The organism is Achromobacter sp. PD1, assembly GCF_048541815.1.
Lineage (GTDB): Bacteria > Pseudomonadota > Gammaproteobacteria > Burkholderiales > Burkholderiaceae_B > Achromobacter > Achromobacter bronchisepticus_A.
In genome coordinates, this window is record NZ_CP183349.1 from 6560931 (window position 1) to 6615841 (window position 54911).

At 63.1% G+C, this 54911-nt stretch carries 58 protein-coding genes, 1 tRNA gene and 1 pseudogene (2 of these 60 cut by a window edge); 39 read left to right on the forward strand and 21 right to left on the reverse strand.

The window, feature by feature from the left end; translation table 11 throughout:
• On the forward strand, positions 1-898 hold the 3' portion of the coding sequence (locus ACM1PE_RS30960) for a YbdK family carboxylate-amine ligase (RefSeq protein ID WP_059378196.1). It extends 347 nt beyond the left edge of the window; the window shows 898 of its 1245 coding nt (coding positions 348-1245); its start codon lies off the left edge, out of view; its stop codon occupies positions 896-898.
• A 58-nt stretch (positions 899-956) separates the two neighbouring features.
• Here ACM1PE_RS30960 and ACM1PE_RS30965 read toward each other — a convergent pair whose 3' ends face one another.
• Positions 957-1889: a methyltransferase domain-containing protein gene (locus ACM1PE_RS30965; protein ID WP_419342075.1), complete on the reverse strand. Its 933-nt coding sequence runs from the start codon at positions 1887-1889 to the stop codon at positions 957-959.
• Between the two features lie 305 nt (positions 1890-2194).
• Here ACM1PE_RS30965 and ACM1PE_RS30970 point away from each other — a divergent pair, with 305 nt between their 5' ends.
• Positions 2195-2740 (forward strand): ComF family protein, encoded by a 546-nt coding sequence (locus ACM1PE_RS30970; protein ID WP_316253296.1) that lies wholly within the window; start codon positions 2195-2197, stop codon positions 2738-2740.
• A gap of 80 nt (positions 2741-2820) precedes the next feature.
• A complete protein-coding gene (locus ACM1PE_RS30975) occupies positions 2821-3291 on the forward strand; it encodes a tRNA (cytidine(34)-2'-O)-methyltransferase (RefSeq protein WP_013396662.1) in 471 nt (156 codons plus the stop codon).
• Positions 3292-3340: 49 nt separating this feature from the next.
• Here the strand turns inward: ACM1PE_RS30975 and ACM1PE_RS30980 are convergent, their stop codons facing one another.
• From ACM1PE_RS30980 to ACM1PE_RS31000, 5 genes are all read right to left on the reverse strand, one after another.
• Entirely contained in the window at positions 3341-4333 is a 993-nt protein-coding gene (locus ACM1PE_RS30980; RefSeq protein ID WP_059378192.1) for a Bug family tripartite tricarboxylate transporter substrate binding protein, read from the reverse strand.
• A 47-nt stretch (positions 4334-4380) separates the two neighbouring features.
• Positions 4381-5463 carry an NAD(P)H-dependent glycerol-3-phosphate dehydrogenase gene (locus ACM1PE_RS30985; RefSeq protein WP_059378190.1) on the reverse strand — a complete coding sequence of 361 codons (1083 nt, stop codon included), beginning with the start codon at positions 5461-5463 and terminating at the stop codon, positions 4381-4383.
• A gap of 94 nt (positions 5464-5557) precedes the next feature.
• Positions 5558-6088 carry a protein-export chaperone SecB gene (gene secB, locus ACM1PE_RS30990; RefSeq protein ID WP_059378188.1) on the reverse strand — a complete coding sequence of 177 codons (531 nt, stop codon included), beginning with the start codon at positions 6086-6088 and terminating at the stop codon, positions 5558-5560.
• Between the two features lie 37 nt (positions 6089-6125).
• A complete protein-coding gene (gene grxC, locus ACM1PE_RS30995) occupies positions 6126-6383 on the reverse strand; it encodes a glutaredoxin 3 (RefSeq protein ID WP_054457721.1) in 258 nt (85 codons plus the stop codon).
• A 51-nt stretch (positions 6384-6434) separates the two neighbouring features.
• Complete coding sequence (locus ACM1PE_RS31000; protein WP_059378185.1) at positions 6435-6857, reverse strand: rhodanese-like domain-containing protein; 423 nt, start codon at positions 6855-6857, stop codon at positions 6435-6437.
• A 162-nt stretch (positions 6858-7019) separates the two neighbouring features.
• Here ACM1PE_RS31000 and gpmA point away from each other — a divergent pair, with 162 nt between their 5' ends.
• The 7 genes from gpmA to ACM1PE_RS31035 all read left to right on the forward strand — a co-directional run bounded on the left by gpmA (position 7020) and on the right by ACM1PE_RS31035 (position 15169).
• Positions 7020-7772 (forward strand): 2,3-diphosphoglycerate-dependent phosphoglycerate mutase, encoded by a 753-nt coding sequence (gene gpmA, locus ACM1PE_RS31005; RefSeq protein ID WP_059378183.1) that lies wholly within the window; start codon positions 7020-7022, stop codon positions 7770-7772.
• Positions 7773-7779: 7 nt separating this feature from the next.
• Positions 7780-9387: a peptidoglycan DD-metalloendopeptidase family protein gene (locus tag ACM1PE_RS31010; RefSeq protein WP_419342076.1), complete on the forward strand. Its 1608-nt coding sequence runs from the start codon at positions 7780-7782 to the stop codon at positions 9385-9387.
• A 59-nt stretch (positions 9388-9446) separates the two neighbouring features.
• Entirely contained in the window at positions 9447-10892 is a 1446-nt protein-coding gene (locus tag ACM1PE_RS31015; RefSeq protein ID WP_419342078.1) for a S41 family peptidase, read from the forward strand.
• Entirely contained in the window at positions 10889-11644 is a 756-nt protein-coding gene (locus ACM1PE_RS31020; protein ID WP_059378175.1) for a HesA/MoeB/ThiF family protein, read from the forward strand. The genes ACM1PE_RS31015 and ACM1PE_RS31020 overlap by 4 nt, the downstream gene beginning before the upstream one ends.
• A 105-nt stretch (positions 11645-11749) precedes the next feature.
• On the forward strand, positions 11750-12937 hold the full coding sequence (locus ACM1PE_RS31025; protein ID WP_059378344.1) for a GGDEF domain-containing protein: 1188 nt from the start codon (positions 11750-11752) through the stop codon (positions 12935-12937).
• A gap of 103 nt (positions 12938-13040) precedes the next feature.
• Positions 13041-13760 (forward strand): FadR/GntR family transcriptional regulator, encoded by a 720-nt coding sequence (locus ACM1PE_RS31030; protein WP_118931594.1) that lies wholly within the window; start codon positions 13041-13043, stop codon positions 13758-13760.
• Positions 13757-15169: an FAD-binding oxidoreductase gene (locus ACM1PE_RS31035; protein ID WP_059378168.1), complete on the forward strand. Its 1413-nt coding sequence runs from the start codon at positions 13757-13759 to the stop codon at positions 15167-15169. The genes ACM1PE_RS31030 and ACM1PE_RS31035 overlap by 4 nt, the downstream gene beginning before the upstream one ends.
• 942 nt (positions 15170-16111) lie before the next feature.
• On the opposite strand, the gene thiC is transcribed toward ACM1PE_RS31035, so the two are convergent.
• Positions 16112-18025 (reverse strand): phosphomethylpyrimidine synthase ThiC, encoded by a 1914-nt coding sequence (thiC, locus tag ACM1PE_RS31040; protein WP_419342080.1) that lies wholly within the window; start codon positions 18023-18025, stop codon positions 16112-16114.
• A gap of 371 nt (positions 18026-18396) precedes the next feature.
• On the opposite strand from thiC, the gene ACM1PE_RS31045 reads away from it, so the two are divergent.
• Positions 18397-18960, forward strand: coding sequence for a SecDF P1 head subdomain-containing protein (locus ACM1PE_RS31045; protein WP_059378164.1), 564 nt, complete (start codon positions 18397-18399; stop codon positions 18958-18960).
• A 110-nt stretch (positions 18961-19070) separates the two neighbouring features.
• Here the strand turns inward: ACM1PE_RS31045 and nadS are convergent, their stop codons facing one another.
• The 3 genes and pseudogenes from nadS to ACM1PE_RS31060 form a co-directional block, all read right to left on the reverse strand.
• Positions 19071-19361 carry a NadS family protein gene (gene nadS / locus ACM1PE_RS31050; protein WP_059378163.1) on the reverse strand — a complete coding sequence of 97 codons (291 nt, stop codon included), beginning with the start codon at positions 19359-19361 and terminating at the stop codon, positions 19071-19073.
• Position 19362: 1 nt separating this feature from the next.
• Positions 19363-19673, reverse strand: a pseudogene (locus tag ACM1PE_RS31055) (type II toxin-antitoxin system RelE/ParE family toxin).
• A gap of 182 nt (positions 19674-19855) precedes the next feature.
• Positions 19856-20308 carry a helix-turn-helix domain-containing protein gene (locus ACM1PE_RS31060; RefSeq protein WP_059378162.1) on the reverse strand — a complete coding sequence of 151 codons (453 nt, stop codon included), beginning with the start codon at positions 20306-20308 and terminating at the stop codon, positions 19856-19858.
• Positions 20309-20387: 79 nt separating this feature from the next.
• Between ACM1PE_RS31060 and ACM1PE_RS31065 the strand changes: the two genes are divergently transcribed.
• Positions 20388-21098: a transcriptional regulator gene (locus tag ACM1PE_RS31065; protein ID WP_419342081.1), complete on the forward strand. Its 711-nt coding sequence runs from the start codon at positions 20388-20390 to the stop codon at positions 21096-21098.
• Here the strand turns inward: ACM1PE_RS31065 and proB are convergent.
• The 5 genes from proB to ACM1PE_RS31090 all read right to left on the reverse strand — a co-directional run bounded on the left by proB (position 21067) and on the right by ACM1PE_RS31090 (position 25236).
• Entirely contained in the window at positions 21067-22203 is a 1137-nt protein-coding gene (gene proB, locus ACM1PE_RS31070) for a glutamate 5-kinase (RefSeq protein ID WP_059378159.1), read from the reverse strand. The genes ACM1PE_RS31065 and proB overlap by 32 nt on opposite strands.
• A gap of 56 nt (positions 22204-22259) precedes the next feature.
• Positions 22260-23396: a GTPase ObgE gene (gene obgE, locus ACM1PE_RS31075; protein WP_059378158.1), complete on the reverse strand. Its 1137-nt coding sequence runs from the start codon at positions 23394-23396 to the stop codon at positions 22260-22262.
• A gap of 191 nt (positions 23397-23587) precedes the next feature.
• Complete coding sequence (gene rpmA, locus ACM1PE_RS31080; RefSeq protein ID WP_006216229.1) at positions 23588-23848, reverse strand: 50S ribosomal protein L27; 261 nt, start codon at positions 23846-23848, stop codon at positions 23588-23590.
• 34 nt (positions 23849-23882) lie between these two features.
• Entirely contained in the window at positions 23883-24194 is a 312-nt protein-coding gene (rplU, locus tag ACM1PE_RS31085; protein WP_006216228.1) for a 50S ribosomal protein L21, read from the reverse strand.
• A 283-nt stretch (positions 24195-24477) separates the two neighbouring features.
• Entirely contained in the window at positions 24478-25236 is a 759-nt protein-coding gene (locus tag ACM1PE_RS31090) for an IclR family transcriptional regulator (protein ID WP_118931688.1), read from the reverse strand.
• Between the two features lie 104 nt (positions 25237-25340).
• On the opposite strand from ACM1PE_RS31090, the gene ACM1PE_RS31095 reads away from it, so the two are divergent.
• From ACM1PE_RS31095 to ACM1PE_RS31190, 20 genes are all read left to right on the forward strand, one after another.
• Complete coding sequence (locus ACM1PE_RS31095; protein WP_419342082.1) at positions 25341-26504, forward strand: fumarylacetoacetate hydrolase family protein; 1164 nt, start codon at positions 25341-25343, stop codon at positions 26502-26504.
• 196 nt (positions 26505-26700) lie between these two features.
• Complete coding sequence (ispB, locus tag ACM1PE_RS31100) at positions 26701-27666, forward strand: octaprenyl diphosphate synthase (protein ID WP_054457702.1); 966 nt, start codon at positions 26701-26703, stop codon at positions 27664-27666.
• Positions 27667-27827: 161 nt separating this feature from the next.
• Positions 27828-27904: transfer RNA gene (locus ACM1PE_RS31105), tRNA-Pro, on the forward strand.
• Positions 27905-28351: 447 nt separating this feature from the next.
• The gene (locus tag ACM1PE_RS31110) at positions 28352-29203 is read left to right on the forward strand and encodes a ParA family protein (RefSeq protein ID WP_175156568.1); all 852 of its coding nucleotides are present in this window, start codon (positions 28352-28354) and stop codon (positions 29201-29203) included.
• Between the two features lie 3 nt (positions 29204-29206).
• Entirely contained in the window at positions 29207-29605 is a 399-nt protein-coding gene (locus tag ACM1PE_RS31115; RefSeq protein WP_175156567.1) for a hypothetical protein, read from the forward strand.
• Positions 29602-29826 carry a toxin-antitoxin system protein gene (locus ACM1PE_RS31120; protein ID WP_175156566.1) on the forward strand — a complete coding sequence of 75 codons (225 nt, stop codon included), beginning with the start codon at positions 29602-29604 and terminating at the stop codon, positions 29824-29826. The genes ACM1PE_RS31115 and ACM1PE_RS31120 overlap by 4 nt, the downstream gene beginning before the upstream one ends.
• On the forward strand, positions 29826-31469 hold the full coding sequence (locus ACM1PE_RS31125; RefSeq protein ID WP_175156565.1) for a hypothetical protein: 1644 nt from the start codon (positions 29826-29828) through the stop codon (positions 31467-31469). Before ACM1PE_RS31120 ends, ACM1PE_RS31125 begins: the two co-directional genes overlap by 1 nt.
• On the forward strand, positions 31466-31996 hold the full coding sequence (locus ACM1PE_RS31130; protein WP_175156564.1) for a hypothetical protein: 531 nt from the start codon (positions 31466-31468) through the stop codon (positions 31994-31996). The genes ACM1PE_RS31125 and ACM1PE_RS31130 overlap by 4 nt, the downstream gene beginning before the upstream one ends.
• A gap of 215 nt (positions 31997-32211) precedes the next feature.
• The gene (locus ACM1PE_RS31135) at positions 32212-32397 is read left to right on the forward strand and encodes a hypothetical protein (RefSeq protein WP_175156563.1); all 186 of its coding nucleotides are present in this window, start codon (positions 32212-32214) and stop codon (positions 32395-32397) included.
• Positions 32394-32852 (forward strand): hypothetical protein, encoded by a 459-nt coding sequence (locus tag ACM1PE_RS31140; protein WP_175156562.1) that lies wholly within the window; start codon positions 32394-32396, stop codon positions 32850-32852. Before ACM1PE_RS31135 ends, ACM1PE_RS31140 begins: the two co-directional genes overlap by 4 nt.
• A 7-nt stretch (positions 32853-32859) precedes the next feature.
• Positions 32860-34317, forward strand: a complete 1458-nt coding sequence (locus tag ACM1PE_RS31145; RefSeq protein WP_088588751.1) for a hypothetical protein — start codon at positions 32860-32862, stop codon at positions 34315-34317.
• Between the two features lie 130 nt (positions 34318-34447).
• Entirely contained in the window at positions 34448-35500 is a 1053-nt protein-coding gene (locus ACM1PE_RS31150) for a PFL_4669 family integrating conjugative element protein (protein WP_263900040.1), read from the forward strand.
• A 12-nt stretch (positions 35501-35512) separates the two neighbouring features.
• The gene (locus tag ACM1PE_RS31155; RefSeq protein WP_175156560.1) at positions 35513-36088 is read left to right on the forward strand and encodes a hypothetical protein; all 576 of its coding nucleotides are present in this window, start codon (positions 35513-35515) and stop codon (positions 36086-36088) included.
• The gene (locus ACM1PE_RS31160; protein WP_175156559.1) at positions 36069-36362 is read left to right on the forward strand and encodes a hypothetical protein; all 294 of its coding nucleotides are present in this window, start codon (positions 36069-36071) and stop codon (positions 36360-36362) included. The genes ACM1PE_RS31155 and ACM1PE_RS31160 overlap by 20 nt, the downstream gene beginning before the upstream one ends.
• A gap of 97 nt (positions 36363-36459) precedes the next feature.
• The gene (locus tag ACM1PE_RS31165; protein ID WP_254607200.1) at positions 36460-36867 is read left to right on the forward strand and encodes a single-stranded DNA-binding protein; all 408 of its coding nucleotides are present in this window, start codon (positions 36460-36462) and stop codon (positions 36865-36867) included.
• 695 nt (positions 36868-37562) lie between these two features.
• A complete protein-coding gene (locus ACM1PE_RS31170; RefSeq protein WP_175156557.1) occupies positions 37563-40106 on the forward strand; it encodes a DNA topoisomerase in 2544 nt (847 codons plus the stop codon).
• Entirely contained in the window at positions 40093-40401 is a 309-nt protein-coding gene (locus tag ACM1PE_RS31175) for a hypothetical protein (protein WP_263900042.1), read from the forward strand. Before ACM1PE_RS31170 ends, ACM1PE_RS31175 begins: the two co-directional genes overlap by 14 nt.
• Positions 40398-40598 (forward strand): hypothetical protein, encoded by a 201-nt coding sequence (locus ACM1PE_RS31180; RefSeq protein WP_175156555.1) that lies wholly within the window; start codon positions 40398-40400, stop codon positions 40596-40598. The genes ACM1PE_RS31175 and ACM1PE_RS31180 overlap by 4 nt, the downstream gene beginning before the upstream one ends.
• A 202-nt stretch (positions 40599-40800) precedes the next feature.
• Complete coding sequence (locus ACM1PE_RS31185; protein ID WP_254607199.1) at positions 40801-41484, forward strand: hypothetical protein; 684 nt, start codon at positions 40801-40803, stop codon at positions 41482-41484.
• Positions 41481-42686: a tyrosine-type recombinase/integrase gene (locus tag ACM1PE_RS31190; protein WP_254607198.1), complete on the forward strand. Its 1206-nt coding sequence runs from the start codon at positions 41481-41483 to the stop codon at positions 42684-42686. Before ACM1PE_RS31185 ends, ACM1PE_RS31190 begins: the two co-directional genes overlap by 4 nt.
• A 258-nt stretch (positions 42687-42944) precedes the next feature.
• Here ACM1PE_RS31190 and ACM1PE_RS31195 read toward each other — a convergent pair whose 3' ends face one another.
• The 4 genes from ACM1PE_RS31195 to ACM1PE_RS31210 all read right to left on the reverse strand — a co-directional run bounded on the left by ACM1PE_RS31195 (position 42945) and on the right by ACM1PE_RS31210 (position 46341).
• Entirely contained in the window at positions 42945-44108 is a 1164-nt protein-coding gene (locus ACM1PE_RS31195) for a M24 family metallopeptidase (RefSeq protein ID WP_263900045.1), read from the reverse strand.
• Between the two features lie 47 nt (positions 44109-44155).
• The gene (locus ACM1PE_RS31200) at positions 44156-44845 is read right to left on the reverse strand and encodes an ABC transporter permease (RefSeq protein ID WP_254607196.1); all 690 of its coding nucleotides are present in this window, start codon (positions 44843-44845) and stop codon (positions 44156-44158) included.
• A 103-nt stretch (positions 44846-44948) separates the two neighbouring features.
• Positions 44949-45830, reverse strand: a complete 882-nt coding sequence (locus ACM1PE_RS31205) for an ABC transporter permease (protein WP_175156551.1) — start codon at positions 45828-45830, stop codon at positions 44949-44951.
• Complete coding sequence (locus ACM1PE_RS31210; protein WP_175156550.1) at positions 45820-46341, reverse strand: TOBE domain-containing protein; 522 nt, start codon at positions 46339-46341, stop codon at positions 45820-45822. Before ACM1PE_RS31210 ends, ACM1PE_RS31205 begins: the two co-directional genes overlap by 11 nt.
• Positions 46342-46520: 179 nt before the next feature.
• Here ACM1PE_RS31210 and ACM1PE_RS31215 point away from each other — a divergent pair, with 179 nt between their 5' ends.
• A complete protein-coding gene (locus tag ACM1PE_RS31215) occupies positions 46521-47462 on the forward strand; it encodes a LysR substrate-binding domain-containing protein (RefSeq protein WP_175156549.1) in 942 nt (313 codons plus the stop codon).
• A gap of 100 nt (positions 47463-47562) precedes the next feature.
• Here the strand turns inward: ACM1PE_RS31215 and ACM1PE_RS31220 are convergent, their stop codons facing one another.
• Positions 47563-48300 carry a TrmB family transcriptional regulator gene (locus ACM1PE_RS31220; RefSeq protein ID WP_263900048.1) on the reverse strand — a complete coding sequence of 246 codons (738 nt, stop codon included), beginning with the start codon at positions 48298-48300 and terminating at the stop codon, positions 47563-47565.
• A 357-nt stretch (positions 48301-48657) separates the two neighbouring features.
• On the opposite strand from ACM1PE_RS31220, the gene ACM1PE_RS31225 reads away from it, so the two are divergent.
• Genes ACM1PE_RS31225 through ACM1PE_RS31250 form a run of 6 tightly spaced genes read left to right on the forward strand, consistent with a single transcriptional unit; the run spans position 48658 to position 54146 of the window.
• Positions 48658-49941, forward strand: a complete 1284-nt coding sequence (locus ACM1PE_RS31225) for an ABC transporter substrate-binding protein (RefSeq protein WP_175156547.1) — start codon at positions 48658-48660, stop codon at positions 49939-49941.
• A 9-nt stretch (positions 49942-49950) separates the two neighbouring features.
• Positions 49951-50850: a branched-chain amino acid ABC transporter permease gene (locus tag ACM1PE_RS31230; RefSeq protein ID WP_175156546.1), complete on the forward strand. Its 900-nt coding sequence runs from the start codon at positions 49951-49953 to the stop codon at positions 50848-50850.
• Positions 50851-50852: 2 nt separating this feature from the next.
• A complete protein-coding gene (locus ACM1PE_RS31235; RefSeq protein ID WP_175156545.1) occupies positions 50853-51803 on the forward strand; it encodes a branched-chain amino acid ABC transporter permease in 951 nt (316 codons plus the stop codon).
• Entirely contained in the window at positions 51800-52549 is a 750-nt protein-coding gene (locus ACM1PE_RS31240) for an ABC transporter ATP-binding protein (RefSeq protein ID WP_175156544.1), read from the forward strand. Before ACM1PE_RS31235 ends, ACM1PE_RS31240 begins: the two co-directional genes overlap by 4 nt.
• Positions 52546-53217 (forward strand): ABC transporter ATP-binding protein, encoded by a 672-nt coding sequence (locus tag ACM1PE_RS31245; protein ID WP_217470045.1) that lies wholly within the window; start codon positions 52546-52548, stop codon positions 53215-53217. The genes ACM1PE_RS31240 and ACM1PE_RS31245 overlap by 4 nt, the downstream gene beginning before the upstream one ends.
• Positions 53214-54146: a carbon-nitrogen hydrolase family protein gene (locus ACM1PE_RS31250; RefSeq protein WP_175156543.1), complete on the forward strand. Its 933-nt coding sequence runs from the start codon at positions 53214-53216 to the stop codon at positions 54144-54146. Before ACM1PE_RS31245 ends, ACM1PE_RS31250 begins: the two co-directional genes overlap by 4 nt.
• Before the next feature lie 48 nt (positions 54147-54194).
• Here ACM1PE_RS31250 and glaH read toward each other — a convergent pair whose 3' ends face one another.
• A protein-coding gene (glaH, locus tag ACM1PE_RS31255; protein WP_175156542.1) for a glutarate dioxygenase GlaH crosses the window boundary here: on the reverse strand, positions 54195-54911 show its 3' portion. Its footprint extends 207 nt past the window's final position; only the last 717 of its 924 coding nucleotides appear in the window; its start codon lies beyond the right edge, outside the window — the gene reads right to left on this strand; its stop codon occupies positions 54195-54197.

Below are 54911 nucleotides of genomic sequence, written 5' to 3' on the forward strand. Positions count from 1 at the left end.
CCAGTACCTGGCCGAAATGTACGGTTACCTGGCGCGTCAATTTACGGTCTTCGGCCAGCATATTCACCTGGGCGTCAAGAGCGGCGACGATTCCATCAAACTGTTGCGCCGCCTGTCGCCCTATGTGCCGCACTTTATCGCCTTGTCGGCCTCGTCGCCCTATTGCGAGGGGGTGGACACCTTGTTTTCGTGCTCGCGCCTGAACGCGGTCAACAGCTTCCCGCTGGCCGGTCACATGCCGCCCGAAGTGAAGGACTGGTACCAGTTCGAGGCCCATCTGGCGCAGCTGCGCGCCTATGGCCTGGCGGAAAGCATCAAGGACCTGTACTGGGACATTCGTCCCAAGCCGGAATTCGGCACCGTCGAAATCCGCGTATGCGACACGCCGCTGACGGTCGAGCGGGCTTGCCAGCTGGCAGCCTTCGCCCAGGCCCTGGCGGTGCTGCTGATGCGCGAGGGCGACCCGGGCGACGGCGCCTGGCTGTCCTACCGCAGCAACCACTTCCAGGCCTGCCGCTTCGGTCTGCAGGGCAGCTATGTGACGCCGGACGGCCAGCGTCTGCGGCTGATGGACCACCTGCGCAACCTGTTCCAGCGCCTGATGCCGGTGGCGGAAGAGCTGGGCACGGGCGACATGATCGCTGCCCTGCGCGACGAATCCATGCGCAGCGGCAACGATTCCCGCTGGCTGCGCAGCCAGTTCCACCGCTTGCGCGACCTGCCGCTGGTGGTGGAGGCCATGTCGAACGCCTGGCGCGGCGCGGCCTCGCCTGGCGTAGGGCCCGCGGAACCGACGGCAGTCTTGAGGCGCCGTATTCGCGCAACCTCAGAGCCTATGTCGGCGCTGCCGGCTTCCGAGCCCGGGGTCAGCGTGCCGATGCCGGAACGGCTGCACTAGGTGGGAAGGCCGGCGCTCGCAAGGCGCCGGCTCCGCCGGTCAGCCTCTGCCGCCCCGCTCAGGGCGCGCGGTGCCGGCCGCCAATCGCGCTGACCGCCAGCCGGGTTTCTCCGGCCACGGTGCGGTGCGCGGCGGCGCGCCAGGCGTGGCCGTAGGCGACTTCAATGCTCAGGACAATCAGGCCGTCGGGCCGGCGCTGCGCTTCCAGCGCGGCGCAGAGGCGGTCGCGCCAGTCGCGGCCCACCAGCCCGCCGCGCCGGCCTTCGGCCGGGTTGCCGCCCAGCGCGCGCACGTCCTGCAGCAGCTTTTCCGGGCTGCGGTAGGTCAGGGTCAGGATCTCCTGGTCCATGACCGGATCCGCGAAGCCGTTTTCCACCAACAGGTCGCCGAAATCATGCATGTCCACGAAGGACGGCGTGGCCGTGCGCAGTCCGGCATCGTCCAGGGCCTGGCGCAGCTCGCGCAGCGTGGCCGGCCCCAGACAGGAGAACATCGCCAGCCCGCCGACTTTCAGGACGCGCCGCCATTCCGCCAGCACGGCGTGCGGGGCGCGGTGCCAGTGCATGGCCAGGTTGGACCACACCAGTTCGAGTGATTCGGGCGCCAGGCCCGTCGCCGCCAGGTCGGCGTTGACGAAGGCAGGGGCGGCCGGGCCGCGGCGCGCCAGCTTGCCGATCCAGGCCGACAGGCCGGCGGGGGCGTAGCGCTTGCGCGCCTGTTCCAGCAGCGGTTCGCAGTTGTCCAGGCCGGTATAGGCGGCGTCGGGATAGCGTTCGCGCAGCAGCGGCAGGTTGTCGCCTGCGCCGCAGCCCGCGTCCAGCATGGCTTGCGGCTGGACCCGGATGTATTGCAGGCGGCCCAGCATGCGGCGGGCGACTTCCCCGTACAGGAATTGGGCCTCGGCCAGGTCGCCGCGGCGGGCGAATTGCCGGGGTACGTCAGCGCTGACGATGGGCAGGGAGGGGAGCGTTGCGGATTCTGGCAGGGACATTTCGGTCGCGCCCGCGTCTGCAACGCGGGCGGATCATGGTTTCATGAGGGATGGCATCCATTATTGCGCATCCCGGCCGCGGCTTCCGATTGCCCCTACGGGCCATGGGGCGGTGGCTGCTGTCGCGGGTCGGTTGCGATTGCCCCTTGTGCGGCGCCCGGGTGGCGGGTGCGCGGCTTTGCGCGGGCTGCGAGGCGGATATCTGCGGGGATGCTCTCCACCGGGCCGGGGCCGGGGCCGGTGCCGGGGCCGCGGCCGTCGCGCGCGGTCATGCTCCGCGCCGCTGCCCTTTTTGCGCCCTGCGGTTGCGTCCGGACGCGCCGCACTGCGCCGCCTGCCTGGGCGCGCCCCGGGCGTTTTCGCGCACGATTGCCGCCTTCGATTACGCGCCGCCCGCCGACACCCTGATCCTGATGCTGAAGACCCGCCTGCGGCTCAGCATGGCGCCGGTGCTGGCCCGGTTGATCGCGGCTGCCGTCGCCCGCGACGGTCCGGTACCGGACGGCGCCTTGCTGGCGGCCGTTCCCGCCAGCCGCGCATCGCTGCGGCAACGCGGCATGAATCCGGCCGGTGAAATTGCGCGCAGCCTGGCGGCGGAGCTGGGGCTGCCGCTGGCGCGCGGGCTGCTGCGGCGCCGGCGCGAGACGCCCCGGCAGACCGCACAGGGCCGCCAGGCCCGCCGGCTCGGGGCGCAAAACCTGTTCTATTGCGTGGGCGACGTGCGCGGCCGGCAGCTGCTATTGGTGGACGACGTCATGACCACCGGCAGCACCGCCAACGCGGCCGCCGCCGCGCTGCGGGCGGCAGGCGCGGCGGACGTCATGGTGCTGGTGGCCGCGCGTACGCCCTGAGCCGGCCCGCAGGCAAATCGGCGACAATTCCCGGTGTGCGGCGACGTTTCCGCCGCAAGCCGTCCCGAGTCCCGAGCACCATGTTCCACGTCATCCTCGTTTGTCCCGAAATCCCGCCCAATACCGGCAACGCCATCCGCCTGTGCGCCAATACGGGCGCGCAATTGCACTTGGTGCGTCCCTTGGGCTTCGAGCTCGACGACGCCCGCATGCGCCGCGCCGGCTTGGATTACCACGAATGGCAGCCGGTCCGCGTGCATGACACGCTGCAAGAGGCCCTGGCCGATACCGGCGCCGCGCCGTCCAGCATCTATGCGCTGACCACGCACGCGCAGCGCAGCGTGGCGGACATCGGCTTCAAGCCGGGCGACGTGTTCGTGTTCGGCCGCGAAACCGCGGGCCTGTCGGAGGAACATCAGGCGATGTTCCCGCCCCAGCAGCGCCTGCGCCTGCCGATGCGCGCCGGCCAACGCAGCCTGAACCTGTCCAATGCCGTTGCGGTGACGGTGTTCGAGGCCTGGCGCCAGCAGGGGTATGAAGGGGGAGTGTGACGGGGCGCGCTGAATCCGGCGCGCCCGGCCCGTCACGGCTGGGCTGCAATCAGTCCAGCGACAGATTCAACTTCTCGATCACCTGATCCCAGCGCGCCTTTTCATTCTTGATGCGGGCGGTCAGGGCTTCGGGCGTGGACGGCGCGGGCGTGAAGTACTGCAGCGCCAGCTGCTTGCGCACCGCGTCGCTGCCGATGATGCGCGCCAGCTCGCTGTTGAGCCGTTCGACGATGGGCGTGGGCGTGCCGGCCGGAACCAGCACGGCGTTCCAGGAAATGGCTTCAAAGTCCGGATAGCCCTGGGACGCCATCGTCGGCACGCCCGGCAGCGCCTCGCTGGGCTGCAGGCTGGTCACGGCCAGCAGCTTCACCTTGCCGTCGCGCGCCTGGGGCACGGCGATGGCCGGCACCATGAAGCCGGCCTGGACATCGCCGCCGATGATGGCCGAGATGACCTGCGGGAAGCCGGAATAGGGGATGTGCGCCAGGTCCACGCCCGCGCTTTCCTTGAACATCTCCATCGCCAGGTGGGCCGAGCTGCCCGGGCCGACGGAACCGTAGTTCAGCGAATTGCCGCGGCCCTTCACCAGCGCGACGAAGTCCTTGACGTTATCGACCTTCAGGCTGCTGGGCACAACCAGCACGTTGGGGCTGGTGCCCACCAGCGATACCGGCTGCAGATCGCGCAGCGGGTCGTAGCCCAGCGTCTTCTTGTACAGCGTGGGGGCGGTGACCAGCGGGCCGTTGATCGTGTAGAGCAGCGTGTAGCCGTCCGGCTTGGCCTGCGACACGATGCGGGTGCCGATGTTGCCGCCCGCGCCCGGCTTGTTGTCGATCACGATGGGCTGGCCCAGCGCCTGCGACAGCGGTTCCGAGATGGTGCGCGCCAGGATGTCGGGCGACGAGCCGGGCGGGAAGGGCACGACCATGTGGATCGGACGGTCGGGCCAGTCGGCGTGGGCGGCGGCCGGCAGAATCGCGGCCAGGCTCAGGCACAGGCCGCGTAGCAGCGGGCCGACCCGGAACTTGCGGGCTTGCGTCATGAAGGATGTCTCCTCGGGTTGTGCGGGGTATTTGTTTTTGGGGCGACTCAGTGGGGCCGGTCGTCCGGCGCCGCTTCCGGCTGGCTGGCTACCCCGCTTTCGTAGCGGGCGTCGCGCGCCAGCAGGGCGGACACGGCCGTCATGGGGGCCACGCCGTCGAACAGCACGGCGCAGACGGCTTCGGTGATGGGCAGTTCGACGCCGATGGCGCGGGCGCGGTCCAGCGCAGCGCGCGCGCAGCGCACGCCTTCGGCCGTGATGCCGCTGGCCAGGATGTCGGCCAGCTTGCGGCCGGCGCCGATCTCCAGGCCCACGCGGCGGTTGCGCGACAGCTCGCCGGTCGCGGTCAGGACCAGGTCGCCCAGGCCGGTCAGCCCGGCAAAGGTCTCGGCCTGCGCGCCCAGCGCCACGCCGAAGCGGGTCATCTCGGCCAGGCCGCGGGTGATCAGCGCGGCGCGGGCATTGGTGCCCAGGGCCAGGCCGTCGCCGATGCCGCAGGCGACCGCGATCACGTTCTTCAGCGCGCCGCCCACTTCCACGCCGACCAGGTCGGTGCTGGCATACACGCGCAGCGCCGCGCCATGGAAGGCGGCGGTGGTGGCGTCGCGCAAGGCGGGGCTGTCGCTGGCCACGGTCAGCGCGACTGGCAGGCCCTGCGCGACTTCGCGCGCGAACGAGGGGCCCGACAATGCGCCGCCAGTGGCGCCGGGCAAGGCCTCGCGCATGATTTCATGGGGCAGCCTGGCCGTGTCGGCTTCAAAGCCCTTGCACGTCCAGACGATGGGCGTGTCCTGTAATCCCAGCGCGGGCAGCCGGCGGGACAGCTCGCCGCAGATGGCGGTCAGGCCGGCCACGGGCACGCCCAGCACGATCAGGCGGCGCGCGCCGTCTTCTTGCAGGCTGCGCAGCGTGGCGTCGAGATCGGAGGAGATATTCAGTGCCTGCGGCAGGGCGATGCCTGGCAGGTAGCGCGCGTTTTCGTGCGAGGCCGCCATGTCGGCGGCCTGCGCGGCATCGCGCGCCCAGAGTACGGTGGCGTGGCGGCGGCTGGCGGCCGCCGCCAGCGCGGTGCCCCAGCTTCCCGCACCCAGGACGGCGACGCGCAGGCGTGGCTGGATGGGATTTTTCATCGCCGAGCCGCCTCAAGATGAAAAGCACCCCCACGGGGGGCAGCAAGCCGAAGGCGCGGCGTGGGGGCTCTTTTCATGGGGCGCCGCGGCTGCTTTACTGGCGAGTCGCGCCGGGGGGCAGGATGATGCCCGAGTCGCTGCCATTGCCGTTGGCGGCGCTTTGCTGCTGTTGCAGCTCGGCCAGGCGTTGCTCGTACAGGGCCTGGAAGTTGACTTCGGTCAGGTGCAGCGGCGGCATCGAGGTGCGGGTGATCGCGTCGGCGATGTTGGCGCGCAGGTAGGGGTACAGCATGGTCGGGCAGACGATGCCCAGCAGCGGGTCGAGCTGTTCTTCGGGGATGTTGGCGGCCTCGAAGATACCGGCTTGCGTGCCTTCGACCAGGTACACGACCTTCTCGTTGATGCGGGTGGTGACGGTGACGGTGACCGTGGTTTCGAACACGGTTTCAGCCAGGCGTTGGCCGCCCACGGTGATGCTCACCTCGACCTGGGGCGCTTCCTGCTCCAGGAAGACGTGGGGCGCGTTCGGCATTTCCAGCGAAAGGTCTTTCAGGTAGACGCGCTGCAGATTGAACGAGGGCGCGTTGCCGCCTTCTTGCTGGGAGTTTTGGTCTTGATCAGCCATGAGTGTTTCCGTTGGTGGGAGGGGCAAAAAGGGGCGATTAGCTGGCCAGCATGGGGGCAAGGCCACCCGAGCGGTCCAGGGCCATCAGGTCGTCGCAACCGCCGACATGGGTATCGCCGATGAAGATCTGCGGGACGGTGCGCCGGCCGGTGCGTTCGATCATGACGTCGCGTTGGGACGGGTCCCGGTCGATCTGGATGATTTCCAGGTCGGTCACGCCGCGCTGCTCGAGCAAGGCCTTGGCGCGGGCGCAATAGGGACAATAGTCCTTGCTGTACATGACGACTTTATTCATGGGCGCTCCTGTGAGTACAAGAATAGGTAGATGGGGGCGAGGCCCCAGGCTTCAACCCTTCTGGGTCACGGGCAGGCTGGCCGCCGACCAGGCGCGCATGCCGCCTTCCAGCGGCACGACGTCGGCGAAACCCTGGGCGCGCAGCTTGGCGGCGGCGCGGGCCGAATCGCGGCCATTGTCGCAAACCACGACCAGCGGCTTGTTCTTGGGCAGCGAGGCGGCTTTCTGCTCCAGATCGGCCGCCGGCACGTTGCGGGCCTGGGCGATGTGGCCGGCCTGGAACTGTTCGGCGGGACGGACGTCGACCCACACGGCCTGGCGCTGGTTGACCATCTGGATGGCCTCGGTCGTGCTCACGGCCGAACCGGTGCGGCCTTTGCGCAGGGCGGGGATGGCCAGCATGATGCCGGAGATCACGGCAACGGCGACGATGAAGACGTTGTTTTTATCGATCAAGAATTGCAAAAGGTCCACGGGGCATCCTGAAGTGCGGCGACTAGCCTGGTATAGGCAAACCCTGATGCGCCGCGCCGCGGAAATGGGCGGGTGCGCCGGGGCAAAATCAAGGGCAAAATCGCTCAATTATAAAATGAGCGCATTCCTTCACTTTAACCCGCGTTACAAGCGTCCCAAATCATGCACAAACTCGTTCTGATGCGCCACGGCGAAAGCCAGTGGAATCTGGAAAACCGCTTCACCGGTTGGACCGACGTCGACCTCACCGAGACCGGCCGCGAACAGGCCCGCAAGGCCGGCGAACTGCTCAAGAAAGAAGGCTACACCTTCGACCTGGCCTACTCGTCGCTGCTCAAGCGCGCCATCCGCACCCTGTGGATCGCCCTGGACGCCATGGATGCCATGTACACCCCGGTCGGCGTGACCTGGCGCCTGAACGAACGCCACTACGGTGCGCTGCAAGGCCTGAACAAGGCTGAAACCGCCGCCAAGTACGGCGACGAGCAAGTGCTGGTCTGGCGCCGCGCCTACGCCATCGCCCCGGAGCCGCTCGCCCTGGACGACGAGCGCCATCCGCGTTTCGACAAGCGCTACGCCAAGGTGCCGGCCGACCAGCTGCCCGCCACCGAATGCCTGAAGGACACCGTGGCTCGCGTGCTGCCGTTCTGGAACGAATCCATCGCCCCGGCGATCCGCGCCGGCCGCAATGTCCTGATCGCCGCCCACGGCAACAGCCTGCGCGCCCTGATCAAGCACCTGGACAACGTGTCGGACGAAGACATCGTCAACCTGAATATTCCCACCGGCCAGCCGCTGGTGTACGAATTGGATGATGACCTGCGCCCGATCCGCCACTATTATCTGGGCGATGCCGCCGAGATCGAGGCGGCCATGGCTGCGGTGGCAGCCCAGGGCAAGGCTAAGAAGGACTGATATTCCTATGCGTCGCGCGGCAGGGTTGTTGTTGGCGGTCATGTTGACCGGTGGAGCGCTGTCGGCTCGCGCCGCGCCCAATGACCTCGCCGGCCGCCAGTCCGACGCGGAAAAGCAGCAGGCCGCCTTGCGCGACCGCATCGAGAACCTGCAAAAGGATATCGATGACCGCGAGGCTGCCCGCAAGGAAGCCGCCGACGCGCTCAAGCAGTCCGAGTCGGCGATTTCCAAGATCAACCTGCGCCTGCGGGAGCTGGCCGAGGCCAACCGTCAGGCGCAGGCCGACCTGACCGGCCTGGAAAAGCAGATCGGCGCCCAGCAGGTGGTGCTGGCCAAGCGCCGCACCGAACTGGCTGAACAGCTGCGCACCCAGTACACCAGCGGCCTGTCACCCTGGACCGCCCTGTTGTCCGGCGACGATCCCCAGGTGCTGGGGCGCAACCTGGGCTATCTGGATTACGTGTCGCAGGCTCGCGCCAAGGCCGTGCAGGCCCTGCGCGAGGACATCGAGCGACTGGCCGCCCTTCAGGGGCGCGCCGACGCCCGCCGCGCCGAAATCGAAAAAGTCGTGGCCGAGACCTCCGAGCAGAAGACCGCGCTGGTCGGTCAGCAGAAGGAGCGCGCCACGCTGCTGGCCCAGCTGGAAGGGCAGATCGCCGCCCAGCGTGCCGAAGCCAACAAACTGGGACGCGACGACCAGCGCCTGTCGCGGCTCATCACCGATCTGGACGCGGCCATCGCCAAGCAGATCGAGGACGCCCGCCGCGCCGAGGAAGCGCGCAAGCGGGCCGAGGAAGTGCGCCGCGCGGAAGAAGCGCGCCGCGCCGCTGAAGAAGCCAAGAAGCGCGCCGACGCCGAGCGCCGCGCCGCCGAAGACGCTCGCAAGAAGGCCGAGGCTGACCGCAAGCTCGCCGCCGACAACGCCAAGCAGGCCGCCGACAATGCCAAGCGCGAGCGTGACGCCCGCGATGCCGCCCAGGCGCGCGAACAGGTCGAAGCCGCCTCGCGCCAGAACCGCGGTCCCGTGGCGGTGGCCGACCCGGATGCCGCCGGACTGCGCCCGGCCGAGCAGAAGCAGTCGCGGCTGACCACGCCCGAACCGCCGCCTCAGGCCAAACCCGCGGAACCGCCCAAAAAGGCGGAACCTATAGAGGAAAAACCCGCTCCAACCCGTAGTGAGCCCGCTCAGCAGACCCAGACCGCGCGCGCCGCGCCGGTGGGCGGCGGCAACGGCTTGCGCCACGGGCTGTCCATGCCGGTGCGCGGCCAGGTGCAGGGACGTTTCGGGGTCGACCGCCCGGACGGCGGCGTATGGCGCGGCGTGGTGCTGCGCGCGGCTGAAGGCACGCCGGTCAAGGTGGTGGCCCCCGGCACGGTGGTCTACGCCGATTGGCTGCGGGGTTTTGGCAACCTCATCATTGTGGATCATGGGCAGCAATACCTGACCGTCTATGCTTACAACCAAAGTCTGCTCAAACGGGTGGGAGATTCGGTGACGGGTGGCGATACCATCGCCACGGTCGGGGCGACCGGCGGCCAAGTGGAATCCGGCCTATACTTTGAAATTCGCCATCGTGGCGCTCCTGTGGATCCGGCACAATGGCTGGCGCAGTAGATTGATGTCGTTGGTAATTACCAAACCCCATCGGCGAAAACAAAATTCGGGAAGTGTGCATGGGCACTCGTAAGTTTCGCGGTTTCGGTCTGATTGCCATCGGTGCGGTGGCTGGTGTGTTGCTCAGCGTAGGCGTGACTGCGGTCGCCCAGCGCGGCAGCCCTCTGCCACTGGACGAACTCAGGCAGCTGAGCAATGTGTTCGCCGCCATCAAGAACAACTACGTCGAGGCCGTCGACGACAAGACCCTGATCGACAATGCCATCTCCGGCATGGTGTCGAACCTGGATCCGCACTCGGCCTACCTGGACGCCGACGCCTTCCGCGAAATGCAGACGGCCACGCAAGGCGAGTTCGGCGGCCTGGGCATCGAGGTCGGCGCCGAAGACGGCTTCGTGAAGGTCATCTCCCCCATCGAAGATACGCCCGCGGCCCGCGCTGGCGTGATGGCTGGCGACCTCATCATCAAGATCGACGACACGCCCACCAAGGGCATGACGCTCAACGACGCCGTCAAGCTGATGCGCGGCGCGCCCAAGTCGCCGATCACGCTGACCATCATGCGCGCCGACCGTCCGCAGCCCATCGTGCTGCAGATCGTGCGCGACATCATCAAGGTGCGCAGCGTGCGCAGCAAGATGCTGGACAACGGCATCGGCTACGTCCGCGTCGCCCAGTTCCAGGAAAAGACCGGCTCCGACCTGGCCAAGCAATTGAAGGACCTCGGCGCCAAGGAAGCCCCCAAGGGCCTGGTGCTGGACCTGCGCAACGATCCGGGCGGCCTGCTGACCAGCGCCATCGGCGTGTCCGGCGCGTTCCTGCCGCCTGACTCGGTGGTGGTGACCACCGACGGCCGCACTCCCGACGCCCGCCATAAGTACCTGGCCACGCCTTCGGAGTACGCCCGCGGCGAAAGCAACTACCTGGCCGGCCTGCCGGCCTGGACCAAGACCGTGCCGATGGTGGTGCTGGTGAACGTGGGCTCCGCCTCGGCCTCCGAGATCGTGGCCGGCGCGCTGCAGGACCACAAGCGCGCCAAGGTCCTGGGCAACCGCACCTTCGGCAAGGGCTCGGTGCAGGTGATCCTGCCGCTGTCCGAAACCACCGCGGTCAAGCTGACCACCTCGCGCTACTTCACGCCCAGCGGCCGCTCCATCCAGGCCACCGGCATCGAACCTGATTACGTCGTCGCCGACACGGCCGAAGGCGACCTGTTCCGCCTGCCGCGCGAAGCCGACCTGCAGCGCCACCTGTCCAACCAGCAGACCGCCAACGAAGTGAAGTCCAGCGCCGGCGAAGATAACGCCGACCTGCCTGCCAAGGTGTTCGAATTCGGCGGCAAGGACGACTTCCAGCTGCAGCAGGCCTTGAACGTACTGGCCGGCAAGCCCGTGCAGAAGGGTTCGGCCCGCGCCCAGGCCAAGGCTGACGCCAAGGCCGGCGGCGGCACGCCCCAGCGCATGAAGATCACGCCGACCGGAGTCGAGCCCAGCAAGGACAAATGAACGACGAGCAACTGCTGCGCTACGCCCGCCATATCCTGCTCGACGAGCTGGGAATCGAAGGGCAGGAAAAACTGCTGGCGGCGCGTGTGCTCATCGTGGGGGCGGGCGGACTGGGTTCCCCCGCCGCGCTCTACCTGGCCACCGCCGGCGTGGGCGACATCACCCTGGCCGACGACGACGTCGTCGAGCTGAGCAACCTGCAACGCCAGATCCTGCATACCACCGCGAGCGTCGGCCGTCACAAGGCCGAGTCGGGGCGCGACATGCTGGCGGCCTTCAATCCGCAGACCCGTGTTCATGCCCGCGTCGAGCGGCTGGAAGGCCAGGCCCTGTCCGACGCCGTCGCCCAGGCAGACCTGGTGCTGGACTGCACCGACAACTTCGCCACCCGCCACGCCATCAATCGCGCCTGCGTGCAGCACCGCAAGCCGCTGGTGTCGGGCGCCGCGATCCGCTTCGACGGCCAGGTCAGCGTCTATGACCTGCGCGACGACAACGCGCCCTGTTACCACTGCCTGTTCCCGGAAGCGGACGACGTCGAGCAAGCCAATTGCGCCACGATGGGCGTGTTCGCCCCGGTCGTGGGCATCATCGGCAGCATGCAGGCCGCAGAGGCCCTGAAACTGCTGTCCGGGGTGGGCGAAAGCCTGTCGGGCCGGCTGTTGTGGCTGGACGTGCGCACCATGCAATGGCGCAGCGTCAACGTCCAGCGCGACCCGGAATGTGCCGTCTGCGGCCATCGCGGGCACTGATTTCCTGCCCGGGATTGGCCCCGCGGACAATATAAAACGCTTGTAATACCTGCTATAACGCCAGCCAGCCTACCCGAAAGCGGGTAGATGGCCTGGGGTTATCGCGTGGATACAGCACTGAAGTTCAGTTTGCCCAAATGGCGCCTGACGCGTTGGCTGACGCATTCCGGGCACGATACCCCTGCGGACATCCGTTCGGCCCTGATCGCCAGCCTGTTCGGCACGCTGCCCATTTTCGCCGGCGGCGTCATCAACACCCTGATGATCTCCGGCGTGGTCGCCTGGCGCCGCCCAGAGCCGTTGTATCTGTCCTGGCTGGCGCTGGAGGTGGCGCTGGCGCTGGTCCGCGTGCTGGTCCTGCGGTCCGCCTTGCGTGCCGCGGCCAAGGGCGGCAATACCCATACCGACATCTACATCCTGCTGGCCCTGTTGTGGGCGTTCAGCGTGGGCTACGGCGTCTTCGTCACTTTCATCAACGGCGACTGGCTGGCCGCCACCTTGGCCGGGGTGTCCTGCGGGGCCATGGCCGGCGGCATCTGCTTCCGGAACTACGGCGCGCCGCGGCTGGTCGGCGCCATGATCTTCCTGAGCCTGGGGCCGATGTGCCTGGGCGCGGCCTTTACCGGCGAATACGTCACGGCCATCGTCTTCATCCAGATCCCGTTCTATCTGGTCAGCATGAGCGTCGCCTCGCACCGGCTCAATCGCATCCTGGTATCCACCATGCTGGCCGAGCGCGCCAGCGAACGCCGCGCCAGCGAAGACGCGCTGACCGGCCTGGCCAATCGCGCCGGCCTGCAGGCCGCCCTGGAACGCGTCTGCACCAGCGCGCGCGGCCAGGACAGCTCCGCGGCGCTGCTGTACATGGACATGGACGACTTCAAGCTCATTAACGACACCTACGGCCATGCCGCCGGCGACCAGGTGTTGATGACCATCGCCCAGCGCATGCGCTCCATGCTGCGGGTTGATGACGTGGCGGCGCGGATCGGCGGCGACGAGTTCATCGTGCTGGTGACCGGCATCGACGCCACGGCCGCCCTGCGGCTGGGCGAGCACCTGCTGCACGACGCCTCCCAGCCGATCACCCTGGCGGATGGCACGCGGGTCAGCGTCGGCCTGTCGATAGGCATTTCCATCGTGTCCGGCGCCAACCGCAGCCCGGAAGCTGCCATGCATTCCGCCGACGCCGCCCTCTACCGCGCCAAGGCGCAGGGCGGCCGCTGCTGCGCCGTGGCGGGAGCGGACGAAGTCGAGAATACCGTGCCGGACGGCGAACCCGCCGTCGCCTGATCCACCGCGCCCGCGGCAGCCCATCAAGCTTGAAGCCGATCTGGAAGCGGCTTCTTTCTTGAAAGTTATCAGATAACCTGAGAAGTGTGCCTATAATGCCCGGATGCTGACCAAGAGCCTCACCTTGACCGAACAGGTCGCCCGCCAGATCGCCGCCGACATCGCCGGGGGCGCCTATCCCATTGGCGCCAAGCTGCCGGCGGGCCGCGTGCTGGCTGAGCAATACGGCGTCAGCGCCGCAGTCATCCGCGAAGCCACCGAACGGCTGCGCGCCCAGGGCCTGATCCAGAGCCGGCAGGGGTCCGGTAGCACCGTGCTGTCGCGCACCGGCGCACAGGGCTTCCAGCTATCCGCCGGCATCGCCGTGGACCGCAAGCAGCTGGCCGGGGTCTACGAACTGCGCATGGAGCTGGAAGGCGGCGCGGCCGCGCTTGCCGCGCTGCGGCGCGACGATGCGGACCTGGCTGCCATGGCGAGCGCCCTGGCCGACCTGGAATCGCATCTGGACGACCCGGAGCAGGGCGTGGAACACGACATCGCCTTTCACCGCGCCATCGCCGCCGCCACGCACAACAGCTGCTACCAGGACCTGCTGCAGTATTTGAACCTGCAGCTCAGGCTGGCGGTCAGCACCGCGCGCAGCAATAGCCGGCTGCAAGCCGGCCTGACGGCCGCCGTGCACCAGGAACACGTGGCCGTGTTCGAGGCCATCCGCGCCCGCGATCCCGAACGGGCGCGGCACGCCGCCGCCCGCCATCTGCAACAGGCGGCCAGCCGCCTGCAACTCGATCTCCTCTCTCCCGCCGCAAGGCAGACATCATGAGCGCATCCGACTTTACGCAACGCCTGGTCCAGGCCCTGGGCCCTGACACCGTCATCACCGCCGAGGCCGACATCGCGCCCTGGTTGTCCGACTGGCGCGGCCTGTACAAGGGCAACGCGCAGGCGGTGGTGCGCCCGCGCACGACCGCCGAGGTCGCCACCTGCCTGGCGCTGTGCCAGGAGGCAGGCGTGCCGGTGGTGCCGCGCGGCGGCAACACCGGCCTGTGCGGCGGCGCCACGCCGGATGCCGCCGCGGGCAACGTGGTGCTGAGCCTGGACCGCATGAACGCGGTGCGCTCCATCGATACCATCGCCAACACCATGGTGGCCGAGGCCGGCGCCATCCTGGGCAACTTGCGCCGCGCCGCGCAGGACGCTGGCCGTCTGCTGCCGCTGAGCCTGGCGGCGGAAGACTCCAGCCAGATCGGCGGCAACGTCGCCACCAACGCGGGCGGCGTGAACGTGGTGCGCTACGGCATGGCGCGCGAACTGGTGCTGGGCCTGGAAGCCGTGCTGCCCACGGGCGAGATCTTTCACGGCCTGCGCACGCTGCGCAAGGACAATACCGGCTATGACCTCAAGCAATTGCTGATCGGTTCCGAAGGCACGCTGGGCGTCATCACCGCCGTTGCCTTGCGCCTGTTCCCGCGCACCGACGTGCGCTCGGTGGTGCTGGCCGCCGTCGAATCGCCGATGCAGGCGCTGCAACTGTTCGAGATCCTGTTCGAGCAATGCGGCGCGCGGCTGCAGGCATTCGAATACTTCTCGGGCGATTGCCTGGACCTGGTGCTGACGCATGCCGCAGGCGTACAGGAACCTTTTGCTCAGCGCTATCCGGCCTATGTGCTGGTGGAGCTGGCGGACACGGCCGACGAGGCCGCGCTCAACGGCCTTGTTGAAAACGTGATCGGCACGGCGCTGGAGCGTGGCCTGTGCCTGGACGCGGCCGTTTCCGCATCGCTGGCGCAATTGCAGGCGCTATGGAAGCTGCGCGAGGAAATCTCCGAAGCCCAGCGTGCCGACGGCCCGCACCTGAAGCACGACGTGTCGCTGCCGATCGAACACATCCCCGCTTTCATGGAATCCGCCGAAGCGCGCGTGCGCGCGCTGTACCCGGACATCCGCCCCTTCATCTTCGGCCACTTCGGCGACGGCAACCTGCACTACAACCTGTCGCGTCCGGCGGGCGCCGACCGCGACTGGGTGGCGGTGCATGGGGCGGCGATCACGGACGCGGTGCTGGACGAGGTCAACCGCTATGGCGGGAGCATTTCGGCTGAGCACGGGATCGGGCAGCTGAAGCGGGATCATTTCCTGCATAGCAAGGATGCGCTGGAGTTGCGGTTGATGCGGGAAATCAAGGCTGTGTTGGATCCTGCGGGGATTATGAATCCTGGGAAGTTGCTGTAGTTTTTTTGGGGCGTTTTTGAGCGGAGCTTCGTGGGCTGTTCGTCGGTGTGCATGAGCGAAGCTTCGTAGGCCGCACGGCGGCGCTGGCGGTGTGGCGGCGAGCGCCCACGATTGCGGTCCGGAGCCTTCGCTCCGGACTGCCCCGTTGTCATCCTCGTACGCCTTCGGCTCCCTTCGGATTCCCTCGGGCGCATCGAGGTTGCTCGCCGCCACACCGCCAGCGCCGCCGTGCTACCTGCGTCTTGGCCTGTTGCGTTGCTAGAGCTGTGTTCAGTGACGAGTCTTGCGAGGGGCGCTCATTGCGGCCGCCCGGGCGGCCGTAATGAGCATGCGCGCTCGCGCGTCGTGACGGGTGCGCTAGCGCGAATGCGGCGGGTGGCTTGCTAGTGGTCATCGCCGTTTTGGGGGAGGGGCGGTGATGGGCGGCGCGCGTTGGACAGAAGCTTGCGCACGCAGATCGTCTCGCGCGCGCCGCCCATCCGGCGGCGGAGTTGAAATGACGATGGTTATGTGCGCCGTTATTTGTGGGCAGTCTCGAGCCTGCATCACCCATCGCAAGACCTGAAATCGTCACCGCCATCGCGCAGCGTCATCACTGGACGCCAGACACCGCGTAAGCCCCCAAAGGCCGCCCGCGCGGCCGGCCGGGGGCGGGCCCCGCAAGATCCTCGCCCACCCCCCACCGGTGGCAAGAACGCCAAGCAAACCGCTCGCCCCAGCGTCCGTGAAGATTCGACAGACAGAGCACGGCGCGGCAGTGGCCTGCCGGGCGCGGGGCGTCGATAAGCCCGAGGGAATCGGAAGGGAAGGCCGTAGGCCTGGACGACGATGACGACGGGGTAGTCCGGAGCGAAGGCTCCGGACCGCAATCGTTGCCCCGCGCCCGGCAGGCCACTGCCGCGTCGTGCGTCTCAAGAACTCAAAACAGACGTAGCAACAACATCACTGCCGATGATAAACCTCGGCCCCCTTCTTAACGAACTCGATGGACTTCTCCTCCATCCCCTTCTGCAACGCGTCCTTCTCGCTAACCCCCTGAGCCGCCGCATAATCCCGCACGTCCTGGGTGATCTTCATCGAGCAGAAATGCGGTCCGCACATGGAGCAGAAGTGCGCCACCTTCATCGAATCCTTCGGCAGCGTCTCGTCGTGGAATTCCTTCGCCGTGTCCGGATCCAGCCCCAGGTTGAACTGGTCGTCCCAGCGGAATTCGAAGCGCGCCTTGGACAGCGCGTTGTCGCGGATCGCCGCGCCCGGATGGCCCTTGGCCAGGTCTGCCGCGTGGGCCGCGATCTTGTACGTGATGATGCCGTCCTTCACGTCCTTCTTGTTCGGCAGGCCCAGGTGTTCCTTCGGCGTCACATAACAGAGCATCGCCGTGCCGTACCAGCCGATCAGCGCCGCGCCGATGCCGGAAGTGATGTGGTCGTAGCCGGGAGCGATGTCGGTGGTCAGGGGGCCCAGCGTGTAGAACGGCGCCTCGTGGCAATGTTCCAGTTGCAGCTCCATGTTTTCCTTGATCATCTGCATCGGCACGTGGCCCGGGCCTTCGATCATGACCTGTACGTCATGCTTCCAGGCCACCTGCGTCAGCTCGCCCAGGGTCTTCAACTCGGCGAATTGCGCTTCGTCGTTGGCGTCGTAGCCCGAGCCCGGACGCAGGCCGTCGCCCAGCGAGAAGCTGACGTCGTAGGCCTTCATGATTTCGCAGATTTCCTCGAAGCGCTCGTACAGGAAGCTCTCCTTGTGGTGTGCCAGGCACCACTTGGCCATGATCGAGCCGCCGCGCGAGACGATGCCGGTCATGCGGTCGGCCGTCATCGGAACGAACGGCAGGCGCACGCCCGCGTGGATCGTGAAATAGTCCACGCCCTGTTCGGCCTGTTCGATCAGCGTGTCGCGGAAGATCTCCCAGGTCAGGTCCTCGGCCTTGCCGTCGACCTTCTCCAGCGCCTGGTAGATCGGCACGGTGCCGATCGGCACGGGCGAGTTGCGGATGATCCATTCGCGCGTTTCGTGGATGTGCTTGCCGGTGGACAGATCCATGACCGTGTCGCCGCCCCAGCGGATCGCCCAGGTCATCTTTTCCACTTCCTCGCCGATGCCGGAGCTGACGGCGGAGTTGCCGATGTTGGCGTTGATCTTCACCAGGAAGTTGCGGCCGATGGCCATTGGCTCCACTTCAGGGTGGTTGATGTTGGCGGGGATGATGGCGCGGCCGCGCGCGATCTCGTCGCGCACGAACTCGGGCGTGATGGCCGCGGGAATGGAGGCGCCGAAGGACTGGCCCGGGTGCTGGCGCAGCAGGCGCTTGACCATCTTCTCGCCGTCGGGGCCGCTGTCGCGCAGCGTCTGCAGGTAGTGTTCGCGGCGCAGGCTCTCGCGGATCGCCACGTATTCCATTTCCGGCGTGATGATGCCGCGGCGCGCGTAATGCATCTGCGACACGTTGGCGCCGGACTTGGCGCGGCGCGGCGGACGCTGCAGGTCAAAGCGCATGGCCGTCAGCTTGGGGTCGGTCAGGCGTTCCTTGCCGTAGTCGCTGGTCGGACCCGACAGCACTTCCGTGTCGCCGCGCTCTTCGATCCAGGCGCGGCGCAGTTCGGGCAGGCCGCGGCGGATGTCGATCTTGGCTTCGGGGTCGGTGTAGGGGCCGCTGCAGTCGTAGACGGTGAGCGGCGGATTCTTCTCGCCGCCGAACATCGTTGGCGTATCGTCCTGCTCGATCTCGCGGAATGGCACGCGGATGTCGGGGCGCGAGCCCACTTCATACACGCGGCGGGATTTGGGCAGCGGTGCGACGGCCGCCGCGTCGACTTCGGCGGTAGCGGCCAGGAATTTGGGATTGGCGTTCATGGAAAGCTCCAAGCGAGTGGTTGGAGCCGATCGGGAAGGAATTCCCGCCGCGCGCGCAAAGACGCATGGCGGGAATACGGCTCCCAGCATCGGCATTATCCGTACTGGTACGAAGGGACTCTCTCAACACGTCCGGCCATGTAGGCGGGACGAGTACCCCTGCGCGAAAGCGAAGTATAGAGGCTGGCGCGCGTTCCGACGAATCGCGTGGCTGCTGCGCCGTGTCAGCCGGAGCAGGCGGCAGCTGGTATTACCGCTTTACAATTGGATTCAGACTGGGGCGACACTGTCATTCAGGTTCGGTACACTTTTCCAGTGCCGGGGATGGAGTGCATCGCCTGGTCTTAGTCCACATTAAGAAGGAAACGAGCATGCAACTGACCCTACGCAAATTGGCGCCCGCCCTGGTAGTCGTGACGTTGGCGCTAGCGGGTTGCAAGACCGCCCCGACTAAGACGTCTGGCGATACCGCCACGCCGCAAGCAGGCCAAGAGGCCGCCAAGCCCGCCGCCGCCGCGGCCTCAGTGGACTTCTACCTGGCGCAGAAGCAGCCCGGCGCCGGCATGCGCGAAATCAACCTGCCCGACGGCAAGCTCTACATGCAGACGGTGCCCGTCCTGACGCGCGCAGATCTCACCGACGCCGCCGCGCTGGTCGACCGCCAGGGCCAGAACTTCGTCGGCCTGCGCTTCTCGGAAGCCGGCGCGCGCAAGCTCAATGACGTCAGCACGAAGAACGTCGGCAACATGCTGGCGCTCGTGATCGACCAGGAACTGGTCGCCGCCCCGCTCATCGGCGAACCGCTGAACCGCGGCGTGCTGGCCTTCGGTGTGGCCTCGGCCCAGGCCGCCTCGGAAATCGCCGCCAAGATCCGCGGCGACGCCGCCGTGCCGCCGGCTGGCGGTGCTGCTCCGGCTCCCGCTGCCAAGCCCTGAGCGAGGCTAGCGGCGAAAAGCCCGGCAATGCCGGGCTTTTTTACGTCCGCGCACGATGCGCGGGAGGAGGATTGATGAGGGCTTGGCGTCTTTTGCGCGGCCCCGTGTGCCTAACGGTGCAAGGCGCGTAGCGCGATCTCAGGCTCGTTGGCCACGACTTTCAGCAGCGCGGCAGCCGGTCCGGTAGGGACCCGGCGCTTTTGCTCCCAGTTTTGCAAGGTGCGAACGCTGACCTGCAACGCCGCCGCAAACTCAGCTTGAGACAGCTTGGTCTGTTCGCGCACCTGCTTCACGTCCAGAGGATCGAGCGTGGATATCCTCGAAGGACGCGTCTCTCCCTTGCGTATCGCTGCCGCTTCTTTGAGGCTTGTCTTCAAATCGGCAAATAACTGCTTGTCCATTTCACAAGTCCTTTACCAGCGTCCGCAGTTCAGAAAGTTCCGCTGCGCTCAGGTTGTCCCGCACGCTCTTTGGGTAGGCCAACAGCATCAGAATCTGGTCGTCATCGGTGAGCCAGTAGTAGATCACCCGTATCCCACCGCTCTTGCCGGTTCCCGGCCGCGCGTGACGCACCTTTCGTATGCCGCCTCCGCCAGGAATCACATGGCCGCATGCGGGATCCTCCAGCAACATCGCTGCAATTCTCGATAGCCATCATCGGGCAGCAGGGAGGTGATTTGCCGGGTAAAGACGCTGGCTTCTATGAAAACCATGATTGGTTTGTACGCCAATGGCGTAGTCGAAGTTGCACGTAATACCGCAAGCGGCGGCGCGAAAAATCGCCGACCACTGTACGTGCTTTATCGAGAGGCAGGGGAGCTACTGCGCGATTTCTGTCACTGGGATGCGCTTGGCGGACGTGAGCTTGCGCGAGGCCCGCAAAGGCTGCCCGCGATCAGCCCAGCTTGCGGCCGCGCGTTTTGGCGCCGCGGCGGATGAGGATGGTTTTTTCGATGTAGGCCTGTGTGATCGATTCAAGGATCACGCGGTCGTCGGCCGTGAGCGATTCGAACAGCGAAGGCGAAATATTCGGGAAGGGCCAGGGCGCCATCGGACGCGGCCGACCGCCGGGGCGCGGTACGGGTTCGGCCACGCCAGGCGCGGGCAGCGTGTTGCTGAGGTCGTAGCCTTCCACGGGAAGTTCCAGCGGACCCTTGCCGGTTTCCAGCCATTCGACCTCGACCTTCAGGACCTGTGCCAGCTTGCGGGCCGAGCGGCTTGAGTGCCGCAGGCCGCTTTCGTAGCTGCCGATGGCGCTTTGCGAAATGCGCGCCAGACGAGCGAGGTCTTTCTGCGTGTGGCCACGCAGCAGGCGCGCATGCTTCAGTCGGTCTGAGAATGTTTTCACACCGGCGATTGAAGCTTGCTGGTCACGCGCTTTGGTGGTTATAAATATTACTTAAGTGATATTTATCAAAGGTGAGCGCATGGAGCAACGAGGCAGCGTCTTCGTCGTACGGCTCGACGCAAGGGCGGACGAGAATTTCGCCGAGGCTTTGCGCCTGTTGCGTTGGCAGGTCCGCGTGTTCGATTCGTCCGCTGCCGTATTGGAACACTTGCAGGCGCAGGGCGCTGATGCCCTGGTACTTTTGGGAGGTACTCTGGGAGTGCCAAGCCTCATTGCCATGCTGCGCCGGGCGGCGCCCGCTATGGCGGTGCTGTGGCAGGCCGCAGATGTCGACGCGTCCGATCGCATCGCCGCGCTGGATGCGGGCGCGGATGTCTGTACCGCTGCAGGTATGGACGCGTTGGAATGGGATGCCCTGCTGCGCAATCTGTACCGGCGCGCGCCGTCCACCGCCTTGCCTTGGAGGCTAGACCCGCACGCCGGCGCGCTGGCGGGGCCGGCTGGCGAGTTTCTGCCGTTGACGGTCACCGAGCGCGCTTTTTTTGTCCGCTTGTTGAGCGCGCCGGGCTATTGCCTGCGCCGCGAATGCTTTTTCCCTGCCGGTAAGCGCAAAGCCCTGGATGGGGCGCGGCGGGTTGACGTGCTCTTGTCGCGGCTGCGCAGCAAGGCACGCCGCCTCAATATCGACTTGCCCGTGCTCGCGGTGCGGGGGTGGGGCTACATCCTGCTGCCCCAAGGCGCAGCAAGCATGCAGGGTCTTAGAGCACTACCAGGTTATCCCGATGCATGAGCTCGGGTTCGGTCATGCTGCCCAGAATGCGCGCGATCTGCGACGAAGGCTGGCGCAGGATGCGGCGAGTGTCGGCCGATGAGTAGTTGATCAGGCCGCGGGCGCATTCGCGGCCCTGGCCATCCACGCAGGCGACCACGTCGCCGCGGCCGAACTCGCCTTCCACCTCGGTCACGCCGATGGGCAGGAGGCTCTTGCCCTCGCGCAGCAGCGCCTGCACGGCGCCGTCATCCAGCACCACGCGTCCGCGCAGGCGCAGGTGATCGGCCAGCCACTGCTTGCGCGCGGACCACACGGGCAGCACGGCGCGCAATTCGCTGCCGATGCACTCGCCCTGGGCCAGGCGCGTGAGCACGTTGCGCTCGCGGCCCGACGCGATGACGGTATGCGCGCCGCTATGCGCCGCGCGCTTGGCTGCCAACACCTTGGTCAGCATGCCGCCCGTGCCGATGCCGCTGCCCGCGCCGCCAGCCATGGCTTCCAGCGCGGGGTCGCCAGCCTGGGCGTGCGACATGAACTTGGCGTCAGGGTTCTTGCGCGGATCGGAGTCGTACAGGCCGCGTTGATCGGTCAGGATGATCAGCGTGTCGGCTTCGATCAGATTGGTGACCAGCGCGCCCAGGGTGTCGTTGTCGCCCAGCCGGATTTCGTCGGTGACGACCGTGTCGTTCTCGTTCACGATCGGCACCACGCCCAGGCGCAGCAGCGCGAACAGCGTGCTGCGGGCGTTCAGGTAGCGGTGGCGGTCGGCCAGGTCTTCGTGCGTCAGCAGGATCTGGGCGGTGCGCAGGCCGTATTCGGCGAAGGCCGCCTCGTAGGCCTGGCACAGGCCCATCTGGCCCACGGCCGCGGCCGCCTGCAGTTCATGCATCACCGATGGGCGCTTGCGCCAGCCCAGGCGCGCCATGCCTTCGGCGATGGCGCCGCTGGAGACCAGCACGATCTGCTTGCCCTGCTTGTGCAGGGCGGCGATCTGCGCGGCCCAGTGCGCCACGGCGGCGCGGTCCAGGCCTCGGCCTTCGTTGGTGACCAGCGACGAGCCGACTTTGGCGACGAGACGCTGGGCGTTGGTGACGACGGAAACGACAGGTGTTTCAGCAGACATGATGGCGGCCGGCTGCGGCGAGAAAAAGGCGTAATCGTAAGGACTGCGATTATGGCTTATTCGTCGTCGCCGCGCGGCGCGGGGCGCTGGTCGGCGGTCGAGCGCTTGTCGTCGAAGCGCGGGTCCGGCGCGACATAGTTCTCTTCGGCCTGGTCTTGCGACAGGTGTTCCTTTTCGCGCTCGGCGTCCAGGTAGTCCTGCAGCGCGTAGATCAGGTCTTGCGTGCCTTCACCCGACAGGCCGGAAATACCGAACACCGGGCCCTTCCAGTCGTAGAGTTCAAGGAAGCGGCGCTTGGTGTCCTCGGGGTCGGGCACCATGTCCAGCTTGTTCAGGACCAGCCAGCGCGGCTTGGCGGCCAGTTCCGGATCGTAGCGGCGCAGTTCCTCGACGATGGCGCGCGCGTCGACCACGGCCTGCTCGACGGGATCCGCGTCCGGGTCGGGCGTGGACACGTCCACCAGGTGCAGCAGCACGCGGGTGCGCGCCAGGTGGCGCAGGAACAGGTGGCCCAGGCCGGCGCCTTCGGAGGCGCCTTCGATCAGGCCGGGAATGTCGGCCACGACGAAGCTGCGCGACGGCGAGGTGCGCACCACGCCCAGGTTGGGGTGCAGCGTGGTGAAGGGGTAGTCCGCGATCTTCGGCTTGGCATTGGAAATGCGCGTGATCAGCGTGGACTTGCCGGCGTTGGGCAGGCCCAGCAGGCCCACGTCCGCCAGCACCTTCAGTTCCATGCGCAGGTAGCGGTGCTCGCCTTCCTTGCCGGGCGTCCATTGGCGGGGCGCGCGGTTGACGCTGGACTTGAAGTGGATATTGCCCATGCCGCCCTGGCCGCCGGCGGCCAGCACGACTTTTTGTTCGTGCTGGTTCAGGTCGAACAGGACTTCGCCGGTGTCGGCGTCATGGATGATGGTGCCCACCGGCACGCGCAGCGTGATGTCCGGCGCGGCCGCGCCGTACTGGTCCGAGCCGCGGCCGTTTTCGCCGTTCTTGGCGCGGTGCAGGCGGGCGTAGCGGTAGTCGATCAGCGTGTTGATGTTGCGGTCGGCCACCGCGAAGATGGTGCCGCCGCGTCCGCCGTCGCCGCCGTCCGGGCCGCCTCTGGGAATGAACTTTTCGCGGCGAAAGCTCGCCACGCCATTGCCGCCTTTGCCGGCGACGACTTCGATGGTGGCTTCGTCTACGAATTTCATGATGTCCGCGCGTGTAGTGGTAAGGAGTGGGGCGGGGCCGTCATTCGGCGCCGCCGGGAGGCAGGGGCCGGAACCGTCCGGCTGCTGCCCGAAATCTGGAAAAGCTTAAAACAAAAAAGCCCTGCCGCATGCGACAGGGCTTTTGCCGTTCTGGAACGCGGCGAACCGCGTTGCTGACCGTGCTGGTCCGATTACTCGGCAGCGACGATCGAAACGGTCTGCTTGTTCAACGCGCCCTTGAAGCCGAATTGAACCTTGCCGTCGATCAGCGCGAACAGGGTGTGATCCTTGCCCATGCCGACGTTCACGCCAGCGTGGAAGCGCGTGCCGCGCTGACGCACGATGATCGAACCAGCGGGAATCAATTCGCCGCCGAATGCCTTGACGCCCAGACGCTTCGATTCTGAGTCGCGTCCGTTCCGCGTAGAGCCGCCGCCCTTTTTCTGTGCCATGTTTAGCTCCTGCTAAGTGGTACCGAGTCGCTTCTTAAGCCGTGATGGCTTCGATGCGGATTTCGGTGTAGTTCTGACGGTGGCCCTGACGCTTCTGGTAGTGCTTGCGACGGCGCATCTTGAAGATCTTGACCTTGTCGTGGCGGCCTTGCGCAAGAACCGTTGCCTTGACCACGGCGCCGGAGACGAGGGGCGTGCCAACTTTCAGTTGGTCGCCTTCGCCCACGGACAGCACTTGGTCCAGGGTGATTTCTTGCCCAATGTCTGCCGGTATCTGTTCTATCTTGAGTTTTTCGCCAGCGGCAACGCGATACTGCTTGCCACCGGTTTTTACGACCGCGTACATGGGGGATTCCTTAAATAGGTAAATGGGTCCATCTGCGCTGCCTGCCCTGCTGGGCGGGATTGCCGCTCTGGCGGGGCGCTTTCTTCTCCTGGCGCCAGAGCCTGGCGGAAGAAAAAAGGCCTTGATGCCTGGGAAAGTGGAACCTCCCCGGCACCCAGAGGGGTGACGCAAATGCAACCGACGTAATTCGGGCATTGCTGACCGAATCCGGAATATTAGCCCGGGACTTTCAGAAAGTCAAAAAGCTGTTGCAGGCTAAGGGCTTAGGTGTCGCATGCGCGCTTCAAGCGCCGGGGATCACCCGCAGAGCGATGTCCCGCGCCACCCGCTGAATCCCGTCGATCACGTCGCGGCGGTGGGCTTCGTCCAGCCGGTCGGTGGGGATGGAGGTGCTGACGGCTATCCGCTTGCCCAGCGGCGTCATGCCCACGTAGGCGGCATAGCAGACCAGGCCGGTCGCCACTTCCTCCAGATCCTGAGCGAGGCCCGTGCTGCGCACCTGTTCCAGTTCCTGGTCGAGCGCGGCGCGGGTGGCGAGACTGCGTTCGGTGACGCGCGGCAGCGTATCCGGTACGCGGGCGGCCAGGTCTTCGGGCGGCAGGCTGGCCAGCAACGCCTTGCCCAGCGCGCAGGCGTGCGCCGGCAGGCGCAGGCCCAGGTCCGACACCAGCCGCACGGGGCGGCGCGCGTCCTCGCGGGCCAGGTAGACCACATCGAAGCCATCCAGCGTCGCCAGCTGCACCACTTCGTTGTGCCGCGCCACGAAAGCGCCCGCGGCCGCCTGGAATGCCGCTTGCAGCCCGTCCTGGCGCAGATAGGCATGGCCCAGCGCCATCAGTTCGATGCCGATGACATAGCCGCCATCCCGGCGCTCGATCCAGCGGCGCTGTTCCAGGCAATCCAGCAGCAGATAGAGCGTGCTGCGGGCGAGCTGGCAGGATTCGGCCAGTTCCGATGCCTTGACCGGCGTGTTGCGGCCGGCCAGCACTTGCAGGATGTCGTGCGTGCGGCGGATGGCGGGGACGTCGTGTACGGTAGCCATGCTCTATTTGTCCAATATATTGGACATAAATTCATGATGTTGGACATGATAGTGGAAGTCTCCTAGACTGCCCCGCACATCATTCGAACAAGGCGAGGAGACTCATGGACCAAGCAAAGGCGCTGCCCGTCGATCTGGAACAGGCGTTGCTGGTGGGGCGGGTGTGGCGGCCGGGGCATGGCCCCTGCGTCGTGGCGGTGCGCCGCGGCGAAGTGATCGACATCACGGCGGCCGCGTCCACCATGGCGGACCTGCTGGACCGTCCCGACCGCGTGGCGCTCGCGGCCAGCGCCGCCGGCGAGTCGCTGGGCGACGTGCATGCCCTGATGGCAGCCAGCCTGGCAGGCCAGGAGGGCTTGCGCCTGCTGGCGCCTTGCGACCTGCAGCCCGTCAAGGCGGCAGGCGTCACCTTCGCCATCAGCCTGCTGGAACGCATGATCGAGGAAGAGGCCGGCGGCGATGCCAGCCGCGCCGAGGAAATCCGTGTCCGCATGCAGGCGCTGATCGGCTCGGACCTGTCCCGCCTGCGGCCGGGCTCGCCCGAAGCGGCCAAACTGAAGGCTGAACTGACCGGGCGCGGCCAGTGGTCGCAATACCTGGAGGTGGGGATCGGCCCGGACGCCGAGGTTTTCTCCAAGGCGCCGCCCATGGCGTCGGTGGGGACGGGCGCGCAAATCGGCGTATTGCCCGAATCCCGCTGGAACAATCCCGAACCCGAGATCGTGCTGGCGGTGGACAGCCGCGGCGAAATCGTCGGCGCCACGCTGGGCAACGACGTCAACCTGCGCGACATCGAAGGCCGCAGCGCCTTGCTGCTGACCAAGGCCAAGGACAACAACGGCTCCTGCGCCATCGGTCCCTTCATTCGCCTGTTCGACGGCGGCTTCAGCCTGGACAGCGTGCGTCAAGCGGATGTGTCCCTGCGCATCGAGGGCCTGGACGGCTTCGTGCTGGACGGCGTGAGCCACATGCGCGAGATCAGCCGCGATCCGCTGGACCTGGTGCGCCAGGCTTGCGGCAAGCATCACCAGTATCCAGACGGCTTCATGCTGTTCCTGGGCACCATGTTCTCGCCCACCCAGGACCGCATGGGCCCGGGCACCGGCTTCACCCACAAGCTGGGCGACCGCGTCGTGATCGCGTCCGAGCGCCTGGGCGCGCTGGTCAACGAAGTGCGGCTGGCCACCGAGATCGAACCCTGGACCTTCGGGGTGCGCGCGCTCTATGCCAATCTGGCCGGGCGCGGCCTGTTGCGGCAAGGGGCCTGAGCCGTCGCCAGACGGCGCTGGGCAGGGAGGGCGCGCCGGGCGCCGTTCCTATCGGCGATTCCGCCAGGATGACGGCTCGCGGTCCGTCACTCCCCGTATAATCCTTGGTCGAATCCTCCCGCCGTCTGCGGCGGGCCCAGCGGTAAGAGCCGGCGCGCGTTCGCGCCGCGGCTCGTTTCACTCTCCCGGATACGTCTTGAATCTCCCCGAGCTTGTTGCCCCCATTGCAGACGATATGAAAGCCGTCGACGCGGTCATCCGCGAGCGGCTGAATTCCGAAGTGGTCCTGATCCGCACGATCGGCGACTACATCATAGGCGCGGGCGGCAAGCGCATGCGCCCGGCCATGGTGCTGATGGTGGCGCGCGCGCTGGGCTACGAGGGCACGCACCACCAACTGCTGGCCGCCGTGGTCGAGTTCATCCACACCGCGACCCTGCTGCACGACGACGTGGTCGATGAATCCGACCTGCGCCGCGGCCGCGAAACCGCCAACGCGGTGTTCGGCAACGCCGCCAGCGTGCTGGTGGGCGACTACCTGTATTCGCGCTCCTTCGAGATGATGGTGGAAGCGAACTCGATGCGCGTCATGAGCATCCTGTCCGAAGCCACCACCGTGATCGCCGAGGGCGAGGTGCTGCAGCTGCTGAACGTGCACGACCCGGACGTCTCGCAGGAGCGCTATCTGCAAGTGGTGCGCTACAAGACCGCCAAGCTGTTCGAGGCCGCCGCCCAGGTGGGCGCAGTGCTGGCGGGCGCCACCCCAGAGCAGGAAGCCGCCGCGGCCGCCTACGGCCGCCACGTCGGCACCGCCTTCCAGCTGGTGGACGACGTGCTGGACTACAGCGGCGACGCCGCCGCCCTGGGCAAGAACGTGGGCGACGACCTGCGCGAGGGCAAGCCCACGCTGCCGCTGATCCGCGTGATGGAAGTGGGCACCCCGGAACAGCAGCAACTGATTCGCGACGCGATCAAGACCGGCGACGCCGACTTCGCCGCCGTGGCCGCCGCCATCCAGGCGACGGATGCCCTGGAACATGCCCGCCAGGCCGCCGTGGCCGAGGCGGATCTGGCCCGAAAAGCACTTTCTGCTTATCCCATTTCCCCTTTTCAAAAATCTCTGTTAGAATTCTGCGCTTTCGCGGTGAACAGAGATCGCTAAGCGAATTAGGCGAAAAATCTGGGGAAACCCAGGTGTTGGGGAAACCCAGATGGGAAAGCCCAGTAGCCTGAAACGTGGCGATTGGTAGTGAAAGCGAAAGATGATTTGGTTGCACTGAGCGCAGCGAAGTCAGTAGTAGTAGTAAGAGTTGTACTAAGACTCGGGGCGTAGCTCAGCCTGGTAGAGTACTGCGTTCGGGACGCAGGAGTCGGAGGTTCGAATCCTCTCGCCCCGACCACTGATTTGTGGTCGAATTTTTGGTGGTGTTCTCGACACCAGCAGCAAGAGCCGGAATCGCGAAAGCGACGCCGGCTTTTTTGCGTTTGCTCTCTTCCTGCGCCAGCAGGATGAACGTCGTCTCGATAGCGACGCCGGCTTCCTGAGCCATCAGCATAGCAGTCCGGTAATCCGGCAGGTGCGTGCCCTTCACATAGCGATCCAGGGTCTGTTGTTTCAGACCCCACGCCTTCGCCATGCTGTTCACGCTGCGCCCCTTGAGCGCAGCTTCTACGAATTCCTGATATTCCATCGCCAGTCCTATCTTGCCGAATTACACGGATTCGGGTAATGTCGCCCTGAATTACACAAAATCGTGTAACACAGAACTGTGTTTTAGCTAACGATAACCGCCCTTGAACGGGTATGCAACTGGGCCGTTGGCCCCACGCCGAAATAGAGGAACGCCATGCCACACGTGATCGCTGTCGCGTCCACCAAAGGTGGAGTCACGAAAACGACAACCTGCGCCAATCTCGCGGGAATATTTGCCGATTTTGGAATGCAGGTCTTGCTGTTCGATGCAGATGAACAGAACAGCTTGACCAAGTACTACCCCATCCAGCACAGGGCCGAGCATGGCCTGACGCGCGTCGTCACTCGTGGCGGCCTCGTCACTGAAGATTGCATCAGCAAGACGTCAATCCCAGGTATCGACATCGTTTGCTCGGACGCGGTATCAGGCAATCTGCAGACATGGTTGAAGGACCGCGAAGACCGGCTTTTAATTTTGCGCCGAGCGGTCCGACGCTCCGCAGCCGTCGACAAGTACCACGTGATCATCATCGACACGCAGGGCGCGGCGGGTGAACTGCAGAAGACTGCTGCTATGGCGGCGGACGTGATCCTGTCGCCCATCAAACCCGACGTGCTGTCGGCGGCTGAATTCGCCGACGGCACGCTAAGGATGATGGACTCGTTAAACAGCCTGTCCGACTTCGGTACCGACTTCCGCAGCGGAGACTTGTACGTGGTGATTAGCGCCTTGGAGCGCAATAACAATGCACGTCAGGTCGCGGATCAGATCCGTCGTAGTTTCGCAGGCCATAAGCAGGTCAAAGGAATTCTGAACACTGTGGTGCCGCATGCCGCTGCCTATACCGCAGCGGCGACCGCACGGGTCCCTGTTCACCAGTACGACCGCCGAAAAGTCGATAAGGCGCCGTGGGACGTGATGCACCGCCTTGCCTGGGAGCTATTCCCGGCATTGAACGGCATTTATGTGGACGGTCAAGGCCAGGCTGAAGAAGCGGAGGCCTGAGCTATGAAAACCGCCACTCGAATGCTCGACCTGCCCGATATTGGTGACCTGTTTCGGGCAACCGCTCCCGCCGCAGGGGAGCAGCCGCCGCTCACTTTTTACGTGGCGGTGTCACCAGATCACGCACCGCTGGAAATGCGCCGCGCGCGCGCCGCTGCGGTGGTTCAAACAGCCCTCCTCGCTATGCGACCGATCGGCCTAGAACCCGCAGCAACGGCCCCGGCCGAAGTCGTCAGTTTCAGCGAAATGCGCCGCATGGGCGTGTCGAAGAGTGAAGCAGCTCGCATATTCGAGGACCCCGTCCTCCACCGCTGCGTCCCCCATCCCATATTCATCGTGCCCGACCCTGTGCCGTATCTGAACGCGTGGTCGGCCATTAGCTCCGGGAGGATCGAGCCGTGACTACAAACAAGGAATTAGCTCTCCAGCACTTGGATACCGAACTAGGCCTGCTGCACCGTGCAATGCCCGAATCACCCGAGCGCGCCCTGCACCTCGGGATCGTTCTGGGCGCGGTAAGTGCGTATAGAAACCTGGGCGTGCTTGGCGAAGATGATCTGGTCTTCATGGCCACCGCGCTTGCCGGTGAAGACGACAAGCTTCCGATCCTGAGGGGGCACTGATGAAGCCGGCCTCAAAGAGAATCGACCTCACCCAGATGATCGCTTCGCGGTTGAGCGAGAGGTCGCCCGAACCCGCAGCCATCGACTCGGCCCTGACGAACGTCATAACCCTGAACGTTCGGGACGATTGTCGGCTGTACGAGCGCAACCCGCGTACGGTCCGCAATGAGAAATACGACGAAATTAAGGAGTCCGTGCGCAAGCGTGGCCTCGATCAGATGATCTCCGTGACGCAGAGGCCAGGAGAGAAGCACTACATCCCGGCCAAGGGCGGAAATACCCGCCTGGAGATCTTGCAGGAACTGGTCGCCGAGGGCGAAAGCCAATTCCTGCACATGGACTTCGTTATGGTTCCTTACCGTAGCGAAGCCGCCTTGCTCGCCGCGCACATGGTTGAAAACGACCAACGTTCTGGTCTCCTGTTTTGGGACGCTGCTCGCTCGACTTTTGACCTCAAGCAGGAATGGGAACGCGAGCGAGGATCGCCACTTTCCCTGCGGGATTTCTCTGAGCTGCTTAAGGCCGAGGAGGGTATACAGGCGTCGCCGGCGCTTCTTAGTCACTACGGCTTCACCATGAAGCACCTTTCGGAGCTTGCGTGCGCTGCAACGCATCTCTCTAGGCGTGATGTACAGGACCGCTTCATCCCGGCGCGCAGCCGTCTGGCGACCGTTGCGGCCAAGCTCGGCGCCGACGCCGCTCTGGAACAGGCATGGACGCTAGCAGTCGACCACATGCGCGATCGCTACGTCGCGACAAGAGCCCTGGACTTTGCGGCATTCAATGCACGCCTCGAAGAGAACTTCGGGCAGCGTACCCAACTCGCCACTGACGAGCTCCAACGCGCGGTTTTACTCATCCAGGCTGACTCGGACATCGACGCGATCACCCTCATGCGCGATGCGAAGCGGCCAAGTTCGACCATACCTGGTTCAGCCATCGGGGATGGCACTACGCAAGGCGAAAACGTTTCATCGCTAGGGGCGTCGCTCAGCACCGATGCGGATACCGCCCCGGCGATAGCGCGCGACGAGGTAAAGACACCATCCGCCGACCGACCACGCGACCGTCGTAGTGCGTCCTCCGAATCCCCCACGGAGCCGACAGAACGACGCGCAGATAGCCGCGAAGCGGCCGAGCGCGAGCTCTGGCACTCCCTGGAGGACCTTGTCGCGGCCAGCCATCTTCAAGGGTGCCTCATGGCCATCGAGGAACTTCCCTTGCGTTTCATGGTGGAAGTCCCCGCAGACGTAGGGCAGGACCGTGGCTCCCTGCAAGAGCAGGCTCTGCAGGGGGGGGAGAAGGCAGAACGCTACTACGCGTGGTGGTGGCTTGTGCTCTTGTCGCAACAAAACACGCCAGCAGGACTGCTGGTCATTCCGGACACGGACTTTAAACGGCATGCCGATAGTACCGACGCCTGGCAGGAAGCCTGCGAGGCGCTGCTCGGCGATCCCGTCTACGCGGATGGGTCCTATCACGTCGTGAGGCGTATGACCGATCCAAGCGACGCCACTGGCCCGTTGTACCTCCGGGTGATCCAGGCCGTGCGCATGTTCAATGAAGCCTTTCCCGAGCGATCCAGCGATGCATTTTGGCATTCGGTTGGCGTGCCTCTGGAGCTGATTGGAGGTGTGTCTTGAACTTCTTGGAACTGACCCATCCGACGCTAAAGCGCAAAGCGTTGCGCGAGCTGAATCAGCAAATTCGTCGGCGCGCGTATGCCGACGGCGCAATACCCGAGCAAACGGCCGAGCTTCTCATGGCCGGCCTTCGCGACCGCGGGCTCGACGCCATGCTGCCGGCAGTGACTGTGCGGATCTACGTCGACCAGGAGGCGCTGGTGGCGCAGCAAAGCGAACACCAGCAACGCCAGCAGCATATGGAGCAGCTTCGGAAGTTCGTCCGCGCCCAAGCAAGCGGGTCGCTGATCCGAGCGCTATTTCCCTCAATACCAGCTGCGGAGGTGGAGCAGATCCGCACGCAAATGCGTTTGAGTCAGCCCGGACCAGCCGTGGAGCTAGATCCTGACGAGTACCTGCGCGTCCATAGCATCTGGAAAGAACTGCACAGCACCACTGTAGACGTTCGTGAACGATATCTCGCGCTTCACGATGCGTTCCCTCAGCACACGCTGCTGACGCTGTTTGCCGCACTTAACCAACGCTAACCGGAGGTGGTCGATGAGTTCGGAAAAAATTGCGGTTTCCACGGTCTCTCAAGCCTCTGGCTATGAAGGCGCCGTGCCTGTCACTGTGCTCAAAGGCACGCCGGCGATGCGTCCTCTTACGTACACGCTCGCAATGCGACGGGTCGTGGAGCGGGCAGCGGACCAACCGCGCATGAAGGCCATGGCGGGCCGAGTGGGCTTGGGTAGGAGCGGTCGTGGATAAGCTCTTCTTGCTACCTGCCTGCTATGTGATGCCGGCGAAAGGCGCTGCCGACCAGTATGTCGGCACGACGCTCGATTGGTTTCCTCTCGGTCACTATGGACTGCGCACAAGTGCGGCGAACGACCCGCAGTACGGTGCAGGCGAGTGGAGTGAATCGCCCACAGGGAGCCCGCAATGACTAGCTGGGACTTCGCGCTTGACCCATTCGGCAGACAGTTCGTCGCTAGAGCGGAGGCTGCCCCCTCGCCTCATCGGGACCAGGCCAATGAGCACTACCTTCTCAGGGTCTTGGACGCACCAATTACCATTCATCGGGCGTTTGTGGAGCTCGCCGGCAGTCTAAACGCCGCAGCGATCCTCAGCGACCTTGCCGCGCGCGGAGACCTCTCGGAATTAGCGGGAGACTGGGTCTATCTCGACCCGCTCGACTGGCATACACGTCTTGGGCTGTCCTACAAAGAGCAGCTCACTGCCAGAAAGTTGCTGGAGCGAAAGGGATTCCTTGAGACCCTTCGGACAGGAATGCCTCCACGTACCGCCGTGCGCGTGAATTGGCTCGCCGTAGACAAGGAATTGCGCATCCAGGCGAATAATGCCGCCTCGGCTCAGCCCTTGCCCGTCTTGAGCAGCTGAAAGTCGTATGTCGACAAATATTGCCTACGACCGCCTGTGGCTGGCATTGAAGCAAAGCCGGCCGATCGCCTTTGGTCTGTTTCTAGCACGCATGACCGGGAATCCAAAGGCGGCGATCGTACTGTCCCAACTCGCGCACTGGACGCGAACGGGGCGCGACGTTGCCCAGACCAACGGCTGGATCTTCAAGACTCAGCAGCAGTGGTGGATGGAGACGGGGCTATCCCGCGCTGAGCTGGACACGGCGCGGCGCCGTCTTCGCACCTTAGGTTTTGTTGAGGAAACGCTTGCCGGCCGGCCGGCGACACTCTGGTACCGAATGAACCTGCCGAACATCGCACGGGCTCTAGAAGTCTGCAGAAAGGAGGCTCTACCGGTCGAGCTGACATTCGAATTCATGCGCGCACCGGAACGTGCCGTACGCGATTTGCTTGGCCCCACCACTGCATACCATCGGATCCTTGCCGATTTGACTGGTGGAGTGAACGCGGGCCTGTTGCTGTCTCGCTTGCTGCAGCTGCAACGTCGATCGATCGAATCGGGATATCCCTGGTTCAGTCTGACCGCGCTCAACTGGCAGGAAGACTTGGCCTTGAATCGACGGTCCCTGGAAAACGCGAAGGCTCGGTTGAAAGAGCTTGGGCTGGTCCAGGAATTCCACCTTAATAGAGGCGCTAAACGCGTCTACACGCAGGTGGATCCGGCGTTGTTATGTGAGCTGCTGCAGGAGCAGTTCGCTTCCCAAGCGACGGCCGCTAAAAGGGCTGAGGTGGCAGGTATCGCGACAACCCGTCGCCACCAAGCATTTCAAATGTCCACAGGTGTTGGGGCGCAACTCCAACAAAATCAAAGATCTCCGCAGGCCAATGTACGAATCGAGCAAGCTGGGAATTCCCATTCGGGAAAGCCAGATTGCGCGAAAGATCCATTGCAGATAGACGGAAAAGTACGTAGCAGTTTGCAGGATTCGTCCACTTCTATAAGGGGTACGAATACATCTTCGAAAACAGATACGACCACAACCCACGCACGCGCGCCAGAAGCTGTTTTGCTGCAAAACGCGTCCGTGGTGGTTGATGTGGACATCCTACTGTGGCCAGACGTTCTCCCAGCTGGAAGCCGAGAGGGTGCGACGTCGATCCTTGGCTATGCCCCGGCCGCTGTCCGGCAGACGTTGTTGGACGAGTACGGTGCCAGGGCGAGGAGACAGGCTGTCGCTAACCCTCTCGGGTACCTACGGCGACTTGTGCTCCTGGCCCAACAAGGGCGTTTCGTACCCGAACTTGCGCACCTTGAAGCTCAACGCCGGCGCAACCTTGCAGCCGTGTCCGCCTCGGTAAGGGAAGCGGAGGCCGCTGTGACGGGTGACGTCGCACCTGCTTTGCAGCCGTCGTCGAAAGAAGAAGGCCGCGCCCGCCTGGCAGAACTGCGAGCAGCGATGGCAGAGCGGAGGGCCCGAGCATGAGTGTTTTGCAGCAAAACAAGCCGATCCAAGGAATCCGCTCCTCAGTTGACCACGGTCAGGTGGAGCAGCGTTCTTTTGGAGTGGGCCAGCATCACCCAAATAAACAAATTCAACAACGGAGAAGCGCCTGATGGCACCCAAAAAAATGGCGGTTGATTCGTCCCTGTCTGCGTTCGCGACGGCCGACACCTCCCCTTTTCCTGACCGCTACGACCTGGATGGCGAACGTCGCACCCTGGGCCCCTTGCTGGGCGAGGATGACCCCGACCCTTCTAACCCGTTCTTCGGGCGCCTGCAGCTCTTCTACGAGCGAGAAGCGGAGTTCAAGCGGATGCGCCAATCTCATGAAGCTCGTGCAGGAGCCGATCCCTTGGTAGGGAACTTCGAGGCGCGACAGATACGAACGCTGCCCTCCCTTGTCGCGGAAAGCCAAGACGTAATGTCCCTTCATACGTTGGAGGCGCTCCGGCTGTTTATGGGCAAAGCAGTTGAGCTGGGCAAGCAAGGGGCTCCCATCGCGGGCGGAAAGCGGGTCGCGGCTGCGCTGCGCTCTCTTTGGTCTCTGTCGTCTAACGACAATCCCTATGCTGATTGGGCATTGGTTGAAACGAAGGCTCGGATCGAAGACGTGCGTGCTTACATCAAGGCGGAGCAAGCGCAACTTCTTCAGAAACTGGAAGAGATGAAGAGCAAGGGCCTGACATATTCGGTTCTCCAGTCGCGCGAGCCAGCGCAGATGCAGCTTGGGTTTGCGTCTCCTTACGGCTACATGGTGGCGCTGCTCATCGTGGAGGTCGACTATTTCACCCGCGTGCTCAAGAGCGCCCAGCGCCGCGATCTAGTATCAGGCCGCCAAGGACATGCGTTGCTGCAATCCGTAAAGCACAAGTGTCGGAGCGTATTCGAGCGTGTTTTGTATTTGCAGAAGTACCTGATGAAGGAAGAACTCGTAGCGCTTAGCCGCGTCGATTTTGTAGCCGGGGCCGATGTCGTCGCTCAGCAGCGTGTGCAGGCAGTCAAGAAAATCTTCGGAGACGTGCCCAAGGCGGTGTTCATGGGCGAAGACGCGCCTCGACACACGAAGCGTCGGTTGAACCTCTCGCCGGCAGAGCTGCGCCTATTGGATGCTGTGCCGTTGACGGACGAGGTCACGGCAGGCGTAGATAAGAACTTGCTGGCCTAGGTGGAGGCGATCATGTCATCACCCTCTGTAAATGCTGCGCGGGACCCCAAAGCAGGTTATTCGGCACGTCATGAGTTGCTGGTGTCGAGAACGGGTGCCGGCCTGCCGTCTTATTCGTTCTCATCCGTATCTGTGGACATAAAAGCCTTTAAGGGTAAGGGAGCGTTCCGCTCCCTGTCGCGGCAGTTTGCGAACTCGGTGGCGCAGACAAGGGATGCCATGGACGCTCTGGCGCTGGACACGACCCGTTTCGAGGCAGGGTGTTACCTACGTTTGGTCGAGGAGCGCGGACGTGGAGCGCTGGGTCGCACCCGACTGCGCTGGTGCATCCGAGGACAAGCTCGGTACGTGCGCTTCGAAGCACTGCGCGACGTTCTGGCCGGCCTACCCCCGTCGGTCGTAGAGCACTTTCGGAACTGCGAAGTCAGAGCGGCGGAGCTAAATGTGTTGGAAAACGTATTGCGCCATGCGGTCGACCAAGTGGAGTCGTATTTACGAAATGGAGCGCTGCGCCAAAGAACCGGCTTTGGAGAGCCCTCTGCCGTTTTGCTGCAAAACAGCTCGGGTAATGGTGAAGCCGATGCTTAATGGGACGCTCGGTGGCGGGGCGGCAATGGATCGGCTGATCCTGCTTCTGCTCGCAGCGGCAATGTTCGCGAACGGTCTAGCTGCGATCGGCTTGCTCGTATGGGCAATCTTCCTTTTCCTGGTGGACGCGGAAATATGGGGCATACCTTTTGTCGGATCGTGCCTCTGCCTTGTTCTCGCGGCATGGGCCCACACCGCATTCGATGATCGGATCGCGCGCGCGACTGTTTTGCGGCAAAACGCGAAACCCTATGAACGAAACCAGCAACCTTGATGCCGCTTAAGCGGGGCGACTGACCCTGTCCCAGCGTCTCACAAACCTAACGAGGACCAACTTTTTTTGGAGCAGTGATATGGCAATGAGAAGCGAAATGAGCGGCAACGTTCTGATGAACCCCGTTTTGAAGACGGTCAAAGTGAAGGGCGAAGACCGTCAGGTTTGCGAACTTCGCGTGATGTGCTCCGAATACAAATCCGACGGACAAGGCGGGTACGTGCAGGACGATGCGCGGACGTTTCCTGTTCAGGCGACGATTTGGCACGAGGGAACGGCCAAGCGCGTTTATGAAGTCGTGCGGGTCGGCGCCTCGGTCACGGTTGTCGGGGCTACTTACGTGCGGCCCTGGGTCAATGAGCAAACTAATCAAGCTGAAGCCGGTATGTGCATGGACGCCGAACGCGTGAGCTTGGGGCTTCAACGGGTGGAGTCGGTGTTGTATCGCTCCAAGGCGCAGGTTGATGCACAAAAGGCCCCCGATACGGCGCCGGCCGCGGTCTAACCAAATTTCATATTCCCAGGGGTGGCGAGGCCACCTCTGTCGTGGAGAAAGTAGAGATGCGTATCAGCACGAGAAGGCCGAAGTGGGAACAGTTCCGGGAATCGCACGTCCTGCGCGTTGGCAAAGAGCAACGGGTTCTGGGCAGAGTGGACCTTGTCGGGTCTGTCGGGTACTGGTGGCAGACGGCCGATAAAACGGATGTGGCCTACACGCTCCAGGACGCGAAGCGACGGGTCGAGGATTTGCTTAGGCTCAGCGGTGGTGTGGTCGTACTCAAGGGCGTGGGGGCAGGCCCTGTGGCTCGCGCAGCATAGGGGTCATCATGACTAAACGCGTTTTCGGAGGCTTGGGCTGGGTGCGGAGGCCCGCTGTTGAGCTCGTCGTGGGGATTGCGGTCGTGTTAAGGAGGGCGCGCAATGCGACGATGAGACCTCCGCACATCATGTGGATGGTTTGTGGCCTCGTATGGTCTTGCGGTGTCCTGGGTGCCTTGGCCGCCCATCCCTCGACGGCAGGTAAGACCGTGTATGAACGACTCGCCAAATACCTCATCGCATATGCGGCCTTGTTGCTCGCAGGGCGCGCGCTTGCGTCAGTCCGGCGGCTCGGCCGCGAGGAGATGACCAGAGCCCACTTTCAACGCAACGTTGGAACGCGCCCCGGGTGGCCGCGTCAAATTCTTCAGGAGGGTAAAAATGAAGACGCTGATAATTGCTGAGAAGCCCTCAGTCGCGCGCGACATTGCTGCGGCGATTGGTGGATGCCGGCAGGCGGGGAGTTGGTTGGAGGGGGAGCAGTTCATCGTGAGCTCTGGGATCGGTCACTTGGTGCAGCTCGGCGATCCAGAAGCTGGCCCAATGGTGGCGGGATTCGGTGGGCTCCCCCGGATCCCGGAACGGTTTGCCCTCAGCCCGATCCCTGGAACTATCGAACAACTCAAGCTCCTGGGGAAGTTGATCGCTCGCCCGGACGTAGCGCGGGTGGTCAACGCTTGCGACGCTGGCCGGGAAGGCGAGCTGATATTCAACTTGATTTACGAGTTTCACAACGGGCAAAAGCCAGTCTTTCGGATGTGGATCCAATCCATGACTGCGACCGCGATTCGCGAGGCCTACAAAGGCCTGCGGCCGGCCTCCGCCTACGCCAGGCTGGGCGATGCAGCACGTAGCCGGTCGGAGGCCGACTGGCTTGTTGGCATCAATGGGACGAGGGCTGTTTCTGCATTGTCCGAGGCGCTCACAGAGCGGCGGGAACGTAGTTCTGTCGGACGAGTCCAGACGCCTACACTCGCGATTGTTGTTCACCAAGAGCTCGCCATCCGGGCCTTCGTGGCGCGGCCATACTGGGAAGTGCATGGCACGTTCGCCGTGCAAGGCGGCGAGTATGTTGCGCGCTGGCGGGGAGCCTCCGTAGAAGGGGCGGACGGAGCGGATATATCGCACCGCATATGGGATAAATCTAAGGCTGATGCCCTCCTTACCCGATGCCGGGGCGCGGTGCCCACATCGGTGCGCGACGAGTTCAAGGAGGTGTCGAGCGCACCGCCCAAGCTGTTCGACTTGACCACGCTCCAACGGGAGGCGAATATGCGCTTCAAGTTCTCCGCCAAAAAGACGTTGGACCTGACTCAGGCCCTGTACGAGAAGCATAAGGTCCTTACCTATCCGCGCACGGATTCCAACGCGCTGCCGGAAGACTACCTTGGCAAAGCACAAGCTGTAGTGCAAGCGCTGGGCGCGAGCGCGTACGCTGAGCACGCGAAGCGCATCGTCGACAACAGTTGGGTGCGGCCGGATAAGAGAATCTTCAATAACGCGAAGATCTCGGATCACTTCGCGATCATCCCCACAGGGAAAATTCCGGAAGGGCTGAGCGATGGCGAAGCGAAAGTTTTCGACCTGGTCGTGCGCAGGTTTCTTGCGGCTTTCCATCCCTCAGCAGTCTTCGCCAAGACTGAGCGAACAACTGTCGTGGCCGGCGATGCATTCATTGCATCAGGCCGCGTGCTTCAGGAGGCGGGTTGGATGGCTGTGTACGGCAAGGAACACGATTCGGAAGATGATGGCACATCTCTTTGTCCCCTTGTGGTCGGCGAGAAGGCTTCAAACGCGGGCATGAAGCTGGTAGCGCAAAAGACGAAGCCGCCCACTCGGTTCAACGAGGCGACATTGCTTGGTGCAATGGAGACAGCGGGAAAACTGCTGGAGGACGAAGAAATGCGGGACGCGATGCGCGATCGTGGTCTCGGCACCCCCGCAACGAGGGCTTCCATTCTAGAGGCGCTTCTTGCAGATCAAGACCGCGCCAAGCGCCCGATCGAGCCCTATCTAAGACGGGAAGGCAAGGAGCAGCATCTCGTGCCTACTGAGAAGGGCATCCAGCTCGTTCAGTTCTTGGAGGCAAACGGCCTCGAAGAATTGACGTCGCCCAGGATGACCGGCGATTGGGAGTGCAAGCTTCGACTTATGGAGCGCGCAGAGTATGACCGCTCCAACTTTATGGCCGAATCTGCGTTGTTCGCACGGCGTCTCGTGGATACGCTCAAGGCGCGCGCCGCGGCGGTTCCGCCGGCGCCAAAGAAGGCCCTTGCTGCTCCCTGCCCGCAATGCGGGGCTGGTCTAGAGGCCAGCGCGCGCCAGGTGCAGTGCAGCAAGGACTGCGGATACCGACAGCCCAGGTCGATTGCCGGACGCGAGCTATCCGATGCTGAACTGACTGCGCTTTACATCGATGGCAAAACAGGCCTCCTTGAAGGCTTCGTTAGCAAGGCCAAGCGTCTGTTCAACGCCAAGCTTAAGCTGACTGCAGAACGACGGCTGGAGTTCGAGTTTGAGCCCCGTGCGGAGCCTGTCACTGGTGCGGGCGTCACTGCAGGCGGCACCCAGAAGATCTATCCGTGCCCGCTGTGCCGCAAGCCACTAAGGCTTCGGCAGAGTGCGAAGGGGGCCTTCTGGGGGTGTGCGGCTTATCCAGAGTGCAAACACACACAGCCGGACGACGACGGCAAGCCGGGAGTCCGCACCTCGGCCGTCGCAGCGTCAATGCCTCCCGGGGAGGTGGCTCAGGCATCAGCCAGGAGGACGGTGCCGGCCGGCGCGGTGGGCTCCGGGTGTCCGACCTGCGGCTCCGGCCGGCTTGTTAGCCGCGCATCCGCGACTTCCGATAAGCGGTTCCTAGGCTGCAGTAAGTTCCCGCAGTGCCGCCACTTCGAATGGGAGAAGGGAAATGGCAAACCTTGATGTTCATATCCGATTCAGATCGGCAATTGGATTGATGGGCCAGGTCTCCCTGACGTTTGATGAGGGCGATGGGCGCACTCGGGCGTTTGGCAGACTTGCGATCGATATGGGTCTAGGGAAGGCGGAACGACCTGTCACAGCGAAGCTTGATGTCGCGTCAATGCGGCAGCTCGTCGACGGAATGATGGAGGCTATTTATGCGATTGAACGGACAGAGCGCCTATACGGCCACATGACAGACATCAAGGCGCCGAACACCGAAGAATGGCCCGCCTTGAGAGGAGGTGTCGCGTGAGCTTCATGGTTCTCGGTCTTGTCATTCTGGCAGTCAGTTTGGGGGTGGCCATCGCTGCGGTGCTGCGTGGACGCTTGGGGTTTTCCTGCCTGATGCTGGGCGTTGCGGTGATGGCTGTGGTGGGCGTCATCGCCCTTGAATACGACCAGGCCAACGCGCCCGCCGCACAAGGGTTTCAGTCGAAATGGAACCGCTAGGCCAGTCCATTGGAAATGGCTATTGCTGAGGCCTGTTTTGAAGCAAGCGAGATTGCTCGCACTACCGTACACACTGCGCGGTGTGTACGGTTGCGAAATCGGTCCGTAATAAATATGACGATTTTCATGATTGACATTCCGGGGACAGAGGAAAATGGGTAGGCCGTCATTTCAGCTAACGGATGACCATGCCAGGCGAATCATGAAGGCGATAGGCGATTTGCAGGTATCCTTTCCGGCCGCTTCGGATAACCGGGCATTTCTTGATGGGCTGATACGAGTCATTTTGGACGTCACGGGTCGCTTTTATGGCGTGCCAACATACCAGCGGATCTTGCGCGCCTACGCTCCGTCGCGAAGACCATCCACCACGACCATTTTGTCCGTACTGGTCGGGGTGCAGGGATCTTTCGCCAGCTTGCCGGCGCCCGGCAGTGAACCGGTGCCCAGCACTGCTACTGTGCCTCGCGCTGCGGCGGCAACTCCTCGGCAGGAGGAGCCGACCGCGGTTCGGCTGCTTGCAGTGGAGCTGGAGGAGCATCGCCGCCAGCGTCGGCTGTTGGAAGCTGATATCGCTCGGCTCGAAGCTGCGATACTGGAACAGAGTTGTGAGCTGTCGCGCGCCCAGGGCGAAGTGGGTAGTGCCGAGCGTGCGCTCAACGCTATGGCTGATAAGTTGGCGGAGCTGGTGAACACAGTGACGCACGTCACAGAAGCGGAGAAGGGTGGGCGTGCGTTCGCCCTGCGCGCGATCGAGGCCGCACGAGCAGAAAGCCGCCTATGGCGAGAGCGCTATGAAGGTCTGCAGGCGCTCAGGAAGGAAGAGCAAGCGCTGCTCGACTCGTATCGTCGGGCCGCTTTAGGGGCCGCAGGGGCCGCGCGATGACTGTGCTGGTGGAGATCCCTTCCCTTTCCATTGCGCGCGATCCTGAGGGCTCTCTATGCGTTCTGGGGGCCGTTCGCGACGACTGGGACGCGGCCGAGCGTTGGATTCAAGTGCTTGCGGCGCGAAGGCCCCCCGTAAGTCACCATACTTTGGCGAACTATCGACGCGAAATTGCCCGCATCCGGTGGTACTGCGAGTTGGTGCGGTCGGATGGCCCTGGGCGCTGGTCCATTCCCGACGTGACGGGTTATCTCGATTTTCTGCGAGACAGATCGGGTGAGTATCTCTGCGGCAGACGCGCCGCGCGCGCCGGGGATATCGACTGGACACCGTTTCGAGCCAGGCTTGGGGCATCCGCGCTGGCGAATGCGCAGAAGGTCTTGCATGCGCTCCTAAAATTCTGGTTCGAGGCGGGGTACCGGCGGGCTAATCCAATGGCATCGATCGGAAGTGGCGGAGGAGTAGGGCGTGAAGCGCCGCGCCGGCATGCGGTGCCTCCCGATTTGATCGACGAAGTGGTGGATTTTATGGAACAGATTCCATGCACGTCAGTTGAGAAGAAGCTGATGTTTCTGCGGGATCGATTCGTCATTCGGTTGCTGCAATTTACCGGGATGCGCGCAAGTGAAGTCGTGTTAGCCAACATGGGCGACGTGGAGTTGTACGCGGACCCAAAGACCGGTCGTGCGCATTGGTCCTTGTTGGTGAAACATGGCAAGGGCGGAAAAGTCGGACGTGTTGCGGTCCCAGCTCGGGTAATGGACGATCTCCGCGCGTACAGATATGCGTTTGGCTTTCCGCCAGAGCCAGTGTGCGGCGACTCCACCGCGCTGGTCTTATCCACGCGGACTCGAAAGTTGCACCGGACGGACCGAGCGCCGCAATCTGTGGTGGGGCGACGAAGTCAACGGCTGTGGGCCGAGGTGCGCCGGCGCGCGACACTCTGGGACATTGTGTGTGGCGCGTTTGTTCGTTGTGCAAAATCGCTGCGTGAAGCGGGGCGCGAATCCGAGGCCGCGTTGCTGGAACGTGCGTCGACGCATTGGCTTCGACACACATTCGGCCGCCAGCTGACATTGCGCGGGGTGGACGTCCGAGTTATCGCTAAGGCCATGCGGCATGGCGACGTTCGAACGTCCATGGCCTACACGGAGCTGGACTTTCTGGACGTCGTGAGAGAGCTCGAAAGTCCTCGACGATAGGGCGGGCTGTTGGTGTTGAAATTCATCCAACTTGAGATTTGGTTCACGGAAGTTGACGTGGCCCGGTACAGCCTCCAATACAAGAGCTCGGTCCGATGCTCGTCCGCTCCTGGCCGCGAGCCGTCCTTGCCGAGAGGCCGAGAACGACCCAAAGCGGTCGCTCCGCCAGGAAAAAAATGAAGGATGGGCGCAGCCCCCATTCAAGAGGGGCCTGCGATGAAAGCAGGGAACGCGGGCGGAAGAACCCGCGCTTCTGTGTCACATGCACACTTGGTAGCTCGGCTCGAGTTTGCTCAGAACCTCCGGCGCGCCAGACGCTGATACAACTAACGTGTGACCCAAGGACATCGCCAAATTTTTAGGCGTATCAACGAGTATGGCGTGTAGGAACAAGACCATGCCCGGCTGGGCTATGGTTCCATTCTCGGCGAAGAGCAAGGGTGGAACGTCCATCCAGCTGGGGCGAAAGGTCGCTCCGAGTGAATAGCCGCAGGCCGCCATGCGCGCATGGCCGTAGCCATGCCGGTCGAACACACGGCGATGAGCTTTGTCGATATCGCCCAATGGATTGCCCGCGATCGCGGCCGCGGTCATCGCGGTCAGCGCCTCCAGAGTGATCTCGAACATACGCTCCTGCTGAGGATTGTGCTTTCCGATCGCCACAGTCCGCATAAGGCAGGCGCAATAATGCCGGTAGCTGGCGGCGAACTCTAGTGTCAGTTGGTCTTCCTCGTCGAGATGCCGGTAGCCCGTAGCTGTACGCACCAACAAGGCGCGATCTCCGGATCCAAGGACCGGTCCCCCCGGAGGTGGATCACCGCCACCCCTGAATTGAACGGCCGCGCCGGCCGCGGCGATATCCCCCTCAAACGCGCCGGGACGCGCCGATTCCAGCATAGCGAGCAGGGAAGCGTCGGCCAGGCTCGCAGCCTCCCGCACGTAACGCAGTTCCGATTCCGATTTCACCACCCGCAAGGTCCGGACCAGATGCGAAGCGTCTACCAGGTTGCACCAGTCTGACAAGCGGGCATGCACGCGCGCATAGTTTTTGCCGATTAGACCGAAGTTGTCGGTTTCCATGCCGATCCGCTTGCCGGCGAGCCCTAATTCCACCAGGATTGCTTTCAGATCGTTGCTCGGATCCGCGCCCTCGTTGTCGTACCAGATGCGAATATCCTCGACTATTGAGGTGCGCTGCGCCTGGACCAGATCAGGACGGCGGGTTAGCAGTATGGGTGGCCGGTCGTCTGCAGTCAGGATCGTGCACTGGAAAAACACATAGCCCGCTGTGTCGAACCCCGTGAGGTAATAGTGGCTTTCCTGGGCGAACAGCAGCAAGGCATCTAGCTTTTCTGCCTGCATGTGCTTGCGCGCGGCCTTTATGCGGTCGAAAAACGTCTCGCGCGGAAAATGTAGCGCCATTGTGAGGTCTCCGATGGTAAGTCGTTGTGGAAGTAGAAGGTTCGACGTCAACGGCGTCGCTGCAGGGCTCGCGCCGCCAGCGGCAGCGCCACCGACACAAGAATGAGCAGGGTGGAGATCGCCGCAATGGCGGGGTCCACTTCATCGCGCAAGGAATTGAACATGCGTTTGGTGAGCGTGGCGCTCGGGCCGCCAGCGATAAATAGCGCCACAACCACTTCGTCAAGCGACGTAATGAAGGCCAGGATGGCTGCTGCCACGACCGAAAAACGAATCTGCGGAAGCGTCACGTCTCGGAACGCCCGCAACGGATGGGCACCCAGACTGCGCGCGGCCATCTCCTGGCTAAAGTCGAAACTGGAGAAGGCGGCGCTAACGGTGATGAACACCAACGGGAGGGCGAGGCAGGTATGCGCCAATACCAGGCCGAGCAACGTGTTATTCAGGCCCAGCTTGGCATACAGCAGGAACACTCCGACACCACATAGGATGACCGGCAGGGCCATGGGTAGCAGGAAGACGATCCGGAGCCAGCGCGCGTGGCCTGCTGTCACGCGAGCGGCGGCATAGGCGGCGGCTAGGCCTAGGGGCGTGGCTAACAACGTAGTGCCCACTGCCGCACGCAGCGACACCCACGTGGCTGCACGCCACTCCTGACTTTGGAAGTATTCCAGATACCACCGGAACGACCAGTTGGTGGGAGGGAAGGTCAGGAAACGTGAGTCGGAGAAGCTCATGGGGATCACCACCAACGTGGGAGCCACTAAAAACAAAACGATAAGCGCGCAGACGGGAGTCAGCCACCAAGGTGCGCGCGTGTGAAGCGAGTTTTGCATCGCCTTACCTCGCCAGAAGTTTTTCGAGACCGAACAATCGGGCCAGCAACCAGATGAACAGCAGGGTCACGGCCAGCAGCACCACACCGAGGGCACTGGCGGCACCCCAATCTCCATAGAGCGAGATGTTGCGTTCGATTTGCATGGACCACATGACCACGCGGCCGCCACCGAGCACGGCGGGGGTGACATAGAAGCCCAAGGACAGCACAAACACCAGCACCGAGCCGGCGGCCAAGCCAGGCACGGATAAAGGCAGGTACACGTGGCGGAAGGCCTGCGCTGGCGTAGCGCCAAGGCCGGCCGCTGCCTGCATGTAGTCGGCACCGATGGCGCGCATGCTCGCATAGAGCGGAAGCACCATGAATGGCAGCATGATGTGAATCATCCCTATGGCGGTGCCGGTGAAGTTGTGGACCAGCCGCAGCGGCGTGTCGATCAAGCCCATGTCGACCAGCACTCCGTTGATAACCCCACGCCTCTGCAAAAGAATCAGCCATGCGTAGGTGCGCACCAAGAGCGAAGTCCAGAACGGAAGCAACACGCAGAGCATCAGCACTGCCGCCACGCGGGCCGATACCCGCGCCATCAGATAGCAGAGCGGATACGCCAGCAGGGCGCAGGCTGCGGTCACCAGTAGTGCGAGCTCGAAAGTCGTGCGGAAGCTGTAAAGGAAAGCGCCGTGCCACAGTCGCTCGTAGTTCGCGAAGGTCAGTCCGTCGGGGCCGATTACGGACAGGGCCGACAGCCACAAGATCGGGCCAAGTAGCACTACGGCCAGCAGCATTAACGCCGGGGCGGCCAGCAGAAGGAGGCGCCACTGGCCGTGATGCACCCGGCCAGGCCGGGATGCTTGCACGCGTGGCAAAGTCGCGTCAGCGGCCATCACGGATCTCCTTGGGGATCAGTACGGTGTCTTCGACGTGCAGGGCCAGGGTGACCCTCTGGCCGGTCGAGACTCCGGACTCGCGTATCTGCGTAGGGCCAAGGCGCAGGGACACTTCCAGTCCGTCCTCCAGACGGACAAACAAGCGGGAGCTTTCGCCTTGGAACTCCGACTTCATGTTGTCCGGGATGCCGGTTGTGTCAACAATTGCAGGGTCAAGCTTTTCCAGAAGTCCTTCCTTCTCCATCAAGGGGCAGGACTGGCTGCCCTGCTGAACGATGTCCCATGCGGGCTTGCCGGAGGCAACCTGCGTCCGCACGTCGGCAAGACCGGACGTCGTGTCCTCTCTAATGGTGATGCCCAGCGCCTTTTCGGCGGGCGTGAACCAAGCTTGGCGCTGCGCCTTCTGAAAGGTCCCGCCCCAAGATGCCAATGTGATACTGCCGCCGTCGGCCTGCGCGCTGGTAGCGACGCACGCCATGATCAAGCCGCCCAATAACTTCGCATTCATTGTGTTCCCCTTGAATCATGAGTCGTGTCGGATGCCATTGGTACAGTCATACCGATAAAATTCATATATGCTGTAAACCAATCAATATATGCACAGCTTGTTTTGTAGAAAACTCTAGAGCAGAACGTTAGAAAACAACTGACTGAAATTCAATACATGAATTTTTTGAGTGAATTACCATGACTGTTGAAAGCGATACTCCAGAGCCGCCCCTAAGAGCGATACGCGCATTCGAGGCGTTCGCCCAGCACGGGACGATCGCCGATGCTGCTGCTGAGCTGAACATCACGCCCTCGGCCATCAGCCATCAGTTGCATCTGCTGGAAAGCTATATTCAGACTCCGCTCACGACGCGCAAGGGCCGTTCGCTTTGCCTTACGGATGAAGGTCGGGACTACTACCGCTCGATTCATACAGCATTCACGGTGCTGCGCAGTGCGACGAGGCAGGCGCGGGAGCGCGCCACTTTGACGCAGGTAACGGTGGGAGTCACCGGCCTGCTGGGTACTGGCTGGCTGCTACCGCGTCTGGGCCGCTTCATGCGTGACCACCCGGACATCGGCATCAATGTTGTATACGCCATGCACGGGACGTATCCGAGCGACTCCGCAGACTTGTCGATTCGTTTCGGCGCTGGCCGCTGGCCCGGCCACCACGCCACGCGGCTTCTGGCGGGAGCTGTCGTGCCCGTGTGTACGCCCGAATTTGCCAAGCGCTATGGGCCGTTCAGGCATGCTCGGGACTTGGCAATGGCGCCGTTGGTACACGACGGAGATCGCGCACGCTGGGCCGCCTGGTTCGCGCAGGCTGGTGTTAGGCCGGACCGACTGACCGGGCCGCTATTGGAGGATGCGCAGCTCACGTTGGGCGCCGTTTTGGCCGACATCGGTGTCGGCTTGCTGCGGTTGGTGCTTATTGAGGGGGAGCTTGCTTCCGGTCGCCTGACGCAGCCGTTCGACCAGAGTCTTGATACGGGGCTGGACTACTACCTTTGCGTTCGGGAAGAGGATCCTCCGACTGATGCGGCGACATCGTTAGCCGAGTGGATTCTGGCTGAAAGCACCGTTACGTCAAATTTGCCAGGCGCCATGCGAATCGCTCGGGCCTCCGCCTCTGCCTAAATTAGTGCCATCAGGCGCCATGGCGAAATTAAGGGCAATATGTGCTGCGATACGCAAAACCATTGGGTTGGGCTTCCGTCTGTCGGGTAGGGCGCTCGTGTCAAGAGGCTGGTAGGCAGGATGCCCAGAGAGCGTCGAACAGCATGCCTTGGTGCTGCGCGTGCTCTTCGCTTTCAATGATGAGCCCGTAGTTCTCCCGCTTGGATGAAATCATCGCGACGCAATTGCCGTATATCAGGGTGGTCATGGCCACGGTGGTTTCTGCGGGAGCCCATCGCAATTCACGTAGTTCTTTTTGGCTGGCTGGCCATATGTCGTCGGTGTCGCGGTTGCGCGAGCGGATTACGCGCATGCCAATGCCTTTTGCAATCCGGGCGTCCCGGTAGCGATTGATCTCTTCTAGGCCGGGGACCTCGCGCAGCTCGGACATTGAGAAGGTGGCACGTAGGGAATGTGGGCCATTTAGGCTGTCCCATAGCACGGTGCGGATGCCCTCGGCGCCTTCATAGAAGCGCGTCTTGGGTTTGCCTTTAGCCTGGTTATACATGGACCTCAGCTCCGGCATCATTTCCGTGACCATGACACGTCTTGCGGCAACGTATTCAAGTAGTACGGAGGGGTCGTGAGCAATCACATGGCGCTTTCGATCGACACCTTCGATCTTCAATAGGCCTTCTTCTTCGAGCCTCAGCACCGCGTCATAAGTCGTGGTGCGTGCCAGGCCGGTGCTCGCGGCTAGCTCGGACACGGGTACCTCGCCCAACTCAATGGCGGCCCTATACACGCGGTAAAGGTTGCCGCTGATGCCAAGCCTCCCGAGCTTCTCTTCCAGGTCCATTTCTCACGCGTCTCCTTATGTTGAGCAAGCGGGTGCGCGGCCCGCTGGCTGTGAATCTGAAGCGGCTAGACAGTAGCAAACGACACGCCAAGTGTCTATTCTTTTTGTAGGTCGGTAAATTCCGACATGACGGACCAATACTGTATTGTTTTTGTTGCTGCCAAAGCCGTCATGCAAAAAGAAGCACTTATAAAACATAGACTTATGTTCTGTCTAGGGTTAACCCAGGCACAAATTTCGTTGACGGCGTAATCCGTGATAAATACACTTTGTGCTCGATCGGCCAATTCTGCCGACGCTATCCGTCCTCCGCCAACTGCGGCAGACGCAACGCACATATGTGAGCAAGGGGAAGCAATGAAATTGATAGATAAGGGCGTGTTTTCAGCCGTTCTTGGGGTGGCTCTCGCTCTGGCGCAGCCGGCCCAGGCAGCCGACCCAGTGCGCATCGGCGTATCGAGCTATCTGTCCGGCGCCGGAGCCGTATTCGGCGTTCCCGCGCAACAGGCAGCGCGGCTGTTGGTGGAGAAAATCAATAACGCGGGAGGCATCAAAGGCGCGCCCATTGAACTGACGTTCATCGACGAAAATCATGGCGTGGACAATGTGGTTGTTGAGTACCGCAGCCTCGTTGAGTCAGCCAAGGTGGACGCGATGATCATCGGGCTGTCAAGCTCGATCTGCCTGGCGGTCGCGCCGGTAGCAGAGCAATTGAAGATGCCCACGGTGCTCTGGGACTGCGGCACGGAGCGGATATATACCGATGCCAAGTACGACTATGTGTACCGAACCGGTGACTACACGCCGTCGAACAACGTGGCCACGGCGCTTTACATGCTGAAGCTGATGCCCGAGGTCAAGACCATTGCTGGCATCAATCAGGACTACGCATTTGGTCGCGATAACTGGGCAGCGTTTCGCGGTGCGGTCCAAGCCTTGCGCCCTGACGTGAAGATCGTCGCCGAACTATTCCCGAAGCTGGGCACGTCAGATTATTCGACGGAAATTTCTCGGCTCTCGGCCATGCGTCCCGACGTCATCTTTACGACTTTGTGGGGCGGAGATATGAATACCTTCGTAAAGCAGGCGTCGTCCCGTGCACTGTTTCGCAATTCTCGTCTGGTCGCTGCCAACGGGGAGAGCTCTATGCAGCAGTTGGGCAAGGCCTTCCCTGAAGGCGCAATTGTGGGCATGCGCGGCGATAGCTGGGCGTTCAATCCTTCCATGGCAGGCAACCCCGAGCACCTGGCTTTCGTGACTGACTTCGAGAAGCGCACGGGCTCGTACCCGAGCTTCCCGTCGTACCACATGGCGCAAGCGGTGCGTGCGGTTCAACAGGCACTCGAGGCGTCATGGGATGGTGACCGTAAGACACTGCAGTCCGCGCTGCTTAAGGGCATGAAGGGGCTGGATCTGAATGATTTCACGGGTCAGCTGAAAATCCGGGAGGACAAACAGGCGATGGAAGGCCAGTTGCTGGGCGTGGCCACAGAGAAGAGTGGGCAAGATTTCAAATCCCTGAAGCAACTGCTGGTCATTCCCTCTGAGCTGACCTCTCCGCCTGCGGGGGTGAAAAGTGATGATTGGTTTAAGACTCTCACGCCCGATGTGATGCAACGGGTTGGCACTCCTTCTGAATAAGCTTCCGTCATGCAGCAAACGCTTCTATTGGCCACCCTCGACGGGCTGGCGCAAGCATCGGTCCTTTTCATGGTCGCCGTGGGCTTGAGTTTGATCTTCGGGATCATGCGCATTTTGAATGTGGCTCACGGCAGCTTCTACGCGCTCGGCGCCTACAGCGCCGTCGCCCTGGGTCTCTGGCTCGCCGGCCCTGACGGTGGGGTGTGGACCTATCCAGCACTGCTCCTGGCGGCGGTCGCCATCGGGGTGACTATGGGCCCGCTTATCGAGCGTCTCCTCCTGCGGCGGATCTATGGAAAGGAGCATGCGCTCCAGCTTCTACTCACGTTCGGAGTGTTCATGATCCTGGAGGATGTGCAGAAGATGATCTTTGGCGTGGAGCCTCAGTTCAATGACGCACCGCTGGCTATGCTGGGTATGGTCGAAGTGGGCGGGATCTACTACACCGCGTACCAGTTGTTCGTATTGCCGCTGGCGGCGATTACCGTAATGCTTGCGCTGACCATCTATTTCAACAAGACGCGTCAGGGCAAGTTGATCGCAACGGTGATCGAGGATTATGAGGTGGCGCGCGTGTTGGGTATCAATGCCAAGCGTGTCTACACAATCACCTTCATGCTTGGCACCACGCTGGCCGCCCTCGGCGGAGCGCTAGCATCGCCCACTACTTCGCTCGTTCCTGGCGTAGGAGCCGATTCCATCGTCCTATCCTTCGCGATCGTCGCTACGGCGGGCCTCGGCCACTTTCAGGGTACGGCTGTGACGGCGGTGATTGTTGGGTTGGCGCAGGCTCTGAGTGTGCATCTGCTACCCGCGCTGTCTTCCGTCATGCCCTATCTTGTCATGACCGCCATTTTGCTGGTCAAGCCCTACGGCCTTTTCGGCACGCCTCAAGTTCGTCGGATCTGAAAATGAGAGTTCATTCAAAAACGGCGGTGCTTGCCGGCCTGCCTTTCGTCTTTCTTGCAGCACTGCCGCTACTGGCGCCGTCGTTGCGATCGTTGGCGACCATGGCCCTAGCGATATCGTTCTGCGCCCTGGGCTTGTTGCTGCTGCTGCGCGCCGGTCAAGTTTCATTCGGCCACGCTCTCTACTTTGCCTGCGGCGCCTACGCCACTGCTTTCGGTACACGCTACGTAGGCGCGGACATTCTCGTCGTGATCATCATGTCGATAGTGTCCAGCGCGACCCTGGGCGCCGTCTTGGGCTTGATCCTGTGCCGGTATCGAGACATTTTCTATGCAATGCTTAACCTAGCTTTTTCAATGGTTGGGTTTACGCTCGTGCTCAAGCTGTATTCCCTGACCGGGGGCAGCGATGGTTTGACTGTGCGGATAGACTCAGTGGCCGGGATACCGGTGGACGTCGAGAGATTCGGCTGGACTTTGTTTTACCTCGCGTTGGTTCTGCTAGGTTTATCGCTATATGCGGTGACTCGCTATCTCTCCGCACCACCAGGCCAAGCTCTGTCGGCGCTCAAAACCAACGAGACACGCCTGGAGTATCTGGGAATTTCGGCGCGTCAGGTGCTCTATGTCGGCCACATTGTTTCGGCTGCCCTAGCTGGCCTGGGCGGCGCTATTGCGGCAATGGGAACTGGACACGTCACCCCGGAAATGGCCTATTGGAGCCGTTCGGCCGAGTTTGTCTTCATCGCGGTGCTAGGTGGGATCGGCAACGTGTTCGGTGCGTTGTTGGGGGCACTTTCTTTCGAGGCGGTGCGCAGCGCGGCGAGTGCTTATGCGGCCAATTCGTGGCAGTTGATCATGGGTCTGGTGCTGGTGGCGATCGTGCTGTTTGCGCCGGCGGGATTGCTAGGCCTGGGACGGCGCTTGCTCGTCCGCAAGGAGGTCCGGCAATGACGAATAAAGCCATCATCAGTTCGAAAGATCTGCACGTAGAGTTCGGTGGGGTGAAGGCAGCAAACGGGGTGAACCTGCAGATCCACCGCGGTCAGATCGCGTCCATCATCGGGCCCAACGGCTCCGGCAAGACTACTTTTCTGAATTTGTGCACCGGCTATGTACGTCCCACGAGCGGCAGTGTTCACTTTGGCGAAAAGGACCTGACCCGGTTGGAACCCCGTGCCATCACGCGCTTGGGAATTGCCAGAACGTTCCAGCTGCCCCAGCTGTTTTCCGAGCAGTCGGTGCTCGAGAATCTGCTACTAGCACTGGCGGCACGTGATGGATTTTGGACGCTTTCTTCGCTGTATCGCAAGGCCGCCCATGAGGAAGCTGAAGAACTACTGGCGCTTTTTTGCTTGCTCGACCAGGCCGGGAGGCAGATCGGTTCTCTGCCCGAAGGTGTGCGCAAGCTCGTGGACATCGCCGTGGCTTTGGCTCTGTCGCCAACCCTGCTGCTGATGGACGAACCAACCAGTGGTGTCAGCTCCCAGGAGAAATTCGAAATCATGGACATGCTGGTGCCAGTTTTGCGGCAGCGTGATATCACGGCATTGCTGGTTGAGCACGATATGGAATTGGTCGAGCGCTACATGGATCGCGTCATCGTCTGGAATGCCGGCCAAGTTGCCGCCGATGGGCCGCCCGCCGAGATACTTCAGAACGAAGAGGTCTTGCGCAACGTCATCGGAGGTGCCCAATGATGCTGCAGGCGAGCAAGTTGGTGGCACATATCGAGGGCGCGAGGGTACTGCGTGAGGTCGATCTTGATATTCGCGCGGGTGAAACGGTGGCCCTGATTGGGCGCAACGGTGCGGGCAAGACTTCACTGCTGCGCAGCATCATGGGTACGCTGCCACTTGACGAGGGCGGGCTGCTGTTTCAAGGGCAGAATCTTTCGAAGCGGGACGCCTATGCACGTGCCGGGCTAGGAATTGGGTTTGCGCCCGAAGAACGCCGCCTCATCGGCAAGTTCACTGTCATGGAAAATATGATGGTGCCCGCATGGGCATGCAGACTTAAGGAGCCGCAAGTACGTGAGCGGCTGGATCTCATATATTCCGTGGCGCCGGAGCTGTCGCAGCTCGCGCCGCGTCTGGGCGGCCTGCTTTCAGGCGGCCAGCAGAAGATGGTGGCGCTGGGCCGCGCGCTCATGGCCGGAGATAACCTGGTGCTGCTAGACGAGCCCTTCCAAGGGCTGGCGCCTGCGCTCGCACTTCGCTATGCCGATAGCCTCAAGACCCTGCGCGCGCGTAAACCTGACCTGGCCATACTGATCACCGAGTCCAACCCCAAGCTGCTGCGACCGATGGCCGACCGTGTCGTCACTATCGAGCGCGGCGAAATCATCTCTCAGGAGTCGTCGCAATGACATTCAAGGCGGCAGTCGTTCAGACCGCATCAGTGCCGTTCAACAAGCAGGCTACGCTGGAAAAAGTGGTCGCAAAAATCCATGAGGCGGCCGAGCTGGGCGCCAAGCTTATCGTCTTTCCAGAGGCTACGATTTCAGGGTATCCGAAGGGCAGCGACTTTGGTGCCCGCGTGGGCGGGAGATTGCCACGAGGCCGAGAGGAGTTCCTACGCTACTTCAACGGGGCGATAACGGTCCCAGGGCCGGAAGTCGATGAGATCGCGATGGCAGCCCGAGAAGCCCAAGCCTATGTCGTGATTGGCGTCATGGAGCAGGAAATCGGCACTCTGTATTGCACCGCGCTTCACTTTTCGCCTGCGGGCGAAATGATCGGCAAGCACCGCAAGCTGATGCCCACCGCGGTCGAAAGGCTGATCTGGGGGTATGGCGACGGCTCAACATTGCCGGTGTTCAACACGCCGCATGGAAAAATGGGCACTGTCATCTGCTGGGAAAACTACATGCCGCTCCTGCGTATGGCAATGTATGGGAAAGGCATCCAGCTCTATTGCGCCCCGACGGCCGACGACCGTGATGAGTGGATTACTAGCATGCGGCATATCGCCATGGAAGGGCGCTGCTTTGTGTTTTCCGCCTGCCAGTACATCACCCGTGGCGAGTATCCCGAAGACTACGACGCGATCCAAGGAAATTCGCTCGATACCGTATTGATGCGCGGCGGAAGCGCGATCATCAGCCCTTCCGGTCAGCTGTTGGCCGGGCCGGACTATGACGGCGAGTGCATTCTCACAGCGGATATCGATCTAGATGATGTTACGCGAGGCAAGTATGACTTCGATGTTGTCGGACACTATGCCCGTCCGGATATCTTTAAACTCGTCGTCGATGAAAGTCCCAAGCCGCCGGTCGTGACTGTCAACCAAGCATGACAAAGCGGCGGCTCCCCTGTGGGGCCGCCTGCTACACCGGCAGTGTCATCAGCGCCCGAAGAGGCCCCGGATACGCATCAACTCGCGATGGAGGGATTCACTCTTTTGGAACGGTGCTCGGCCATGTAAATAAAAGTAGTTGTTCAGCACCACGAGCTCGCCGGGAGGAAGTGTGATCTCTTGCACACCAGAGCTGATTTCAATCGATGCCGACAGGTCATGCACATACAGAGCCTCTTCAAGTGTGGCGGGCTGCAGAAACTGATCAATGAAGCAGATCGCTAGACCGTAGCGGTTTTGAAAAAAGAGAGGCCGTTCCACTTGCTCCGCGACATTCTTCGAGGCTGGGGATTTGTATAGCAAGGGCTTGGTCGCGAGGGGATGCTGTAGAAAGTTGCCGATATGCTCCCAATCGTCGAGGTGCAAGAAGCGAGACTCACCACCCACGGCATCGTGCTCACTGAATTTCATCATCAGCAGCCAGTCTGTCGCCTCGGAAACATAAGTGCCGTCGGTGTGCATTGTGAACAGACGGTAGGCTTGGCGAAGATAAGAGTCGCTGTTGTCCGTGTGCTTCACCATGAAGCGTGCGTAGTACTTGCCGGACATGGAGTCGTGGTTGGCCGGTCCGAGCAGATAGGCTATCGCTGTGCCAAACTTCACAAAATCATCCGGATCGGTAGACACGCCCTGAAGGCCAATAGTGAATCCGCCGTGGTCTCGGTCTTCGACGATGGAGGTCAGAGTTCCCCGCAGTTCGTCACC

Coding starts and splice junctions, on each gene's coding strand:
- ACM1PE_RS30965 (WP_419342075.1), bottom strand. CDS start 1,889: ATGTCCCTGCCAGAATCCGCAACGCTCCCCTCCCTGCCCATCGTCAGC.
- ACM1PE_RS30975 (WP_013396662.1), top strand. CDS start 2,821: ATGTTCCACGTCATCCTCGTTTGTCCCGAAATCCCGCCCAATACCGGC.
- ACM1PE_RS30980 (WP_059378192.1), bottom strand. CDS start 4,333: ATGACGCAAGCCCGCAAGTTCCGGGTCGGCCCGCTGCTACGCGGCCTG.
- ACM1PE_RS30985 (WP_059378190.1), bottom strand. CDS start 5,463: ATGAAAAATCCCATCCAGCCACGCCTGCGCGTCGCCGTCCTGGGTGCG.
- secB (WP_059378188.1), bottom strand. CDS start 6,088: ATGGCTGATCAAGACCAAAACTCCCAGCAAGAAGGCGGCAACGCGCCC.
- grxC (WP_054457721.1), bottom strand. CDS start 6,383: ATGAATAAAGTCGTCATGTACAGCAAGGACTATTGTCCCTATTGCGCC.
- gpmA (WP_059378183.1), top strand. CDS start 7,020: ATGCACAAACTCGTTCTGATGCGCCACGGCGAAAGCCAGTGGAATCTG.
- ACM1PE_RS31010 (WP_419342076.1), top strand. CDS start 7,780: ATGCGTCGCGCGGCAGGGTTGTTGTTGGCGGTCATGTTGACCGGTGGA.
- ACM1PE_RS31015 (WP_419342078.1), top strand. CDS start 9,447: ATGGGCACTCGTAAGTTTCGCGGTTTCGGTCTGATTGCCATCGGTGCG.
- ACM1PE_RS31020 (WP_059378175.1), top strand. CDS start 10,889: ATGAACGACGAGCAACTGCTGCGCTACGCCCGCCATATCCTGCTCGAC.
- ACM1PE_RS31030 (WP_118931594.1), top strand. CDS start 13,041: ATGCTGACCAAGAGCCTCACCTTGACCGAACAGGTCGCCCGCCAGATC.
- ACM1PE_RS31035 (WP_059378168.1), top strand. CDS start 13,757: ATGAGCGCATCCGACTTTACGCAACGCCTGGTCCAGGCCCTGGGCCCT.
- thiC (WP_419342080.1), bottom strand. CDS start 18,025: ATGAACGCCAATCCCAAATTCCTGGCCGCTACCGCCGAAGTCGACGCG.
- ACM1PE_RS31045 (WP_059378164.1), top strand. CDS start 18,397: ATGCAACTGACCCTACGCAAATTGGCGCCCGCCCTGGTAGTCGTGACG.
- nadS (WP_059378163.1), bottom strand. CDS start 19,361: ATGGACAAGCAGTTATTTGCCGATTTGAAGACAAGCCTCAAAGAAGCG.
- ACM1PE_RS31065 (WP_419342081.1), top strand. CDS start 20,388: ATGGAGCAACGAGGCAGCGTCTTCGTCGTACGGCTCGACGCAAGGGCG.
- proB (WP_059378159.1), bottom strand. CDS start 22,203: ATGTCTGCTGAAACACCTGTCGTTTCCGTCGTCACCAACGCCCAGCGT.
- obgE (WP_059378158.1), bottom strand. CDS start 23,396: ATGAAATTCGTAGACGAAGCCACCATCGAAGTCGTCGCCGGCAAAGGC.
- rpmA (WP_006216229.1), bottom strand. CDS start 23,848: ATGGCACAGAAAAAGGGCGGCGGCTCTACGCGGAACGGACGCGACTCA.
- rplU (WP_006216228.1), bottom strand. CDS start 24,194: ATGTACGCGGTCGTAAAAACCGGTGGCAAGCAGTATCGCGTTGCCGCT.
- ACM1PE_RS31090 (WP_118931688.1), bottom strand. CDS start 25,236: ATGGCTACCGTACACGACGTCCCCGCCATCCGCCGCACGCACGACATC.
- ACM1PE_RS31095 (WP_419342082.1), top strand. CDS start 25,341: ATGGACCAAGCAAAGGCGCTGCCCGTCGATCTGGAACAGGCGTTGCTG.
- ACM1PE_RS31110 (WP_175156568.1), top strand. CDS start 28,352: ATGCCACACGTGATCGCTGTCGCGTCCACCAAAGGTGGAGTCACGAAA.
- ACM1PE_RS31115 (WP_175156567.1), top strand. CDS start 29,207: ATGAAAACCGCCACTCGAATGCTCGACCTGCCCGATATTGGTGACCTG.
- ACM1PE_RS31125 (WP_175156565.1), top strand. CDS start 29,826: ATGAAGCCGGCCTCAAAGAGAATCGACCTCACCCAGATGATCGCTTCG.
- ACM1PE_RS31140 (WP_175156562.1), top strand. CDS start 32,394: ATGACTAGCTGGGACTTCGCGCTTGACCCATTCGGCAGACAGTTCGTC.
- ACM1PE_RS31145 (WP_088588751.1), top strand. CDS start 32,860: ATGTCGACAAATATTGCCTACGACCGCCTGTGGCTGGCATTGAAGCAA.
- ACM1PE_RS31150 (WP_263900040.1), top strand. CDS start 34,448: ATGGCACCCAAAAAAATGGCGGTTGATTCGTCCCTGTCTGCGTTCGCG.
- ACM1PE_RS31155 (WP_175156560.1), top strand. CDS start 35,513: ATGTCATCACCCTCTGTAAATGCTGCGCGGGACCCCAAAGCAGGTTAT.
- ACM1PE_RS31160 (WP_175156559.1), top strand. CDS start 36,069: ATGGTGAAGCCGATGCTTAATGGGACGCTCGGTGGCGGGGCGGCAATG.
- ACM1PE_RS31165 (WP_254607200.1), top strand. CDS start 36,460: ATGAGCGGCAACGTTCTGATGAACCCCGTTTTGAAGACGGTCAAAGTG.
- ACM1PE_RS31170 (WP_175156557.1), top strand. CDS start 37,563: ATGAAGACGCTGATAATTGCTGAGAAGCCCTCAGTCGCGCGCGACATT.
- ACM1PE_RS31175 (WP_263900042.1), top strand. CDS start 40,093: ATGGCAAACCTTGATGTTCATATCCGATTCAGATCGGCAATTGGATTG.
- ACM1PE_RS31185 (WP_254607199.1), top strand. CDS start 40,801: ATGAAGGCGATAGGCGATTTGCAGGTATCCTTTCCGGCCGCTTCGGAT.
- ACM1PE_RS31190 (WP_254607198.1), top strand. CDS start 41,481: ATGACTGTGCTGGTGGAGATCCCTTCCCTTTCCATTGCGCGCGATCCT.
- ACM1PE_RS31195 (WP_263900045.1), bottom strand. CDS start 44,108: ATGGCGCTACATTTTCCGCGCGAGACGTTTTTCGACCGCATAAAGGCC.
- ACM1PE_RS31200 (WP_254607196.1), bottom strand. CDS start 44,845: ATGAGCTTCTCCGACTCACGTTTCCTGACCTTCCCTCCCACCAACTGG.
- ACM1PE_RS31205 (WP_175156551.1), bottom strand. CDS start 45,830: ATGGCCGCTGACGCGACTTTGCCACGCGTGCAAGCATCCCGGCCTGGC.
- ACM1PE_RS31210 (WP_175156550.1), bottom strand. CDS start 46,341: ATGAATGCGAAGTTATTGGGCGGCTTGATCATGGCGTGCGTCGCTACC.
- ACM1PE_RS31215 (WP_175156549.1), top strand. CDS start 46,521: ATGACTGTTGAAAGCGATACTCCAGAGCCGCCCCTAAGAGCGATACGC.
- ACM1PE_RS31220 (WP_263900048.1), bottom strand. CDS start 48,300: ATGGACCTGGAAGAGAAGCTCGGGAGGCTTGGCATCAGCGGCAACCTT.
- ACM1PE_RS31225 (WP_175156547.1), top strand. CDS start 48,658: ATGAAATTGATAGATAAGGGCGTGTTTTCAGCCGTTCTTGGGGTGGCT.
- ACM1PE_RS31230 (WP_175156546.1), top strand. CDS start 49,951: ATGCAGCAAACGCTTCTATTGGCCACCCTCGACGGGCTGGCGCAAGCA.
- ACM1PE_RS31235 (WP_175156545.1), top strand. CDS start 50,853: ATGAGAGTTCATTCAAAAACGGCGGTGCTTGCCGGCCTGCCTTTCGTC.
- ACM1PE_RS31240 (WP_175156544.1), top strand. CDS start 51,800: ATGACGAATAAAGCCATCATCAGTTCGAAAGATCTGCACGTAGAGTTC.
- ACM1PE_RS31245 (WP_217470045.1), top strand. CDS start 52,546: ATGATGCTGCAGGCGAGCAAGTTGGTGGCACATATCGAGGGCGCGAGG.
- ACM1PE_RS31250 (WP_175156543.1), top strand. CDS start 53,214: ATGACATTCAAGGCGGCAGTCGTTCAGACCGCATCAGTGCCGTTCAAC.